The organism is Kitasatospora sp. NPDC088351 (assembly GCF_040685575.1).
Taxonomy (GTDB): domain Bacteria; phylum Actinomycetota; class Actinomycetes; order Streptomycetales; family Streptomycetaceae; genus Kitasatospora.
Window position 1 is genome coordinate 140941 of the sequence record NZ_JBFBIL010000010.1, and the last position, 41141, is coordinate 182081.

At 73.7% G+C, this 41141-nt stretch carries 30 protein-coding genes, 1 tRNA gene and 1 pseudogene; 13 read left to right on the forward strand and 19 right to left on the reverse strand.

The genetic code is table 11. The annotated features are described in order from the left end of the window. Nucleotides 1-76 precede the first annotated feature (76 nt). From AB0P06_RS11020 to AB0P06_RS11040, 5 genes are all read right to left on the reverse strand, one after another. A complete protein-coding gene (locus AB0P06_RS11020) occupies nucleotides 77-634 on the reverse strand; it encodes a bifunctional DNA primase/polymerase (RefSeq protein ID WP_363606761.1) in 558 nt (185 codons plus the stop codon). A 171-nt stretch (nucleotides 635-805) separates the two neighbouring features. Further along, complete coding sequence (locus AB0P06_RS11025; RefSeq protein WP_363606763.1) at nucleotides 806-1213, reverse strand: hypothetical protein; 408 nt, start codon at nucleotides 1211-1213, stop codon at nucleotides 806-808. 273 nt (nucleotides 1214-1486) lie between these two features. After that, nucleotides 1487-2842, reverse strand: coding sequence for an AAA domain-containing protein (locus AB0P06_RS11030; RefSeq protein WP_363606764.1), 1356 nt, complete (start codon nucleotides 2840-2842; stop codon nucleotides 1487-1489). A gap of 8 nt (nucleotides 2843-2850) precedes the next feature. After that, on the reverse strand, nucleotides 2851-4506 hold the full coding sequence (locus AB0P06_RS11035; protein ID WP_363606765.1) for a hypothetical protein: 1656 nt from the start codon (nucleotides 4504-4506) through the stop codon (nucleotides 2851-2853). Beyond that, on the reverse strand, nucleotides 4503-5795 hold the full coding sequence (locus tag AB0P06_RS11040; RefSeq protein ID WP_363606767.1) for a hypothetical protein: 1293 nt from the start codon (nucleotides 5793-5795) through the stop codon (nucleotides 4503-4505). Before AB0P06_RS11040 ends, AB0P06_RS11035 begins: the two co-directional genes overlap by 4 nt. 225 nt (nucleotides 5796-6020) lie before the next feature. Between AB0P06_RS11040 and AB0P06_RS11045 the strand changes: the two genes are divergently transcribed. Further along, complete coding sequence (locus AB0P06_RS11045) at nucleotides 6021-6671, forward strand: histidine phosphatase family protein (RefSeq protein WP_363606768.1); 651 nt, start codon at nucleotides 6021-6023, stop codon at nucleotides 6669-6671. Between the two features lie 80 nt (nucleotides 6672-6751). Here the strand turns inward: AB0P06_RS11045 and AB0P06_RS11050 are convergent, their stop codons facing one another. Then, nucleotides 6752-8413, reverse strand: coding sequence for a tetratricopeptide repeat protein (locus tag AB0P06_RS11050; RefSeq protein ID WP_363606769.1), 1662 nt, complete (start codon nucleotides 8411-8413; stop codon nucleotides 6752-6754). Between the two features lie 470 nt (nucleotides 8414-8883). On the opposite strand from AB0P06_RS11050, the gene AB0P06_RS11055 reads away from it, so the two are divergent. The 3 genes from AB0P06_RS11055 (at nucleotide 8884) to AB0P06_RS11065 (ending at nucleotide 11066) form a co-directional block, all read left to right on the forward strand. Beyond that, entirely contained in the window at nucleotides 8884-9429 is a 546-nt protein-coding gene (locus AB0P06_RS11055; protein WP_363606771.1) for a hypothetical protein, read from the forward strand. A gap of 61 nt (nucleotides 9430-9490) precedes the next feature. Further along, complete coding sequence (locus AB0P06_RS11060; protein ID WP_363606772.1) at nucleotides 9491-10429, forward strand: fused MFS/spermidine synthase; 939 nt, start codon at nucleotides 9491-9493, stop codon at nucleotides 10427-10429. Between the two features lie 160 nt (nucleotides 10430-10589). Continuing rightward, entirely contained in the window at nucleotides 10590-11066 is a 477-nt protein-coding gene (locus AB0P06_RS11065; protein ID WP_363606773.1) for a GNAT family N-acetyltransferase, read from the forward strand. Between the two features lie 68 nt (nucleotides 11067-11134). On the opposite strand, the gene AB0P06_RS11070 is transcribed toward AB0P06_RS11065, so the two are convergent. From AB0P06_RS11070 to AB0P06_RS11090, 5 genes and pseudogenes are all read right to left on the reverse strand, one after another. Continuing rightward, on the reverse strand, nucleotides 11135-11986 hold the full coding sequence (locus AB0P06_RS11070) for a hypothetical protein (protein WP_363606774.1): 852 nt from the start codon (nucleotides 11984-11986) through the stop codon (nucleotides 11135-11137). Between the two features lie 190 nt (nucleotides 11987-12176). Next, entirely contained in the window at nucleotides 12177-12623 is a 447-nt protein-coding gene (locus AB0P06_RS11075) for a DUF4442 domain-containing protein (protein WP_363606775.1), read from the reverse strand. Nucleotides 12624-12807: 184 nt separating this feature from the next. Continuing rightward, nucleotides 12808-12883: transfer RNA gene (locus AB0P06_RS11080), tRNA-His, on the reverse strand. A gap of 221 nt (nucleotides 12884-13104) precedes the next feature. Continuing rightward, nucleotides 13105-13707, reverse strand: a complete 603-nt coding sequence (gene orn, locus AB0P06_RS11085; protein ID WP_363606776.1) for an oligoribonuclease — start codon at nucleotides 13705-13707, stop codon at nucleotides 13105-13107. A 788-nt stretch (nucleotides 13708-14495) separates the two neighbouring features. Next, a pseudogene (locus AB0P06_RS11090) lies at nucleotides 14496-15491 on the reverse strand (helix-turn-helix domain-containing protein); the annotation flags it as partial. 1002 nt (nucleotides 15492-16493) lie between these two features. On the opposite strand from AB0P06_RS11090, the gene AB0P06_RS11095 reads away from it, so the two are divergent. Continuing rightward, a complete protein-coding gene (locus AB0P06_RS11095) occupies nucleotides 16494-17321 on the forward strand; it encodes a GNAT family N-acetyltransferase (protein ID WP_363606777.1) in 828 nt (275 codons plus the stop codon). Nucleotides 17322-17423: 102 nt separating this feature from the next. Here the strand turns inward: AB0P06_RS11095 and AB0P06_RS11100 are convergent, their stop codons facing one another. Continuing rightward, nucleotides 17424-18563, reverse strand: a complete 1140-nt coding sequence (locus AB0P06_RS11100) for an HAD-IA family hydrolase (protein WP_363606778.1) — start codon at nucleotides 18561-18563, stop codon at nucleotides 17424-17426. Between the two features lie 806 nt (nucleotides 18564-19369). Here AB0P06_RS11100 and AB0P06_RS11105 point away from each other — a divergent pair. Next, on the forward strand, nucleotides 19370-19849 hold the full coding sequence (locus AB0P06_RS11105) for a universal stress protein (protein WP_363606804.1): 480 nt from the start codon (nucleotides 19370-19372) through the stop codon (nucleotides 19847-19849). A 229-nt stretch (nucleotides 19850-20078) separates the two neighbouring features. Here the strand turns inward: AB0P06_RS11105 and AB0P06_RS11110 are convergent, their stop codons facing one another. From AB0P06_RS11110 to AB0P06_RS11125, 4 genes are all read right to left on the reverse strand, one after another. Then, nucleotides 20079-21272 carry an acyl-CoA dehydrogenase family protein gene (locus AB0P06_RS11110; protein ID WP_363606779.1) on the reverse strand — a complete coding sequence of 398 codons (1194 nt, stop codon included), beginning with the start codon at nucleotides 21270-21272 and terminating at the stop codon, nucleotides 20079-20081. A 176-nt stretch (nucleotides 21273-21448) separates the two neighbouring features. Beyond that, the gene (locus tag AB0P06_RS11115) at nucleotides 21449-22444 is read right to left on the reverse strand and encodes a hydroxymethylglutaryl-CoA lyase (RefSeq protein WP_363606780.1); all 996 of its coding nucleotides are present in this window, start codon (nucleotides 22442-22444) and stop codon (nucleotides 21449-21451) included. After that, entirely contained in the window at nucleotides 22441-24750 is a 2310-nt protein-coding gene (locus AB0P06_RS11120; RefSeq protein WP_363606781.1) for a biotin carboxylase N-terminal domain-containing protein, read from the reverse strand. Before AB0P06_RS11120 ends, AB0P06_RS11115 begins: the two co-directional genes overlap by 4 nt. Nucleotides 24751-24846: 96 nt before the next feature. Further along, nucleotides 24847-26556 (reverse strand): carboxyl transferase domain-containing protein, encoded by a 1710-nt coding sequence (locus AB0P06_RS11125; RefSeq protein WP_363606782.1) that lies wholly within the window; start codon nucleotides 26554-26556, stop codon nucleotides 24847-24849. 133 nt (nucleotides 26557-26689) lie between these two features. Here AB0P06_RS11125 and AB0P06_RS11130 point away from each other — a divergent pair, with 133 nt between their 5' ends. Then, entirely contained in the window at nucleotides 26690-27430 is a 741-nt protein-coding gene (locus tag AB0P06_RS11130) for a TetR/AcrR family transcriptional regulator (protein ID WP_363606805.1), read from the forward strand. A 579-nt stretch (nucleotides 27431-28009) separates the two neighbouring features. Continuing rightward, a complete protein-coding gene (locus AB0P06_RS11135) occupies nucleotides 28010-31924 on the forward strand; it encodes an ABC transporter ATP-binding protein (protein ID WP_363606807.1) in 3915 nt (1304 codons plus the stop codon). A gap of 146 nt (nucleotides 31925-32070) precedes the next feature. Here the strand turns inward: AB0P06_RS11135 and AB0P06_RS11140 are convergent, their stop codons facing one another. Next, the gene (locus AB0P06_RS11140; RefSeq protein WP_363606783.1) at nucleotides 32071-33003 is read right to left on the reverse strand and encodes an ATP-grasp domain-containing protein; all 933 of its coding nucleotides are present in this window, start codon (nucleotides 33001-33003) and stop codon (nucleotides 32071-32073) included. A gap of 143 nt (nucleotides 33004-33146) precedes the next feature. Between AB0P06_RS11140 and AB0P06_RS11145 the strand changes: the two genes are divergently transcribed. Further along, entirely contained in the window at nucleotides 33147-33689 is a 543-nt protein-coding gene (locus AB0P06_RS11145; protein WP_363606785.1) for an NUDIX domain-containing protein, read from the forward strand. A 60-nt stretch (nucleotides 33690-33749) separates the two neighbouring features. Here AB0P06_RS11145 and AB0P06_RS11150 read toward each other — a convergent pair whose 3' ends face one another. Both AB0P06_RS11150 and AB0P06_RS11155 read right to left on the reverse strand, forming a co-directional pair. Further along, nucleotides 33750-34853, reverse strand: coding sequence for a hypothetical protein (locus tag AB0P06_RS11150; protein ID WP_363606787.1), 1104 nt, complete (start codon nucleotides 34851-34853; stop codon nucleotides 33750-33752). A 141-nt stretch (nucleotides 34854-34994) separates the two neighbouring features. Beyond that, a complete protein-coding gene (locus AB0P06_RS11155) occupies nucleotides 34995-36131 on the reverse strand; it encodes an iron-siderophore ABC transporter substrate-binding protein (protein WP_363606788.1) in 1137 nt (378 codons plus the stop codon). Nucleotides 36132-36568: 437 nt separating this feature from the next. Between AB0P06_RS11155 and AB0P06_RS11160 the strand changes: the two genes are divergently transcribed. From AB0P06_RS11160 to AB0P06_RS11175, 4 genes are all read left to right on the forward strand, one after another. Next, a complete protein-coding gene (locus tag AB0P06_RS11160; RefSeq protein ID WP_363606809.1) occupies nucleotides 36569-38026 on the forward strand; it encodes an APC family permease in 1458 nt (485 codons plus the stop codon). Between the two features lie 175 nt (nucleotides 38027-38201). Continuing rightward, nucleotides 38202-39293 (forward strand): tryptophan--tRNA ligase, encoded by a 1092-nt coding sequence (gene trpS, locus AB0P06_RS11165; RefSeq protein WP_363606789.1) that lies wholly within the window; start codon nucleotides 38202-38204, stop codon nucleotides 39291-39293. Between the two features lie 110 nt (nucleotides 39294-39403). After that, on the forward strand, nucleotides 39404-40360 hold the full coding sequence (locus AB0P06_RS11170) for an LD-carboxypeptidase (RefSeq protein ID WP_363606790.1): 957 nt from the start codon (nucleotides 39404-39406) through the stop codon (nucleotides 40358-40360). A 32-nt stretch (nucleotides 40361-40392) separates the two neighbouring features. After that, on the forward strand, nucleotides 40393-41067 hold the full coding sequence (locus AB0P06_RS11175; RefSeq protein ID WP_363606792.1) for a nucleoside/nucleotide kinase family protein: 675 nt from the start codon (nucleotides 40393-40395) through the stop codon (nucleotides 41065-41067). The last annotated feature ends 74 nt before the right edge of the window (nucleotides 41068-41141 follow it).

Genomic DNA, 41141 nt, shown 5'->3' on the forward strand with positions numbered 1-41141 from the left:
TAGCGGCGCCTGCTGACAGGGAAGACTTTAGCAGCGGCGCGCCGTCGGGCCAAAATCGAATTCCGTCGCCCGCCGTTCATCCGGTGGTCAGGCCGACGGGCTCGGCCCGCCCCGCCGGAACGAGCTCGCGAGCGGCCCGGACGCAGGCCCAGAGCACCACCGAGGCGCCCGGCAGCCACGGCTCCCGGCTGTCCGGGGCGACGATCCACCGCCCGGCGCCCAGCCCGGGGGAGTCCGGGCTGTTCACCATCCGCTGCACCGGCGGAACGGTGACCGCGTCGCCGCCGCCGTGGCAGAGCAGCGGCGGCACGTTCCTGGCCCACTCCTCCCAGGCCAGCAGACGGCGCAGCCGGGCCGCCGCACCGGGCCGGACGAACAGCAGCGTGCGCCCCCGGTACACGGCGACCGGTCCGCAGCCCGGACCGGAGGCCCAGAGTTCGTCCAGTACCCGGCGGCCGAACAGCGACGGCAGGCTGATCACGTCGAAGGCGCGCCCGCAGGGCAGCACGGAGGGCGCCCACGGGCGTGACTCCCAGAGGGCGCGCATGCTGCGCGGGTACTCGCTCGCGGAGGCGAGCCACGCTTCCCCGGCCACGGTGACGTACTCCACTGATTGGTGCGTCCAGATGTCCACACCCAGCAGGGTGAGGCGTCCGGGGGGTGGCCGGGAGGGAAAGCGTGGTTTGCCGGACAGGGCGCGGGGGAACGGCGTACCCTTCCCCGGCGCATATGCCAGAGGCGAGAGCCGACCGGTCGGCCGTCCGACGGCGCGGGGTGTCCGCCGCAGGGTGCCAGCTGCGGGGTGTCAGCCGTCGTGGCGACGGGGCTGGAGCAGGCCGCGCCCGTACTCGATCATCTTGGCGGCGTAGTCCGGGGTCCAGTCGGCCCGGTCCGCGATCTCGGCGTCCGAGAGCGCGTCGAACCGGCGGGTGTCCGCCAGCTGCGCAGCGGCGACCGCCTGGAAGTCGGTGGCCCGCTCGGCGGCCGCGCGGAAGGCCAGCGCCAGCTCGGTGGAACGGCGCAGCAGCTCGGCCGGGTCCTCGATCGACTCCAGGTCGAAGAAGCGTTCCGTCTCCGGCTCGGCGGCCTGCGGCTCGAACAGCAGCTGCGCCGGGCGCAGGCGCCGGACGGGCGCTTCACCGGCATCCCGGCCCAGGCCGCCCGGGGCGGTCGAACCGCTCGGGTCGGACGCCTTCGCGTGGGAGTCGGGCATGGACGGACACCTCCGGTGCTCGATGGGGGCGGGCGACGGCTGCTCGGGACCGCGCCGCCCGGTCGTGGCCGCCGTCCATTGTCGCGCGGCGGTGGCCGGTAACGGAACGGTGCGAGTTCGGGCGCTATTCCCGCCCGGAGCGCCGGGGGCGTGCACCCTTCGGCCGACGCGGCCGCCCGGCGGGGTACGGGCGGCTCGCGAGGCTTGCGGGGGAAGGCCTGCGGCCCTCCGGGCGGTGCGCGGGACGGCCGGGGAGCGGCCGGCCCCGGACGGTCAGCGGGAGAGCCGGACGCGGTGCCCGGCGAGGTGGTGCAGCACCTGGTGGTTGGCCTCCCAGCCGTCGGGGAACTTGACCGAGACGCCCAACTGCACCGGCTCGGTGGACGGATGCTCGTCCAGCAGCTCGGCGATACCCGCCCGGGCCACCACGATGCAGGCATGCCGGTGGCGGGAGACGAGGACACAGAGCCGGCCGGTCTCCAGGTGGAAGGCGGTGGCGTCCGGCCGCCCGGAGAGCGGGTGCAGGACGACGGTGACGTCGTACTCGCGCCCCTGCAGCCGGTTCGCGGTGTCGACGGTCACGGCCGGTCCGGCCGTCGGATCCACCGGGACACCGGCCTTGACCAGCGCCGCCCGGACGGCCGCCGCCTGGTCCCGATGGGCGGTGCCGACCGCGATCCGGCCGGGGGCGAGCGGGGTGGAGCCCTGCTCGGAGTGGGCCGTCAGCCCCCGCTCAAGCAGCCGGCGGACGGTGGCCGCGACGGCGGCCACGGCCTGCGGATCGGTCCGTACGGTGTGCCGGGCGGGCAGTTCCAGCAGCGCCCAGCCGTGCTCGGCCGCCCGGTCGATCGCCGCGTCCAGGGCGGAGCCGTCCGGGCGCACGGCGGCGGTGAGCCGGCGCTCGTCCGGGCCGGTACCGGAGCGGAACGGTGTGTACGGGTAGAACGCGTCCGAGATCAGCGGCGCCGCGCTGGCCGGCAGCCGCCAGGAGACCGGCAGCCGGTGCGGCTCGATCTGCGGGTTGTGCGCGAGCAGGGTGACCACGGCGCTGCTCGAAGGGTCGTACGACAGGCCCGCCCACTGCTCGGTGCCGACCACGGTGAACGGGTCCAGCTGGCCCGGGTCGCCGACGAACAGCGCCCGCTCGAACAGCCGCGCCACCGCGAGCAGCGCGTCCGAGCGCATCTGGTACGCCTCGTCGACGATCGCGTGCCGCCAGGGCGCCTCGGTCCGCACCCACTGCCACTTGGCGGAGGTCGAGATCACCACGTCGAGTTCGGCGAGGTCCGCCACCTTGGCGGAGGGCGTGACGTTGGCGTGCCGCAGCACCTCGGGGCCCGGGCGGGAGTCCGCCGCGTGCAGCCGGCCGATCGTCAACTCGGGCGCCTTCTCGGCCAGCCGGTCGACCAGGTCGTCCACCTGGCCGTTGGTCTGGGCGACGATCATCAGCCGCTCGCCGGACTCGACCAGCTCCCGGGCGGCCCGGACCACCAGGGTCGACTTGCCGGCGCCGGGCGGTGAGTCCACCACCACCCCGCGCGGGGCGCCGACGGCGGGGTGGACGGTGGCCGCCAGAATGCGGGCCACCGCGGCGTCGGCGGCCGCGCCGGGGGCCTGCTCGCTGCTCATCTGCCGGATCACTCCCACTCCTCGGAGGCTGCGGACGGTACGGACGCCGCGCCGGACGCCGTACCGGGCGGGCCGCCGTGCGTCCACGGTGTGTCGTCCGGCTCGGGCAGCGGCGCGGACTGGCGGACCGTCAACTCGAACAGCGTGAAGGTGATCCGCTCGCCCGGCTCGGGCAGGCTCCCCGGCTCGGGCTCCTTCTTCCGGCCCATGCCGGACAGCACCCGCAGGGTGATCGTGCCCTCCGCCGGATCGACCGCCACGATCTCGGCCTTCTGCGGCGTCGGGCCGTGCGCCCGGTGCGCCTCCCGGCCGAGGTCGGCGTGCGGGCGGTCGGCGGTGCGGACCGTCACCAGCGGGCGCGGCTTGGGGGACCGGCCGGTGGTGTCGTAGTCCGGCACCACCTCGGTCACCTCGCCGGAGAACGCCTCGCCGGCCAGCCGGTGCTCGGCCATCGCCAGCGGGTCGTCCAGCGCCTCCTGGACGTCCAGCCGGGCCTGCTCGCGCTCGCGCTGCGCCAGCTTCCGGGCGGCCGTGACGGCGTCGTCCTGCCGGGGCTGCGGAGGTTCGCCGGCCGCCAGACGGTCCCGGTGGCCGGTGTAGGACCAGCGGTCGCCCGTCCAGCGCTCCGCCAGGTGCCCGCCGGGCGGCAGGGAGCGCAGGAGGTCCAGGCCGTGCCAGACGTTGTGCCAGGTGGGCAGCAGCACCCGCTCCAGCGCCGCGCGCAGCTGTGCCACGGCGGCCCTGAGGGCGGCCCGCGCCCGGTCGGCCCCCGCGTCGTCGCTGCCGCCGTCGTGGGCGTGATCGTGGGGTGCGTGCTCCGCGCCCGGGCCGGCCGAGGCCCGGTGCAGCAGGGCGGACGCCGCGGCGTCGTAGCGGGCGATCGCCGGGCCGAGCACCAGCTCGTCGAAGCGCGGGTCGGTGGCCGGGCCGGCCGGCGGGTGCAGCAGCTGCCCGTGCGCGTCGCGGGCGGACTCGGCCAGCTCGGCGGCCTCGGCGCCGGTCAGCCCGGCCGGCGGTGCGTGCCAGGCGAGCCGGGCGGCCAGATGCTGGTCCTCCAGGTGGCTCTGGCCGGTCGCCCAGTGCCGGGCGAGCAGGCCGGTCATCGGCAGCAGCAGGCTGGATCCGGGCACCTGGGCCCGGTCGGTGAGGTGGGTCAGCCAGCGGCCGAGCAGCGGCACCCGGACCGGCGCCGGGTACGGGCCCGGCTCGTCGTCCTCGATGGTGCGGCGGAAACGGGTGGAGCGCCCGAGCAGGGCGAGATGGTGCACCCCCGCGCTGTTCGGCACGATCAGCTGCGGCGCGTCGGCGCACAGCTCGCGGAAGACCTGCGTCTTCTCGCCCGTCTCCACGTCCTTCTCGGAGCCCTCGATCTGCTCCACCTCGGTGCCGAAGGACTCCAGGTAGGGCAGCAGATCGGCGGCCAGCTCGGCCAGGAAGTCGAAGCGCAGCGTGCGGTTGAGCGGCTGCGGCACCAGGTGCAGCCGCGGTGCGGACCGCTCGGTGCCGAGCATCACGGCCAGCGGTGCGCCCGCCTCACCGGCCGCCGTCAGCGGGACGACCACCATCGGGCGGTCGGAGAGGTGCCGGTGCCGGACGGTGGCCAGCGGTTCGGCCCGGCCGCTGCGGACGGCCTCCAGCCGGGCGAGGGTGCCGAGCAGGCTCATCGGGGGCCTCCGGCACAGGCCGGGGCGGGGGCCGAGGTGACGGCCGGGGTGGCGGCGTTCGGGGGGGCGGCGTTCGGGGGGGCGGCGTTCGGGGGGACGGCCGCAGGGGGTGCCGCCCCCAGTGCCTCGGCCCGCAGCGCGGCCGCGTACGCCAGCCGGGCGGCCGCCTCGTCGGCGCTGCCCCCGGTGGTGGCGGCCAGCGCCTCGCTCACCGTACGGATGCTGCCCAGCTCGCCGCGGACGCCTCGGCCCAGCTGTTCGACCCGGTCGTCGCAGCGGGCCAGGGCGCGGCAGTGGAAGCCCAGCTCGCAGGTGGAGAGGCAGTCCGGGCTGTACGCGGCGGGCACCGCCTCGACCGACCCGGCCAGCTCCTCGGCGGAGCGGACGGGGACGCCGTCCCGGTCGGGCGCGAGGTCGAAGTCGACGCCCGGCGGCAGCGCCTCCAGCAGCCCGCCGATACCGGTCATCCGGCTCAGCTGGCGGCGGGTGGTGGCCAGCTCGCGGCGGACGTCCACGGCGACCGCGGTGGGCCGGTTGCCGAAGTCCTTCGGGCAGACCAGCAGCACGCTCAGCCGGGGGCTGCCGGGCAGGCGCTGCTCCACGTACGGGCCCTGGTCCGCCTCCCGGCCCGCCAGCGCGGCGGCCGTCTCCTGGAGCGCCAGCACGTACACGGCGGCCTGGCGGGCGGCGGCGCCGACCTTGGCCGGGTCGGCGCTGCCGTCCAGCACCGGAAAGGACTTGATCTCGACCACGGTGCACCGCCCGCCGTGCACCACGACGGCGTCCGGCTCCAGATAGGCGGTGCTGCCGGCCACCGTGAGCCGCAGCAGCGGGTGGTCGAGCAGCGTCCAGGCGTCCGGCTCGGCGGCGGCCTCGGCCAGGGCGGCCGCCGTGCGCTCGGCCCGGACCGCCGGGCCCGAGCGGCGCAGCAGATCGGGCACGGTGAGCGGGGCGCCGCCGTCCGTCGGCAGGCCGAGATGGCGGCGGAGCGGCTCCAGCAGCGCCGCGTAGCCGTCGGCCTTCAGCCGGGACTCGAAGATCACACCGCGCGCGATGGCGAACGGCGACTGCCCGAACGGAGCGGGGCGGCCGAGCCGGGCGGCCAGCGCCGACTTGTCGACCCCGGCGGCATCGAGTACGGCGCGGCGGTGACAGCCCGGATTGGCGGCGAGCGCGGCGAGGGCACGGGCGTTCAGGCTGCGCTGCGGCGCCGGACCGCGCAGCTCGGCGAGCCGCTGGGAGAGCGGCTCAAGGTGCCCGCTGGACGGGACGTTCGTCGAGACGTTCATGGTGCGGCCCAGTCTCGCATCCGGGTCCGACAATCCGGTCCGGCCCGGCGGTTCGGGCCTCACACGGGCATGCCGGGAGGTATCGGGCCATCCCCGGCGGCGGCCGTGCGGTGCCGTCCGGCCAGGTCCGCGATCGTGAGTGGCTCCGAGGTGAGGGATCATGGAGCCCCGGTGCTCAAGGGTGAGACCGACCGTTGCCACCGCCCCGCTGCGAGGAGCCTTTCCATGCCCGCCCGAATCGTGCTGGTCCGCCACGGCGAGACCGAATGGTCGAAGACCGGACGCCACACCGGACGCACCGACATCCCGCTGACCGAGGAGGGGCGCGCGATGGCCCGGGCGCTCGGCGCCCGCCTCGCCAAGGCCCCCTGGAACGGACTGCCGGACGCGCTCGTCTACACCAGCCCGCTCGACCGGGCCAAGGAGACCTGCGCGCTGGCCGGCTTCGGCGACCGCGCGGTGGAGCGCCCCGAGCTGCTGGAGTGGGACTACGGCCAGTACGAGGGCCGGACCGGGCCCGACATCCGGGCGACCGACCAGCCCGGCTGGCTGATCTGGCGCGACGGCGTGCCCGGCGGTGAGAAGCTCAGCGATGTGGCAGCCCGGGTGGACGCCTTCCTCGCCGACCTCAACGACGAGCACGGCGTGCCCGATCCGGACACCACCGTCATGCACTGCGCCGACCGCGATGTGGTGCTCTTCGCCCACGGCCACCTGCTGCGCATCCTCACCGCCCGCTGGCTGGGGCTGCCGCCCGAGTACGCCCAGCGGTTCAAGCTCGGCACGGCCGCGCTCTGCGTCCTCTCCTGGGAGTACGGCGCCCCGGCGGTCGAGGTCTGGAACGACCTCGCCCACCTGGAGGGCCTGGAGCACTGACCGGTGGGCCGTACGGGCCCTGGGCCGGGGCGGGGTCCCTGGCCCCGGTCCCGGTTCTGGCCGCAGTCCCGGCCGACCGGTCAGGCGGCCGCGGCCACGTCGTACTCCGCCAGGAAGCGGCCGACCTCCGGCACGCCCCGGTGCGCGCGCAGCCGTTCGGCGGTGTCCGCCAGCATGCTGCGGATCCGGGCCGAGCGGACCTCGCCGAACAGTGCGACGGCGGCCGTGCCGTGGTTCGCCGCGCCGGCCAAGTCCCCCCGGCCGAGCCGGTCGTGGGCCAGCTCGGCGGTGTACAGCACCCGGTTGCGGACGAAGCGCGGCTTCTGCAGCTCTATCGCCCGCCCGGCCTGCTCGCTGGCCCGGTCCCAGTCCCCGAGGGCGGACCAGCACTGCGACTCCAGCCCGGCGATCTCCGCCTCGCCGAAGAAGGACATCCATTCGGGATCGGCCTCGGAGGGGCCGCGGTCGAAGAGCGTGTACGCCCGGGAGAGCGCCCGTTCGCAGGCGGCGCGGTCGTGCAGCAGTGCCCAGCCGCCGGCCTCGCGCATGGCGAGCAGCGCGAGCAGCCGGTCGGAGTCCAGGTAACGGGCGGCGGCCTGGCCGGCCTGGGCGGCGCGCAGCGCCTCACGGGGGCGGCCGGCGTCCCTGGCGAGGAAGGCGCTGTTGCAGAAGACATGCGCCTCCAGCGCGGAGTCGCCCGCCATCCGGGCGGTGGCGAGCGCCTCGGCGTAGAGCGACCGGGCGTCCGCCAGCCGGTTCGAATCGTGCGCCAACCAGCCGACCGAGATGGCCAGTTCGCCTGCACCGGCCTGGAGTCTTCGTTCGGTCTCGGCGCTGTACTCGCCCTCGTTGAGCAGCAGGTACGCGGTGCGCAGCGACTGCCCGGCCAGCTCGAACAGGGCGTCGGCCCCGTAGACGTCGTCGGCCAGCCGGATGTCCCGTACGGCCTGTTCGACGCCGAGCACCTCGGCGGCGCCGACCTTGCGGGGCGGTGGCACCGGCCCGGGCCGGCCGGGTACGAAGGCGGAGCCGGGGTCGGAGGCGGATCCGGGATCGAACAGGCCGGGGGCGGCGTCGAACCTGCTTGTGCCGGGACCCGGCTGGGGTGGGACGAGCCCGCAGGGGGTGGCCGCTCCGGTGCCGGGGCCGCCCGGGGCGGTGCGGGGGCCGGCCCCGGCCGGCCGGTCGATGCCGATCACGGTGGCCAGTGCGGCGGATCCGCCGGCCAGGAACGTACGGCGACGCACGTCGTCGTTCTCCTCGTCGAAATGGTGCGATCCGTCGGGCCCCCGGGGCACCGCCACGGGCCTCGGCGGCATGGGTCCGTCCAGTGGGGGCGGTTCCGCGTACGGCGAGGCAGCGTACGGGAGTTGTGTGGAGAGTGGTGGGCGTGGGGTGGGCGGGAACGGGAACTGCGGGTGGAGCGGGGATGGCCCGGCGCCCCTGCGGCCGTCCGCCCGGCGGCGGCGGACGGCGGTACGGGGGGAGAAGCCGAGATCGGTCAGCGAGCGGCCCGGCCACATGTGCCGGAAGACCCGCTCGTAGGCGTAGTTGGGGCAGCGGATCTCGCCGGCCTCGACCCGCCCGACGTAGCGCGCGTCGCAGGACACGTGCTCGCCGATCTCCCGGGCGGCCCGGCGTACGGCCATGGCGAACTCGCCCGGTGACCGGTCGCCGCGCAGGGCGCGCATCACGGTATTGGGGGACGGGCGGTTCGGCTCGGCCGGTGGGGTGGCTGCCATGGTGCGCTCCGTGGTCGTGCGGGGTGGTGGTGCGAGGCGGGGCGGTTCCGTGGGGTGAGGTCCGGTGTGCGACGGACCGGGCTGGGCTCTCGTGGTTGCCGGGACTGCGGGGACTGAGGGGACTGCGGTGGCCGTGGTGCCGGGGTGCTGCTCCCGGCTGCCGGTGGGCCCGGTGCGGCCGGATGGGCCGCCTGGCTCGCAACCGACAGTACCCGGAGTCACCAGGCGGCCACAGCGAGTTTGCGGATGATAGGTGGTCAATCCTGGTCAAACCGGACCCTGTTGCCGGGATCTGCCATGAAATGCCATGCCTTGCTGTAAGGCGCCCCGTGGCCTGGGAAGCGTCCTTCGCGTTGTCCTGATACGCGGAAGCCTCCGGCCGCCGTCCCGGGCCCGCCGCCCGCCGCGGCGGCCGCCACCGCCCGGGCGGCGCGGCTTCCGAAACCGCCGAGGTGACAGGAGAGCCCGTGATGGCCACCGGAGTACCGCAGTACCACCGCCTGGCCGCCAGAGGAGTGCTCGCCGCCGCCGTCCCCGCCCTGTTGCCCGAGCCCGCCGACGACCGCGGCCCCGGGCGGGGGCCCGCCGAGGGCGGCCACGCCCCGTGCGGCGGCGGCAACGGACGGGCCCGTCGCCTCGGCGAGACCGGGCGCCCCCCGGCGGCCGGCGACGACGGCGTGGTCGTCGCCGGCTACGACATGGTCACGGTCGCGCTGCGGCACGGACTGGAGGCGGTCGACATCCTGCGGCTGCGCCGGGCCTGCGGGGTCGTGCTGCAGAGCCGCAACGGCAGCACCGTCTCCTTCTTCGTCCCGGCCGGCACCTCGGAGACGTGGCACCTCCCAGGAAGCTCCTGTACCGCGGGCGGCCTGCTTCTGCCCGCCACCGACCCGCGGTGGGTGATGCCCCCGACCGGTGCCGGGTGCGCGGCCCGCCCCACCGACGCCTGGGTGCTGCGTTCGGCCCTCTGCGAGGCGGCCTGCACCCTGACGGCCGGCGGCCTCGGCCCGTTCTGACCGTCGCCCGTCCGCCCGGCACCCCCGCTGGGCCGCGGAGGCCTCCGGCCCGGCGGCGATAATGGCCGGTATGGGACGAAGCAGCAGAGCCGGCCGCAGCGCGGACAAGGGGCGTACGACGGCGGAGCCGCAGCCGGCGACCACCGGCCCCGGCGGCCGAACGCACACCCAGGGCCCGCTCACCCGTCCCGTCGATTCCGGGCTGGCGGAGCTCCGCCCCGACCGCGACCGCCCCGGCGCCTGGTCGCTCCTCATCGACGGCGCCCCGCAGTCCATGGTCGACCTCGCCGACCCGACCCACCTGGGCTTCGAGTACCAGCGTCGCCTCGGCCACCTGATCGACCTGGTCGCCCCGCCCGGTCGGCCCCTGACCGTTCTGCATCTCGGCGGCGGTGCCCTCACCCTGGCCCGCTATGTCGCGGCCACCCGCCCCCGCTCCCGCCAGCAGGTCGCCGAGATCGACACCGCGCTCACCGACCTCGTCCGCGCCGAACTCCCGCTGGAACGGGGCTGGCAGATCAAGGTCCGCGGTTCGGACGCCCGCAGCGTGCTGGAGCGGACCCCGGAGGGCAGCGTCGACCTTGTCATCGCCGATGTCTTCTCCGGCGCCCGGGTGCCCGCCCACTGCACGACCGTCGAGTTCACCGTGCTCGCCGCCCGGGCGCTGGCCCCCGGCGGCTGGTACGCGGTGAACATCGCCGACGGTGCGGCGCTTCCGTTCGCCCGTTCGCAGATCGCCACGCTCGGCGCGGTCTTCCCCGAGCTGTGCCTGGTCGCGGACCCGGCCGTGCTGCGCGGAAAGCGCTTCGGCAACCTCGTCCTGGCCGCCGCCCACGCTCCGCTCCCGGTCGCCGAACTGGGCCGCAAGGTCGCCACCGACGCCGCCCTCGGCCGGGTCGAACACGGCCGCGCCCTGGCCGACTTCGCCGCCGGCGCGGCCCCGGCCACCGACGCGACCGCCGCTCCCTCCCCGGTCCCGCCGCCGGGGACGTTCCGTTAGCCACGTTGCCGTTGCCGTTGCCGCTGCCGTGTTGTTCGGTGGCGGGGAGCGGGGCGTGGCCCGAACTCCGGTAAACCGCTTGGCGGTCGTGCCGCCCGTTGCGGAGAATGGCCGCTGCTGTCCGGAATCCGGACGGCGCCGCCGAACAGGAGGGCACGCCATGCGGATCAGACCGGCTCGGCCGGAGGAGGCGGAGCTGCTCAGCGCCCTCGCCCTCCGCTCCAAGGCCCACTGGGGCTACGACGAGGCGTTCCTGGCTGCCTGCCGGGACGAACTGACCCTGGACGCCGACGGGATCGAGCGGCAGCGGACGATGGTGGCCGAGGAGCCGGTGGCCGCCGGTGACAGCCGGGTGCTGGGCTTCGCGACCCTCGTCGGGGCGCCGCCCCAGGGCGAGTTGGGCATGCTCTTCGTCGAGCCCGACACCATCGGCAGGGGCGTCGGAGGCCGGCTCTTCCAGCACCTTCGCGAGCAGGCCGTGGCGCTCGGCTTCCACCGGCTCACCATCGATGCCGACCCGAACGCGGAGCCGTTCTACCTGGCGATGGGTGCCACCCGGATCGGTGTCACCCCGTCCGGGTCGATTCCCGGGCGCGAACTCCCGCTGCTGGCGCTGGACCTCGGTCCGGCGGTCTGACGCCGGGCGGTCCGTCCCGTGGCGGTCCCGGCGTCGGGACCGGTGCCGGGCCCGCGCCGGTGTCCGTCTCAGTGCCCGCGCGGCAGGCCCCGGTGCTTCCACATCGCGGCGCCGGTGAGCAGCAGTCCGGCGGCGATGGGGGCGAGTACGGCGATCCCCGTGTCCGAGGGCCCGTGACCGGCCGCCATGGTGGCCGGGTCGGTCAGTGCCAGGTCCTCGTACGCCGCCGGACGGCCCTCCGGTGCGGGCCGGCGCGTGGTTCCGGCGCCGTCCGTGCCGTCCTCGGGCGGTTCGGAACCGGGGCTGGACCGAAGGTCGGCGGCCTCGCGAACCGGTGGCGGGGGATTCTGGCCGGGCCGGCCGTCGTCCGCCGGAGCGGGGCGTGGCGTACCGGCACCCGTCCGTCCGTCCGGCGACGAGGGCGTCTCGGGCTCACTGCTCCGTGAGGCGCGTGCCTCCGGGGTACGGGCCTCGGCGGGGGCCGGTTCCAGTAGCCCCGAGGCGATCGCGAACGCGTCCGGAACGGCGGCCCGCTGGCCCGGCAGCGGCAGGCCGCCCGCCCTGATCCGCTCCTGCAGCACACCTCCGACCAGCCCGGTCACGGTGTCCGTACCGGAGGAAGGTACGGACGCGGCCGTACCGGTGAGCCGTCCGACCAGCCCGGGGGACTCCACCGGACCGGGGGGCCCGGCGGGCGCGTCCTGCGGCGGTGTGCCACGGGCACCGGTGGCGCCGGAGGTCTTCCGCCCCGTCTCGGACGGGCGTTCGGCTGACGCTCCGTCGAAGGCCTGCCCGCCGTGCAGGGCCCGTCCGACCGTGCGGTTCACCGGTTCCGGCAGGGGTTCGGGCGCCGCCGCGTACGCGCCCGGTGCTCCGAGCCACCAGATCTGTGCGAGCAGCGCCCCGGCCACCGCGACCACGCGTGGACGGGGCAGCCACCGGCCGACCGTACGCCGCGTGCCGCCGAGGGCGCGTCGGGCTGGTTCCGGGGCCTTGACCGCGTGATTGGCTCGCACGTGAATTGAGAACGAGCGGACGGGGCGTGAGGTCACGGCCGTCGTCACGGACAGTTATCGCGATGAGACCCCGGAACCACCGGGCGCCGGTCGGTCAGGAGTTGGGGCGCAGGGTCCAGACGACGGTCATGACGCCGGTCACGGCCCCGTCGGCGCGGGTGATCTCGACGGTGACCGGGAACTCGGGGCGACCGCCCTCGTCCAGCTCGGCGACGATCCCGGCGGCCGGGCGGCCCAGGACGGCGGTGGCGGTGACCACGCCCATGGCCAGCTTCTTGTAGGAGATCTCGGCACTCACCGCGAGCGGCACGGCACGCGAGAGCTGGTCGCCGAAGGCGCCCAGCACGATGCAGCCGCTCGCCGACTCGGCGAGCGTGAACATCGCGCCGGCGTGCGGCCCGCCGACGTGGTTGTGGTACTCGGGCTGGTCGGGCAGCCGGAGCACCGCGCGCTCCGGGGTGGTCTCCAGGTACTCGAGCTTGAGGGTGAGTGCCATCGGCACGGTCGATTCGAGCAGCCGGCCGATCGAAGGTGTGGTCATGGCGGCAATGTTACTAGTCGGTAGCATCTGGCGGCAGATCTGTCGGCGGGGAAACCGTGCCGTGGAGCTGTGCGGTCGGGCGGGAATCGCGGGGGTCGCCAGGGATGCGCGGTGCGTGGGGACGTGAGGGAACGCGAAAACGCCTGAGGGGCCGATCTCTTGAAGAGATCGGCCCCTCAGGCTCTGGGGTGAGTGACGGGACTCGAACCCGCGGCCACCTGGACCACAACCAGGTGCTCTACCAACTGAGCTACACCCACCATCTGTCCGGACCGTTTGCGCTCTTCGCGCCCCCGTTCCGACAGGAAGAACTCTACAGGATCCGAGAGGGTGCTCGTGCCAGGGTTTCGCCCGGACGAACGTGGGCACCCCCTCGGGCCCTTCCGGCCGACCCCCGCCCGGCGTCGACGTGGTTCGCAGCCGCCGTTCGTTGCCGCCGTTCGTCGTCGTTCGCCGACCCGCCGGAGCCGGGCGGGAGAGGTCAGTCGGTCGGCGCCTGGTACTTCTCGGCGATCGCGCGCGCGGTGTCGGTGTCCGGGCCGGGCTGCGGGACGAACACCGCCTCGCGGTAGTACCGCAGTTCGTCGATGCTCTCGCGGATGTCGGCGAGCGCCCGGTGGCTACCGCCCTTCTGCGGGCTGTTGTAGTACGCCCGCGGATACCAGCGGCGGGCCAGCTCCTTGATCGAGGAGACGTCGACGATCCGGTAGTGCAGGTGGCCCTCCAGGGCCGGCATGTCCCGGGCGAGGAAGCCGCGGTCGGTCGCCACCGAGTTCCCGCACAGCGGCGTCCGGCCCGCCTCGGGCGCGTGCTCGCGGACGTACGCGAGCACGAGCGCCTCGGCCTCGGCGAGGGTGACGCCGTGCTCCAGTTCGTCGAGCAGACCAGAGGCGGTGTGCATGGTGCGCACCACCTCCGGCATGTTCGCCAGCGCCTCCGCGGGGGGGCGGATGATGACGTCGACGCCCTCGCCGAGGACGTTCAGCTCGGAGTCCGTCACCAGTGCCGCGACCTCGACCAGAGCGTCCCGGTCGAGGTCGAGGCCTGTCATTTCACAGTCGATCCATACCAAACGGTCATTCACGCCACTCACCCTACGGCGCGATCACGCGCCACGGGCACCGCCGGAGTCGAGCGGGGCGCCGGGGCACAGGCCTCGGCCGCGTGCCCGTCCTGGCCGTGACCGTCCGGCTCATGGCCCTCCCGGCCCTGGTGACCCTCCCGTGCGGAACGGGTGTCGCGTGGCTCACGTCCGGCGTCCGCGGCTCCGGTGCGGCCGCCCTGCTGGCGGATCTGCGGAGGTCGGACCTGGCGGGCCCGGGCCTCCGGAGTCACCGGCGAGGACGGTACCGGCACCCGGCCCGCGGCCGTGCCGTGCCCTCGCCCGCCGGTGCCCGAGCCGGTGGTACCGGTCTCGTCCGACGGCCGTTCGGACACGGCGCGATGCCCCTGGCCCTGGCCGCGCGCACCCGGCTGCGGGTGGCCGTCCTCCGCCGCCGCGTGCTCCGCGGTCCGCGGTGGCCGACCCGCTCCGGGGCCGGGCTGGGCCGGGACCAGCGGCGACCGGGCCGGACCGCGCCCCGAGCCGGGTTGCCCCGGGTGCGACTGAGGCGTCGCCTGCTGGTGCGGGTACGGCTGCCCGGCGCGCGCGTGGAACGCCTGCTGCCCGTGCTGCCCCGGGTGTGCGGGGTTGCCGGGCATGGACGGGAACGAGTGCGCGGACTGCTGTCCGTGCTGTCCCAGCAGCGCCCCGCCTGCCGCCGCGGCGGCGGCGGCCGCCACTGCCGCGGGCGAGCCGGCCGACTGCGGCAGGGCGCCGCCCGGCCGGAGGTCACCGGAGTGCGGCACCATCGGCGCCGGAGCCTGCGGTCCCGGCCGCCGGGAACGGTAGCTGGTCCGGTAGGCGGCCGGCGAGACCCCGAGCTGGCGGCGGAAATGGCCGCGCAGTGCCACCGGCGACCGGAAGCCGCACCGTCGGGCGACATCGTCCACCGACAGTTCCGACGTCTCCAGCAGCCGCTGCGCCTGGAGCACCCGCTGGGTGATCAGCCACTGCAGCGGGGCACTGCCGGTCAGCGTGCGGAACCGCCGGTCGAACGTGCGCCGGCTCATATAGGCACGCGCCGCCAGCACCTCGACGTCGAACTGCTGGTTGAGGTTCTCCAGCGCCCAGGTGACCACCTCGGCAAGCGGGTCGTTGCCGATCTCTTCTGGTAAAGACTGATCGATGTACTGGGCCTGTCCGCCCCCGCTGCGGCGGCTCGGCACCACCAGCCGGCGGGCCAGCGCGTTGGCCGCCTCGGCGCCGTGGTCGCTGCGCACCACGTGCAGGCAGAGATCGATACCGGCGGCGGTACCCGCCGAGGTCAGCACGTCGCCGTCGTCGACGAAGAGCTCGCGCGGGTCGACGTGCACCCGGGGGTAGCGCTTGGCCAGGGTCGGCGCGTACATCCAGTGCGTGGTGGCCGGGCGGCCGTCCAGCAGACCGGCGGCGGCGAGCACGAACGCGCCGGTGCAGAGCCCGATGATCCGGGCGCCCTCGTGGTGGGCCTTGCGCAGGGCGGTGATGGCCTCGACCGGCGGCGGCTGCGAGATCGAGCGCCAGGCCGGTACGACGATCGTGCCGGCCCGTGCCAACGCCTCCAGTCCGTACGGCGCGGAGAGGGTGAGGCCGCCGGTGGTGGCGAGCGGCCCCTCCTCCCCGGCGCAGACCAGCAGGCGGTAGCGCGGCACACCGGCGTCCTGGCGGTCGACACCGAAGACGGAGAGGGGGATCGAGCTCTCGAAGATCGGGGCGCCGCCGAAGATCAGCACCGCGACGGTCTCGCGCCGGCGCCGGCCCGAGAGCTTCCGGGGGGCGGCGGCCATCACGGGGTTCGCGGAGCCGTTGGCCCCGGACAGGCCGACCGCGCCGCTCGGACCGTGGGCCGTCGGTCCGTGGCCGACCGTGCCGAGCGGACCGGCCGGGATTCCGGCGGTCGCCATCCCGGTGCCGGCGGCCGGGGCGGCGGCGCCCGAGACCGCCGAAGCGGTCGGGAAACCGCCACCGGTGAGGCCGCCAGGGAAACCAGGGAAGCCCCCGCCCTGCCCCGGCTGACCGACAGCGTGGCCAGCGCCCTGGCCACCAGGTTGGCCGGGAACCGACGCTCCCGCCTGGGCGCCCGCTCCGAAGTTCTGAGCTGACGTCGGGCTGACGGACGGTCGGTTGACGGGCCGTCCGGCATGCTCCGGGGCAGAGGGGGAGGAAGGTGCGCCAGAGGCCGCTGATACCGAGGATGCGCCTGAGGCGGCAGAGGCGTACGAGGAGTACGGGACGGCGCTGGAGGTGCCGGAGGTGCGGGGGGTGGCTGCGATGGCCGGGATACCGGTGCTTCTCGCGGAACGCCCCGCGATGCCGGCCACGGCCTGGCCGCTGTCAGGACCCGCGTCGCTCCTGCTCACCCTGCTCAAGGCGCTCAAGCCCCCTCGGTGGTGTGGTGTGGGTGGTGCGGCACTGCTCGCCAAGATCGAATCTATCGGGTGGACCGTTGCCGTTGTGACAAGTTCACCATCCGACGCTATGTCGACATGGCAATTTGGCGTGATGCATTCGATCACGAAGCGTGGCACCCGTCGACCCTTCTGGGAAGAGGGCCGGTGCAACGGTGGCTGGTTGTCGCGGGGCTGGTCCTGGGGCGCCCGGCTTCGGCGCACCCGGTCGGCGGGTCTGGGCTGCGGGTTTGCCCAAGGGCGAGGGAGCCGCGCGAGATTGACCGAAAATCGGCGGTGCACGAGAGGGCGCACGGAGCCAAAGCGTGCGCCTCTCTGGCTTCATCCGGCCAGTGCCGAGGCCGGGGGCCGGCCGCCCGGCGCCCGCGCTACCGTCCTGTCGTGAACATCCACAGCCGGCTCGAACAGGCCAACGACAATGCCGCCGCGTTCTGGCTCGCCCAAGCCCGTGCGCACGGTTGGCAGCAACTCGCCCACCCCGGATTCACCGCGGTCCGCTGCGCCCGCACGCCGGACGACGCCCATCGCATCGTGGTCACCCGCCCCTACGGTGAACCGGCTCCGCTGGAAGAGGAATTGGCGGCCCTGCTGCGGGAGTGGTCCACGACGCAGCTCACCCTGGAAGACCCCTACGGCCGCCTGGACATGGCCCGCTTCGGCTGCTCCCACGGCCCGGCGATGCCGGTCATGGCGCGTGAGCCCGGCCCGCTCGACGTGTCTCCCCGGGGTGGGCGGACGGCCACCGGGGGTGGCACGGACGAGTCCCTGACGGTCGATGAGGTCCAGGACGGCGACGGCTTCGCCGAGGTCGAACGCTCGGTGGTGGACGGCTTCCCGATACCCGCCCGGCAGCCCTGGACACGGGGTGGCATGCTTCCCGAGCGCCTGCTCGCCGAGCCGGGCTGCCGGGCCTGGCTCGGGCGCCGGGACGGCGTGACGGCCGGCGCCTGCCTGACCTACGACGACGGCCGGGCCACCGGGGTGTACTGGGTCGCGACCCTCCCCGACCACCGCTCCCGGGGTGTGGCCCGCGCCATCCTGGAGACCGCGCTGGCCGCCGCGCACCCCGACCGCCCGGCGACCCTGGTCGCCACCCCACTCGGCGCACCGCTCTACCGCAAGCTCGGTTTCATCGAACAGAGCCGCACCCTCTGGTGGACCCGCAGCCCCTCGGCCGGCGGGCAAGGCCGCGGCGGCCAGGAGCGTTAGGAGGCCGGGGGAGCCGAGAAGGCCGGGCGGGCGGGAGCGCCGGGCGTCAGGGGCGGCCATCGCCTCCGGCGGCCGGCGCCGGGGACCGGCTGCCCGGCCACCTCACTGGGATGCCACGGCCGTCTCCACCGCCTGTGCCACGGTGACTGCGGTGACCGGGGTGACCGCAGTCACCGGGGCGGCCGGACGGGGACCGAACCGCGGTGGAGGCGCGGCGAACCGGGTCCGCGAGGGCGGCGCGGCGACCGGTGTGCCGGTGGCGGGCGCCCCGGTGGTGGTCCGACTCGCGTTCATGGGATGGCTGCCGCCGGATGAGGCAACTTCGCCGGACCGGTTTCGGACAGCCGGCCTCGCCCCCGAGCCGGGAGCGCTCCCTTCCGTGGCGTTCATGGGAACAGGCGCACGCATGCCGTCCGGGGCGGACAAGGAGAGCTGTGCGCTGGACCGCGCGCCGGTGAGCGCGGCCGCCGCCGCGAGATCCCGGGAGGAGGAACTGCCCGGGGCCGCGCCGGCCGTCCTTCGTCGGCCCGGCCCGCCCGTTCTGGTCCCCGCCCGGGCCGCCGCCCGGGGGCCGGGCGCGTTCCGGGCGGACAGCACCTGTCCGACGGCCTCAGGCAGACCGGCCGCCTTCAGCGTCGGCCGGTAGCCGGGCTCGGCCCAGGGACGGCCATGGTGCAGCCAGACGCTGCGCAGACCGGCGAGCTCGGCCCCCGCGATGTCGGCCGGGGCGTAGTCGCCGATCATCCAGGTGTGCGAGGCCCAGTCTCCGGTGGGTGCGATACCGCACCGCTGGGCGGCGATCTCGAAGATCAACGGGTCCGGCTTGACGCACTCGGCCTCCTCGGAGATGACCCAGCCGTCGACCAGCGGGCCGAGCCCGGTCCGGCGGATCTTCTCCAGTTGGGGGCGGGTGCTGCCATTGCTCACGATGCCGAGCGTCCACCCGGCATCGCGCGCCGCCCGCAGCGCGTCGATGTGCCGGGACGGGCAGTGGATGTGCGAGTTGATGCCGTGTCGGTAGTGCGCCAGCAGGAGTTCGAGGGACTCGTCCAGCCCATAGCGGCGCTGGGCGGCGGACAGTACGGTGCTGCGCGGCACATAACCGCCGCCGTCGATGGTGGCGAGCCAGTCGAGGTCGCCGGGCGGCAGCCCTCGTTCGGCCAGAAAATCCTGAGCCCAGGCCCGGAAAGCGGCATCCCTGGGGAGCAGCGTGTTGTCGAGGTCGAGCAGGAGCAGGGACATGTCGAGCATGGTGTCAGCGGCAGCGCCTATGCATCTGGCAAATGCCAGACGGCGTCGTGAACCCGTGGGTGTTGGCCGAAAGGCCGCCAGACGGGAGGTGCGCCGGAGCAGCGTGACGGCGGGTGGTGTCCGTGAGGTGCGGGGCGTCGCTCAGCGGGGCCGACCGTTCGGAACGCGCGCGCCGGTCGGTGACGGGTGGCAACGGATCGTCGCCGATCGATGACAGTCCGGTCACGGTGTCCCTTGGGCCTGTTGCATCGCCCGGTCTGCTCAGCCAAGCTCCAGAGAACCTCCTTTGTCGAGGGGGCGCGATCGCCTGCCTGTAGGGGGCGCACTGCTGTCGGCGGGCGCATCCTCCATTCGCGGGAACAAAGTCATTCCGAGGCTTCGCCACTGGGCTGAGCCTCAAGCCCGTCGTACTCTGAAAGGAACAGGTCACATACGGTGGTGCTCGGCGCAGACCGACGTCGTTCCGTGGGCGGGCCTGCCGCCCGGGCAGCGTTGTCCTCTCCTGTCGGCACATCTCCCTCGAAGAGCCTTGAGCCATGGCTGGTTTTGAGTCCTCCCGACCGGTTGATCCGGATTCGGGCCGTGGCGCGCGCGCAGCGGCCGGGGGAGTCGGTGACGGCTGCGGCGACCCCGGCGACGACCCGGACGCCCAGGGCCTCTCGCGTTCCCTTCGCAACATCGCCCGCCGAGGCCGTCCCGGTCCGCGTCAGCGGCGGGACGAGCACCGGACCGGCCCTGTGGAGCCGGCGATGACGGGCCGCCTCGGTCCGGGCGCCGAACGCCCGGAAGCCTCCGGCATGCCGGACGTGACCGGCGATCCGGCTGCTCGGGAGACGCCCGTCGGCGCATGCGACCCGGCCTTCCGGCACGGTGTGGTGGTGGGATTCGACGGCTCCCTGTCGAGTGAGCGCGCTCTTGCCTATGCGGTGGGCATGGCCCGTCGCTCACAGTGCGGCCTGGTGATCGTGCACGTGGCCAACCGGTTGCCCGCCACGGTCTGGGCGGGGTGTGAACCTCCTGTCTTCGTCGATCTCCCCGACCATCGGACCGAGGTCCTCGGTCTGGAACTGGCCTGCGCGGACTTCCTGGCCGGCGTGCCGTGGATCCTCGTCGAGCGGGGCGGCGACATCTGCCACGAGATCGAGGAGGTCGGTCGCGAGTACGCCGCCGACGCCATCGTGGTCGGCAGTACGCACGGCCTGCTCGGCAAGATCTTCGGATCTGTCTCAGGCCGGCTGGCCCGGCGCGCCAACCGCCCCGTGATCGTTATTCCCTGATGCTCTGTCCGGTGTCGGACCGTCCAGAGCCGGGCGGACACCTGTGGACCGAGGGCAGAATCGGCTCGCAGGCCGGTGACCGGACCGGCGCGCCGGCCGACGCGCCGATCCGAACTGCGGCCTGTGGCCGGGGCGCTGACCCGAGGGGTCGGCGACAGCGGAGATAGACCGATGGCGGACGCTCTCCGGGCTGTCGCCGCCCAGGGCCGGCGCCCCGAGCCGCTCGGGCTCAGGAGGATCCGACGCCCAGCTCCCGGGCGATGAGCATGCGCTGGACCTCGGAGGTGCCCTCCCCGATCTCAAGGATCTTGCAGTCGCGCCAGAAGCGGGCGACCGGGAACTCGTTCATGAAGCCGTACCCGCCGTGGATCTGGGTCGCCTCGCGGGCGTTGTCGACGGCGGCCTCCGACGAGTACAGCTTGGCAATGGCGGCCTCCTTCTTGAACGGTTCGGCGTGCAGCAGCCGGGAAGCGGCATCCCGCCAGGCCAGGCGGGAGGTGTGGGCGCGCATCTCCATGTCGGCGAGCTTGAACTGGATGGCCTGGTTGGCGCCGATCGGCCGGCCGAAGGCCCGGCGCGTACCGGCGTAGATGACGGACTGGTCGACGCACCCCTGGGCCAGGCCGGTGGCCAGGGCTGCGATGGCGATGCGGCCCTCGTCGAGGATCCGCAGGAACTGGGCGTAGCCACGGCCACGCTCGCCCAGCAGGTTGGCCGCGGGTACACGGCAGTCGGTAAAGGACAATTCACGGGTGTCGGATGCGTTCCACCCGACCTTCGAGTACTTCTTCGACACCTGGAACCCCGGGGTCCCGGTGGGCACGATGATGGAAGAGATTTCGCGCTGTGGCGAGGGGAATTCGCCCTCTTCACTCGAACGAGCGATCGGTTCGGTGAGCGCGGTGACCGTGACCAGCCCGGTGATCTCGGTGCCGGAGTTGGTGATGAAGCACTTCGTGCCGTTGATGACCCACTCGTCGGTGGCCTCGTCGTACCGGGCCGTGGTGCGGGTCGCCCCGGCGTCGGAGCCGCCCTCCGGCTCGGTCAGGCCGAAGGCCCCGAGGAGTTCACCGGACGTCAGCCGGGGCAGCCACTCCCGCTTCTGCTCCTCCGTGCCGAACCGGTGGATCGGCATGGCGCCGAGCGAGACCGCCGCCTCCAGGGTGATCGCGACCGAGGAGTCGACCCGGGCGAGCTCCTCCAGCGTGAGGCAGAGCGCGAAGTAGTCGCCGCCCATGCCCCCGTACTCCTCGGGGAACGGCAGGCCGAAGAGGCCCATCCGCCCCATCTCCCGCACGATCTCGTAGGGGAACTCGCCCTGCTCGTAGAACTCGCCGATCTTCGGCGCCACCACGTCCTGGGCGAACTCGGCGACGGTGCGCCGCAGTTCCTCGTACTCGCTGTTCAGCCGGTGGTCGAGCATGGTGATCCTCCTGAGGCCCGGCCGGGGTGGCCGCGGGCGTGATCGGGATGACCGGCGTCCGTCTGACGGTGTGACAGGCGCGCGGTGTGGTCGAGAGAGTGGATGTCGTACGGACGGTGGCGTCGGCCGGGCGGGTCCCGGACCGGCCGGCGCCGGGTGGTCGAGCCGGGCCGGCGTCAGCCCCGGCCGGTGCCGAGCAGCGCCTGGACGGTGCGGGACGGACTCGGGCGGCCGAGCTGCCGGGCCATCCAGCCGCTGGTGGCGACCAGGGCGCGCAGATCGACGCCGGTCCGGATGCCCAGCCCGTGCAGCATCCAGACCAGGTCCTCGGTGGCCAGGTTGCCGGTCGCGCTCTTGGCGTACGGGCAGCCGCCCAGGCCGCCCGCCGAGGCGTCGACCGTGGTGATGCCGCCGCGCAGCGCGGCCAGCGTGTTGCTGAGCGCCTGGCCGTAGGTGTCGTGGAAGTGCACCGCGAGCCGGTCGGCGGGCACACCCGCCTCGGCGAAGCCCTCCAGAAGTGCGGTGACCTGCCCCGGGGTGGCCACGCCGATGGTGTCGCCGAGGCTCAGTTCGGTGCAGCCCATCTCCAGCAGCCGCACCCCGAAGCCGATCACCTGGGAGGCGGGCACCGGGCCCTCCCACGGGTCGCCGAAGCACATGGAGAGGTAGCCGCGGACCCGGATCCCGGCCCTGGCGGCCCGCTCCACCACCGGCTGGAACATGTCCATCGCCTCGTCGGCCGACCGGTTGAGGTTGCGGCGGGCGAAGGTCTCGGTGGCGCTGGCGAAGACCGCGATGTCGCCGGTGTGGTGGGCGAGCGCGCGGTCGAGCCCGCGCTCGTTGGGCACCAGCACCGGCAGCCGCAGACCGGGGTGACGGGCCGGCAGGTCGGCGAGCCGGGGGACGAGCTCCTCGGCGTCGGCGAGCTGCGGTACCCATTTCGGGTGAACGAAGCTGGTGGTTTCGACCGTGCGCAGTCCGGCGGCCGCGAGCCGGGTGATGAACTCGGCCTTGACCTCGACGGGGACCAGGGCGCTCTCGTTCTGCAGTCCGTCGCGCGGGCCGACCTCGTGGATCCGGACCTCCTCGGGCAGGCCCGGGGCGTGGACGGGGTCGGGCAGGCCCAGGTCGAGGGCGTCCGGCTCGTGCGCGGGGGAGGCGTCGGCGGTCATGCCCGCACCTCCGCCGGGGTCCCGGCCGCCGCACCGGCGAGTGCCTGGCCGGCCGGCCCGTCCTCCGCGGCCTCGTTCTCGGCGGGGACGACCACGGCCAGCAGCTCCTCCATCGCCACGGTGGCGCCTGCGGTGGCCCGCAGTTCGCTCACGACGCCGTCGTGCGGGGCCGTGATCACGTGTTCCATCTTCATGGCCTCCAGGACGAGCAGTGGCTGGCCGCGGTGGACCGTCTCGCCGGCCGCGGTCTTGACGACGGTGACGGTGCCGGGCATCGGGGCGGTCAGGGCGCCGTGGTGGGCGCCGGCGGCGGTGGAGTTCTCGCCGACGGAGTCGTACCCGTGGACGGGCCAGGCGTCGCCGTCGATCCCGAGCCAGGTCACCGGGCCGGCGGCAGGGCCGGGTGCGTTGTCGGTGGCCTGTGCGAACGTCGTCTGCAGGCCGTCGACGGTGAGGTGCAGCCGGTCACCGGCCCGCGCGGCCCGGGCGCGGTGGACCGGGCCGGAACCGAGTCGGATTTCCATCTCAGGAGTGACGCCCGGGGGAATGTCAGTGGCCTCGGCTACGTTGCTCGCAGTGATCGGGCGAATGCTCACCGACACCGGGTCCTGGCCGGGGGCCCGGAGCCGATGGGTGGTCCAGGCGGCGTCACCGCCCATGCGCCAGCCGGAGGGAAGGGAGAACGGGTCGGTCCAGCCGTCGGTGCCGGCGGCGGGAGTGAGGTCCAGCTGCCGTGTGAGCGCGGCCGCGTAGTAGAGGAGGTGAGCAGGGGTCGGTACCTCGGACGGCCGGGATCCGGAGGTCTCGGTGGAGTCCGCGGCGGGAGCCGCGTCGGCCGGGGAGTAGGGCGAGGCCAGCAGTGCGGGCTGCTGCTGCGCCGTCTGTTCCACGAGGCCGGTGTCGAGCTGGGCGGCGACGACCTCGGGGTGTGCGAGGAGTCGCCGCAGGAAGCCCGTGTTGGTGGTCACGCCGAGGATCCGGGTGTCGGCCAGCGCGGCGCGGAGTCGGCGCAGCGCGGTCGCGCGGTCGGGGCCGTACGCGATGACCTTGGCGAGCATGGGGTCGTAGGCGCTGTTGATGACGGTGCCCGTGGCCACGCCCGAGTCCACGCGAACGCCCTCGCCCTGGGGCTCGTCCAGCACCAGGATGCGTCCGCCGGTGGGGAGGAAGTCCCGTTCCGGGTCCTCGGCGCAGATACGGGCCTCGATGGCGTGGCCCAGAAAGGAGATGTCCGGCTGGGTGAAGGACAGGCGCTCGCCCGAGGCGATCCGCAGCTGCCACTCGACCAGGTCCAGCCGTCCCGGCCGGTCCTCGGCCGGGCCGGTGGCCGCCGAACCGCCCACCGTGATGGCGAGTTCGGTGACGGGGTGCTCCACCTGCAGGCGGGTGTTCATCTCCATGAAGAAGAAGTCCCGTACCCCCTCGGTGGGGGTGGGGGAGTCCGGGTCGATGCCGGGAACGATGAACTCGACGGTGCCGGCCCCGGTGTAGCCGCAGGACTCCGCGGCGCGGACGGCCGCAGCGCCCATGGCGGCGCGGGTCTCGGCATTGAGCAGAACGGAGGGTGCTTCTTCGATCAGCTTCTGGTGGCGGCGCTGCAGGCTGCACTCGCGCTCGCCGAGGTGGACGGTGGTGCCGTGGGCGTCGGCGAGCACCTGGACCTCGATGTGGCGGGGCCGGTCGATCCAGCGTTCCAGCAGCAGGGTGTCGTCGCCGAAGGCGGTGCGGGCGACCCGTCGGGCGGCGGCGATCTCGGTCGGCAGGTCGGACCGGTCCCGTACCAGGCGCATGCCCTTGCCGCCGCCGCCGGCGGACGGCTTGAGCAGCACCGGGTAGCCGATCTCGTCGGCGGCCGCGACGAGTTCGCCGTCGGTGGGCGCGGTGGCCCGGCTGCCCGGGACGACCGGGACGCCGGCGGCCCGGACCGCCTCCTTGGCGTTGATCTTGTCACCCATCAGCTCGACCGCGGAGGGAGGAGGACCGATGAAGACCAGGCCGGCGTCGGCGCAGGCGCGGGCGAAGGCGGCGTTCTCGGCGAGGAAGCCGTAACCGGGGTGGACGGCCTGGGCCCCGGTGCGGCGGGCGGCGGCGAGGATCTGGTCGGTCCGCAGGTAGGTCTCGGCGGCCGAGCTGTCACTGCGGTCGGCCGGTCCGAGCCGCACCGCGAGATCGGCCTCGCGGACGTGGGGCGCGTCGGCGTCCGCGTCGCTGAACACGGCGACCGAGCGCACGCCGAGCCGCCGCAGGGTGCGGATCACCCGGACGGCGATCTCGCCACGGTTGGCGACCAGAACTGTGTCGAACATGGGAGGCGTTTCCTCCGGGTCGAGGGGAGCCGTACGAAGGAGATGGCGGGAAGGGGCCGCAGCGCCGGGTGTGGTGGCGCGGCGGCGGAATGGAGGTCACATCCGGAAGACGCCGAACGGACCGGGCGGCGGGAGCGGGGAGTTGGCGCAGGCGGTGAGGGCCAGGCCGAGAACGGTGCGGGTGTCCATCGGGTCGATCACCCCGTCGTCCCAGAGCCGGGCGGTGGCGTAGTAGGCGTTGCCCTGATGCTCGTACTGCTCGCGGACGGGGCGCTTGAACGCCTCCTCCGCGTCGGCGGGCCACTCCTCGCCGCGCGCCTCGAACTGGTCGCGCCGAACGGTGGCCAGGACCGACGCCGCCTGCTCGCCGCCCATCACGGAGATCTTCGCGCCCGGCCACATCCACAGGAAGCGAGGTGAGTAGGCCCGGCCGCACATCGAGTAGTTGCCGGCTCCGTACGAGCCGCCGATCACCACCGTCAGCTTCGGTACGCGGGTGCAGGCGACGGCGTTGACCATCTTGGCGCCGTGCTTGGCGATGCCGCCCGCCTCGTACTGCCGGCCGACCATGAACCCGGTGATGTTCTGCAGAAAGAGGAGGGGGATGCCGCGCTGGTCGCACAACTCGATGAAGTGGGCGCCCTTGAGGGCGGATTCGGAGAACAGCACGCCGTTGTTGGCGACGATGCCGACGGGGTGGCCGTGGATCCGGGCGAAGCCGGTCACCAGGGTCGCGCCGTACTCGGCCTTGAACTCGGCGAACCGGCTGCCGTCGACCAGCCGGGCGATCACCTCGCGTACGTCGTAGGGCGTGCGCGGGTCGACGGGGACGGCTCCGTAGAGCCCGGCCGGGTCCACGGTGGGCGGTTCGGCCGGGGCGAGCGGCCATGGCCTGGCCGGGCGCGGACCGAGCCCGGCCACGATGGTGCGGACGATGGAGAGGGCGTGGGCGTCGTCCTCGGCCAGGTGGTCCGTCACGCCGGAGGTCCGGGAGTGGAGTTCGCCGCCGCCCAGTTCCTCGGCCGTGACCACCTCCCCGGTGGCGGCCTTCACCAGGGGCGGTCCGCCGAGGAAGATCGTGCCCTGGTTGCGGACGATGACGGCCTGGTCGCTCATCGCCGGCACGTACGCGCCGCCCGCCGTGCAGGAGCCGAGCACGGCGGCGATCTGCGGGATGCCGGCGGCCGAGAGCCGGGCCTGGTTGTAGAAGATCCGGCCGAAGTGGTCGCGGTCCGGGAAGACCTCGTCCTGCATCGGCAGGAAGGCGCCGCCGGAGTCCACCAGATAGACGCAGGGCAGACGGTTCTCCAGCGCGACCTCCTGGGCGCGCAGGTGCTTCTTGACCGTCATCGGGTAGTAGGTGCCGCCCTTGACGGTGGCGTCGTTGGCGACGACGACCACCTCGCGCCCGGCGACCCGGCCGATGCCCGCGATCACGCCGGCCGCGGGCGCGGCTCCGTCGTACATCCCGTCGGCCGCCAGTGGGGCCAGTTCCAGGAAAGGCGAGGCGGGGTCGAGCAGGGTGTCCACCCGGTCGCGGGGGAGCAGCTTGCCGCGCGCGGTGTGGCGGTCCCGGGCCTTGGCTCCGCCGCCGAGGGCGGCCGCGCCGAGTTTCTCGCGCAGCTCGGCGACCAGGGCTCGGTGCGCTTCGGTGTTCGAGCGATAGGCCTCGGAGCCCGGGTCGACGGCGGTGCCGAGCCTGGGCGCGGGAGCGGTGGCTCCCGGTGGAACGGCTCCGGGTCCGGCGGTACCGGCCGCCCCGTTGCCATGGACGCCGGTCTGTGTACCGGCGGTTGAGATGACCATCCCAAGAGCTCCCTTGCCCTCGGCACCAGGTGGGCCGCAGGGCCAGGGTGTGCCCGCGACCCCCGCGTTAATGAGCGTTAACTCGTGCCGCCCAGGTTAACGGGCGATAACCGGACTGTCTACGATGGGCAGCATGCCGAACGTCCCAGCCACCTCAGCGCTCCCACGCCGTGACCAGATCCGCAAGGAGGCTGCCCGGCTGTTCGCCGCCCGGGGTTTCCTGGGGGTGGGCGTGGACGAGATCGGCAAAGCGGTCGGTATCAGCGGGCCGGGGCTCTACCGGCACTTCGCCGGCAAGGACGCGATGCTCGCCGACCTCCTGATCGGCATCAGCGAGCGCCTCCTGGAGGAGGGCCGCAGGCGTGCCGGCGGCGGTGCGGGTGGCGAGATCGATGCCGACGGCAGCGGCAATGGCAATGGCAATGGCAATGGCAATGGCAATGGCAATGGCAACGGCGATGGCAGCGGCAGCGAAGGCGCGGCCGCCGCGTTGGACGCGCTGATCGGCGGACACGTCGAGTTCGCGCTCGACGACCGCGACCTGATCACCCTGCACGACCGTGAGCTGCTGAACCTCAAGGAGGAGGACCGCCGGACGGTCCGCCGACTCCAGCGCGGCTACGTCGAACTCTGGGTGGACGTGGTCCGGCGGGCCTACCCGCCGCTGGCCGATCCCGGCGCCGAGCCGGTCGCGCGGGCAGCCGTGCACGCCGTTTTCGGCCTGATCAACTCGACCCCGCACAGCCTTGGCCCGAACCTCGCCCAGGGTGAGCGGGTCGGCCTCCAGCGCGATGACATGGCCTCCCTGCTGCGCCGGCTGGCGCACGGCGCCTTCTCGGCGGCGGCCGACGCCGCGGCGTCCGCCCGGGGCTGAACCCGGGCCCGGGTTCAGCCCGTTCGGGGCGCGCCGGTCCGGTGTGCACCTGCCCGGTGCACGCCCGTCCGATGTGCACACGCCCCGGTGTGTACGCCCGCGCCCGAGTGCCCACGCGTAGCGGCCTCGGCGCGCGGGTCGGGTCCAGGTGCGGCCTAGGCCCAAAGGGGGTGGCCCACTGCCTCGGAGGGCGGTGGGCGGTCGGCCTGCCGTCGTCCATGCTGGTAGCAGACGGCCGGGCGAGGTCCGGCCGGGAATCACCGCAGGTTGCGGGCTGTTGGCGGGTCAAGCGGGTCGGACACGTCGGCCTGCTCTGGCCTGAAACCCCATGGCGGCCACCCCACGGAATGGTTAGCATCCCTAAATATGCCTGAGACTCACGGATCTACGGTGGAGCTTTCCCCGGGCGGCACCCGAGCCGGTAACCGAGCTGGTACCCGGGGCACGCGGGGCAAGCAGGGCGGCACCGACGCGCCGGGTGACCGCACGCCCGGCCATGACACCCCGGGCGGCGGGAAGGACGCGTCGAGCGCGACACCGGCCCCCGGCGGTTCGGGCCACCCCGGCGGTTCGGGTTGGCTGCGGCGGCTGGTCGGCTACTGCTGGCGGTCGCGGCGCAGCGTCCTGCTGGCCTTCGGGGCCTCACTGGTCGGCATGGCCGTCACCTCGCTGGTGCCCCTGGCCACCAAGGTGATCATCGACGACGTCATCACCCGGCACACCCGCTCGCTGGCGCCCTGGGCCGTCGCGCTGCTGCTGGCCGCCGTCCTGGTGTTCGCCTGCACCCAGGTGCGCCGCTACTACGGCGGACGGCTCGCCCTCGACGTCCAGCACGACATGCGCAGCGACCTCTTCCGCTCGCTCGGGCGGCTCGACGGCCACCGGCAGGACCGACTGGACACCGGGCAGGTGGTCGGCCGTGCCACGTCCGACCTCCAGCTGATCAACGGCCTGCTCTCGATGCTGCCGATGATGACCGGCTACCTGCTGATGTTCGTCATGTCGCTGGCCGTGATGATCTGGCTCTCGCCGCCGCTCACCCTGATCGCCCTGGTGATGGGCCCGGCACTCTGGTGGATCTCGGTACTCAGCCGCAAGCGGCTGTTCCCCGCCACCTGGGCCGCCCAGCAGGAGGCGGCGGCCGTCGCGGGCGTCGTCGACGGAGCGGTCGGCGGCGTGCGGGTGGTCAAGGGCTTCGGCCAGGAGGCCCAGGAGCTGGACAAGCTGGAGACCGCCTCCCGCAACCTCTTCGCGGCCCGGCTGCGCTCCATCCGGCTCAACAGCCGTTACAACCCGGCGATGCAGGCGATCCCGGCGATCGCCCAGGTCGCCGTGCTGGCCTTCGGCGGCTGGCTGGCGGTCGACGGCCGGGTCTCGCTCGGCACCTTCGTCGCCTTCTCCACCTACGTGGCGCAGATGACCGGGCCGGTGCGGATGCTGACCATGGTCATCACGGTCGGGCAGCAGGCCAGGGCCGGGGTGGAGCGGGTGCTCCAGCTGATCGACGAACGCCCGCTGGTGCAGGAGCGTCCGGATGCGGTCGGCCTCGACCTGACCCGGGACGTCACCGACCCCGAGCACCCCGCCGAACCGCACCGCGCCGCGCCGCACCCCGCCCCGCCGCACGCCGCGAGGCCGCACCTCGCGAGGCCGCACTCTGCCAAGGGGCCCGCGGAGCGGGAGCCGGTCGGCCCGCGCACACCCGACGTGGCGCTGGAGTTCGACCGGGTCGAGTTCCGCTACGACTCCGACCACCCGGCGCCCGTCCTGCACGGGCTCAGCCTGAAACTCGCCCCCGGCGAGACGCTGGCCCTGGTCGGCGCGTCCGGTTCCGGCAAGTCGACGGTGGCGCAGCTGGTCCCCCGGTTCTACGATCCGGCGGCAGGCACGGTCCGCCTCTACGGCCACGACCTGCGTGATCTCACCCTCGACTCGGTCCGGGCGGCGGTCGGTATCGTCCCCGAGGAGAGCTTCCTGTTCTCCGAGACGGTCCGCACCAACATCGCGTACGGTCGGCCGGACGCCACCGACGAGCAGATCGTGGCCGCCGCCCGGGCGGCGCAGGCGGACGAGTTCGTCCGGCGGCTGCCCGACGGTTACGAGACCAAGGTCGGCGAGCAGGGCCTCACCCTCTCGGGCGGCCAGCGCCAGCGCATCGCCCTGGCCCGGGCGATCCTCACCGATCCGCGCATCCTGCTGCTGGACGACGCCACCTCGGCGGTCGATCCGCAGATCGAGGCGGAGATCCACGACGCCCTGCGCTCGGTCATGCGCGGCCGCACGACCCTGCTGATCGCCCACCGCCGCTCCACCCTCCAGCTCGCCGACCGGATCGCCGTCCTGGACCGCGGCCGACTGGTGGACCTCGGCACGCACGAGGAACTCGACGCCCGATGTCCCAGGTACCGGGCGCTGATCTCCGACCCCGAGGCCGGCCGGACCACGCCGCCGGCCATCTCCGAACGCCCGGCGGCACCAGAGGCGCCCGGAGCACCTGAGGGCCTCGAAACCCCCGAAGCCACCGCCCCGGCCGCAGGCACACAGACCGCCCCGGCCGGCCCAGCCCCTGCTCCGGTCCAGACCCCCGCCACCCCCGCCCTGGCCAAGGCGGCCCGCAGTGCCTCGCCCGATCTCCTCGCCAAGGTCGCGGCCCTCCCGCCGGCCACCGACACCCCGGCGATCTCCCGCGCCGAGGCCGAGGCCGGTGACCCCGACTTCACCCTCCGCCGGATGCTGCGCCCCTTCCGCCGTCCACTCGCCCTCGCCCTGTTCCTGGTCGCCCTGGACGCGGCCGCCGGGCTGGTGCTGCCGATCCTGATCCGGCACGGCATCGACGAAGGCGTCAGCCGGGCCATGATGTCCGGCGTGGCCGTCGCCGCCCTCGCCGCGCTGGTGATCGTCCTGCTGGACTGGCTGGTGCAGAGCGCCGAGAGCCAGGTCAGCGGTCGCACCGGCGAGCGGGTTCTCTACAGCCTCCGGCTCAAGATCTTCGCCCACCTCAACCGGCTGGGCCTGGACTACTACGAGCGCGAGCTGTCCGGCCGGATCATGACCCGGATGACCACCGACCTGGACTCGCTCACCTCGTTCCTGCAGACCGGGGTGGTCACGGCGGTGGTCAGTCTGCTGACCTTCGCCGGTATCTTCGCCGCGCTGCTGATCATCGACCCGGGGCTGGCCCTGGTGGTGTTCGCCGTGCTGCCGCTGCTGGTGGTGGCGACGCTGGTGTTCCGCAAGAAGTCCAAGGCCCAGTACGAGATCTCCCGGGACCTGATCAGCACGGTCAACGCGGATCTCCAGGAGAACGTCGCCGGGATGCGGATCGTCCAGGCCTTCCGCCGCCTGGACGCCAACACCGACCGCTTCGTCGCCCGGGGCTCCGCCTACCGTGAGGCCAGGGTCCGGGCCCAGCTGTACATATCGCTGTACTTCCCGTTCGTGCAGTTCCTCTCCAGCGTCGCCGCGGCGCTGGTGCTGATCGTGGGTGCGTCGCGGGTCGACTCGGGCACCCTCACGGTGGGTGCGCTGGTCGCCTACCTGCTCTACATCGACCTGTTCTTCGCGCCGGTCAACCAGCTCTCACAGGTCTTCGACGGCTACCAGCAGGCGGCCGTCGGTCTGGGCCGGATCCGCGAACTGCTGCGCACCCCGACCACCACCGCCGAGGCCGCCGACCCGGTACCGGTCACCGGCGGGCTCCGCGGCGATATCGACTTCGAGGGCGTCGGCTTCGCCTACAACGGTGGTGCGGCCGGCTCCCCCGAGGTGCTCTCCGGCGTGGACCTGCACATACCCGCCGGTCAGACGGTGGCGCTGGTCGGCGAGACGGGCGCCGGCAAGTCGACGCTGGTCAAGCTGGTCGCCCGGTTCTACGACGCGACGGCGGGCACCGTCCGGGTGGACGGCGTCGACCTCACCCGGTACGACCTCGCGCAGTACCGCCACCGGCTCGGCGTCGTGCCGCAGGAGGCGTACCTGTTCGCCGGTACGGTGCGCGAGGCGATCGCGTACGGCCGGCCCGCGGCCTCGGCGGCCGAGGTGGAGGCGGCGGCCAGGGCGGTCGGCGCGCACGACATGATCGTCCGGTTGCCGGGCGGCTACGACCACGAGGTCGCCGGTCGGGGGCGGAACCTCTCGGCGGGCCAGCGCCAGCTGATCGCGCTGGCCCGGGCCGAGCTGGTCGATCCGGACATCCTGCTCCTGGACGAGGCCACCGCGGCACTCGACCTGGCCACTGAGGCGGCGGTCAACCACGCTGCGGACCGGCTCAGCGGTGGTCGTACGACCCTGGTCATCGCCCATCGCCTCACCACCGCCGAACGCGCCGACCGGGTCGTCGTCCTGGACCACGGCAGGGTGGTCGAGGACGGTACGCACAGCGAACTGCTGGCCCGGGGCGGCGTGTACGCACGGCTCTGGCAGGCGTTCATCGCCGACGGTCACCCGGCGCCCGAGGCCGGCCCCGGAGCGGTGGCCGAACCCGTGGTCGGGTAGGCCCGGGCCCGGGTAGGCCGCCCTGACCGGGCCCCGGCCGGGCGTGATCGGCGGAAGCCGGAACAGCCCTCCCGGGCCCGTTCGCAAGCCCGGTCCGGGCCGGGGAAACGACGGCGCCGCAGGAAGCACGTGGCGACCGGGCGGCCTCAGGCGGCGATCAGCGAGGCCAGCAGCCCGGACGCGTCGATCCCGCGCGGCAGGTCGCTCACCTGCCCGTCGCCGACCTCGACCACCCGCCAGCCGGAGCCGTCGGCCCGGCCGGCGAGGTCGGTGGTGACGAAGCGGCAGCCGAGTGCCCGTACCAGCGGCCGCACCCCGGTGAGATCCGGTTCGACGGGGTGGTCCGGCGCGTCCGGGTGCGGTCCGACCAGCACGGGTTCGCCGTCCAGCCACCAGACCCGGGCCTCGACCGCCCGCCGCTCCCCGTTGTCCCCGCCCGCGCCTCCGGCCCGCTCGAACTCCTCGTACCGCCGCAGCACCACCCCGCCGGCCAGGAACTCGCCCTGGAGTTCGACGAAACGCGCCACCACCCGTCCGACGGCCGGCAGGTCCGCCAGATCGGGGATGTAACAGGCCTCGTCCCACTCGTGCTTGCGGGATTTCACATAGTCCTTGACGATGGCCGGGCCGCTCCCGCCGAGCCGTTCGACGGCGGCCGCCAGCTCCGCGGGCCCCGGTGCCGGAACCCCGCCCGCCGCGGCCGCCGTCGGAACCGGCACCGGGATCCAGACACTCGGCGGTGTGGCCCCCTCGAACACTCCGTACCAGCCGGGCAGTTCGTGCGCCATGGCGTAACCGGCCGCGCTGGTCAGCAGGTTGGCGCCACGGCCGCCCAACTCCCGGGCGAGGGACGTGTAGTGGGCGGAGGGGACCATCCACCCCCGGTACCAGAGCGGTCCGCAGCCCCGGGGCACCCGCCGAACCGCCTCCCCGAGGTTCCCGGCGAGCAGCGCGTCAAGGTCGACGAGGTGGTGCTTGCCGCCCAACTCCCTGAGCAACCGGGCCTCCCGGACGAAGTGCGGGTCGGGTCGGAGCGGGTTGAGCGGGTCGGCCGGGAAGAGGACCGCGGGTACGCGCATGGGCGCCAGGGTAAGGCCACCATCCGTCGGAGACACCGTGTCCCGCCAACGCCGCCTCCCGCCGCGGCCGATGTCCTCCCGGTCGGCAGCGCGGCCCGGGCAATCCGCTCGACGCCCCCGGTCCGCGCTGGGAGAGTGACCCGATGCGAAATCTGCTGCGACACCCGAAGCGGGCCCCGAAGCGGATCCCGAGGCAGGCGGCCAGGACGGTGGTGCTGGACGGGAACGGCTCGGTCTTCCTGCTCCGCTCCGACAACGTCGAGGTCGGCGTGCACTGGACGATGCCGGGCGGCGGTCTGGAGGCGGGGGAGACCCCGTGGACCGGCGCGCGCCGGGAGCTCTGGGAGGAGACCGGCTGGACCGATCTCGAACCCGGCCCGCTGCTCTGCACCTGGGAGCACGACTTCACCTGGCACGGCACGCCCGTTCGCCAGCACGAGCACATCTACCTCACCAGCGGGCCGCACCGGGGCCCGGTCGGCGACGTGAGCGCGGTGCACGCCACCGACAAGATCCTCGACGGGCGCTGGTGGACCCCGGCCGACCTCGCCGACGAGCACGCCGACGCCCTCTGGCCGCCCCGGCTTCCGGAGCTGCTGTCGGCGGTCCGGGAGAGCTGGATCACCGGCCGGCGCGCACCGGTCTCCGTCGACCTCGGCTACATCCCGAACGGCCCGACGCCGTAGCGGGCCGGGCGTCGTAGCGAGCCCGACGTCGCAGTGGGCCCGGCGCGTTCCGGTGCGGTGTTACCGCCCGCCGCGCCGGCCCGGCCCGGAGCCGGCGCGCCAGTCGTGCAGGTCGAGCTCCCGGTCGTGCAGCGCGCCGGGGCTGATCAGCACCGACAGCCGGGCGTCGGCCAGCTCGTCGTAGCCGAGGCCGGTGGTGGTCAGCAGCTGTTCGGTCGGTACCGAGACGGCGATGGCGGGCCGCCAGTCGGGCAGCACGACCAGGCAGGTGCCGGGACCGATCCTGATCAGGTCAGCGGTCACCCGGACCGGCTGCCGCTCCTCAGGACGGCCGACGGCCTCGGGGAGGTTCGGGGTACCGCCGATCAGGATGCCGAGCGGTGTCTCGACACCGGGCCCGGCATCGGCCACCCGGGCGGCCCCGCCACCGGGCGGATCGGCGGCAGCGGGAACGGCCTCGGCCGCCACCGCCTTCCCGTGCGCGGCCTCCGTCATGGCGGCCTCCGCCCGGGGATGCATCCGGCGCAGCCGCCGGGAGGGTGCGGGACGCCTGGACAGGGCGGTGCGCAACTCCTCCTGGGCGGCCCGCAGCACCGGGACGGCCCGTTCGGAGGCCGGCTCCGCCGGGCGCTGGAGCCGGACGAAGCCCTCGTCACGGTCACCGGCGCCGAGGGCGGCGCCACCCTCGGCCAGCAGCGCATGGACCTCCGCGACGGGCCGTCGGCAGGCGGCGGCGAGCTCGGAGAGCGACCGCCCCTGCGCGTACGCCGACCGCAGCCGCTCGGCCAGGCCCGCGCGGAGCCGGGCGGCCGTCTGGTCGCCCTCGCCACCCGCACCGGAACCACCCGTACCGGTGCCGCCGGCACCCGAGCCGCCGGCACCATGACCCGCACCGGCACCCGCACCGCCTCGCGGCCGCGGCACCGAGCCGTCGCGCCCGGCGCCCAGCGCGCCGCCGCTTGCCCCAGCCGCACCCGTCGCGCCGGTCCCGGCGGCCGCCCCCGGGTCGGCGGCCGACACGATGGAGCAGCGTCCGGCGGCGGGCACGGCCGAGGACCGCTCCCCGTCCGCGGGCTCGCGCTCGGGCAGACCGCGCGGAAGCACATCAGGCGCGGGCAGGCCGGATGAAGTCGGGTCGGTTGCGGTCTGGTCGAGCGTGGTCATCGGCACGAGCCCTTCGGGGTACGGTCCCGACGATCCTCCCGCACCCCGGGACCAGCTCCAAGCGCCCGTGTTCCGGTTGTGTGCGACGCCACCGTGCCGCCCGCCCCTTCCGTCCCGTCCGTCACCTCGGAGCGGTGGAAATCAGGCGCCGGGCGCGACGAAGCCCTTGAGGTCGGCCAGCACCGCGTTGGCCGCGGTGACGCCGAGCCCGAGGAACCACGTCTCGTCCGAGACCGGCCGCGCCTGGCCGGACTTGACCGCGCCGAGGGTCTTCCAGAGCGCGCCGCCGAGCACCGCGTCCTGGTTGGTGGAGCTGGGCGAGCCGTAGACGCCGTAGAAGATCCAGTCGGCGTCGGCCTGGTCGATCTGCTCGGGGCTGATCTCGACCGCAAGCTCCTTGACCTGCTCGATCCGGGGCTGCGGCAGCGGCACGTCGGTGAGGATGGTGCCGATGAAGGACAGCTCCGCGTACAGCCGGGTCCTGCCCGGCATGAAGCGCAGCGGCGTGATGGTGGGCCGCTTGTCGCCGAGCTCGGCACCGATCGCGGTGGCCGCGCTCCGGTACGCGTCGAGCTGCGCCCCGGCCTCCGCCTCCAGGCCGAACGGGCTCGCGTTGAGCTGGAAGTTCTGCTTCCACGGGTAGCCGGGGCGCAGCGAGAAGACGGTCGGCGCGATCTTGGAGAGCTGGGCGTACTGGTCCTGGGCGCGCAGCTGGCTGCCGAGGATCAGGTCGGGCTTGAGCGCGGCGATGGCCTCCAGGTTGAGGCTGTTGATGGTGCCGACGCCGGCCGGGTTGCCGGCCGTGTCCTTGAGGTAGGACGGCATGGTCTTGGAGCCGTCGGTGTGGACGACGCCGACCGGCTGGATACCCAGCGAGACCACGTTGTCGAGCTCACCGGTGTCCAGCACCACGACCCGGACGGGCTTGGCCGGGATGACGGTCTCGCCCATGGCGTGCTTGATGGTGCGCGGGTAGACGCCGGGCGCGGCGTCGGTGCCGAAGCCCTTCATCTTCTCGATCACGCCGGTGTAGTCGTCGCCGCCCTGCTTGACCGACTTCTGGTTCGGCGACGAGCCGGACGAGGCCTGCGTCGAGCCTCCCGGTCCGGCCGGTCCGCCGGACCCGCCGCAGGCGCTGAGCAGCCCGCCGAGACCGAGGACGGCACCGCCGGTGAGGCCCGCGGCGAGGAACCTCCGCCGGGAGGGGGTGCGGCCGGCCGGGGGCCGGTCGGCGGAGGTCCGGCTGACGAGGGTCAGGTCGGCGGGGTGGGGGGCCACGCGACGCTCCTTCGCGATCGGGGTTAGGTGAGGCAAACCTATCCCAGCTGTGCGAAAGGGGTGGAAGGGTCGCTTTCGGCCGAGGGGTAAAACGTCTCAAAGCATGACATAAGGAATAAATCAACTTGACGCCAACCCTTCGAAACAAAGGTACACCGGTTAACAAGCCGTTAATACATCGCCTATCGTTCCCGCGATGCGAAGGAATCGAAGTGAGTGGCTTAGATCACCAGGGGTTGGCCTACACAACCTTCACTGCTCCCACCTAGGGTGCGCTGGTGTTTGATCAGCAGCTCTCAGAGCACGGAAGCAGCGGACGGGCAACGGCGCCCGTCGCTCCGCAGGGTGCCCCGGTCAGTGGCACCAGTGGTGGCGTTCCCGAGCAGGGTGCGGCGGGGGCAACGGGGGACAAGGGTCTACAGGGCAACTCGGTCGGCCTGTTGGGCAGCGTGGTCCTGGGCGTCTCCACAGTCGCCCCGGTCTACTGCCTGACCGCGACACTGGGGCCGACCGTCACGGCCGTCGGCGTGCAGATGCCTGCGGTCTTCCTGGCCGGCTTCCTGCCGATGCTGCTGGTCGCGTTCGCGTACAAGGAGCTCAACAAGGACTTCCCGGACTGCGGCACGTCCTTCACCTGGACGGTCAAGGCCTTCGGCCCCCGGATCGGCTGGATGGCGGGCTGGGGCCTGACGGTCGCCACCATCATCGTGCTCTCCAACCTGGCCGGGGTGGCGACCAACTTCCTCTACCTGATGCTCGGCGAGATGACCGGCAGCAGTTGGGTGACGGAGCTGGACCAGAACAAGGCCGTCCATCTGCTCACGGTGGTCCTGCTGATCGCCGGCGCCACCGCGATGAGCTACCGGGGCATGACGGCCACCAAGTGGTTCCAGTACAGCCTGGTCGGCCTCCAACTCGCGGTGCTGCTGCTCTTCTCCGGCATCGCCATCAGCAAGGCCGTCTCCGGCGACCTGCCGCACTCGATCGGCTTCTCGGCGTCCTGGCTCAACCCGCTCCAGGTGAGCTCGTTCAGCGCCTTCACCGCCGGCCTGTCGCTCTCGATCTTCATGTACTGGGGCTGGGACACCTGCCTCACCATGAACGAGGAGACCCTCGGCAGTGCCAAGACCCCGGGCCGGGCCGCGATGATCTCCATGGTCACGCTGGTCGGCTCGTACCTGCTGGTCGCGATCGCCGCCCAGATGTTCGCGGGCGTCGGCACCACCGGCACCGGCCTGGGCAACCCTGCCACCGCCGACAACGTCTTCTCCGCGCTGGCCCGGTCGGTGCTCGGCTCGCCGTGGAGCATCCTGCTCTTCCTGGCGGTCGTCGCCAGCGCCGCCGCCAGCCTGCAGACCACCTTCATCCCGGTGGCCCGCACCCTGCTCGCGATGAGCGCCTACCGGGCCGTGCCGCCGCGCTTCGGCGCGGTCCACCCGCGCTTCCGCACCCCCGGCTACGCCACCGTGGCGGCCGGCATCGCCACCGCCGTCTTCTACGTCGGCATGAGCCTGATCAGCGAGAACGTCGTTCAGGACACCATCCTGGCCCTCGGTCTGATGATCTGCTTCTACTACGCGCTGACCGCCTTCGCCTGTGTCTGGTACTTCCGCGGCTCGCTCCGCGGCAGCCTGCGCGACCTGCTGGTCAAGGGCGTCGCCCCGCTCCTCGGCGGTGCACTGCTCAGCGCGGTCTTCGTGCAGACCCTCACCGACGCGTGGAACCCGGACTACGGCAGCGGAGCCGTCTTCGGCATCGGCTCGGTGTTCGTCATCGGCGTCGGCATCCTGCTGCTCGGCGCCGTCCTGATGACCTGGTACGGCAAGCTGCGGCCGGAGTTCTTCCGCGGCGAGACGCTGCGCAAGGACACCCCCGCGCTGATCGTGGAGGACTGACGCTATCCTCGGGAGCATGAAGAGCTTCGCGGGTCTGTGCTGGTGGCCGTCCTAGGACGGCCACCAGCACACACCTGACCAGGGCCGTCCGGGATGGACGGCCCTGCCGCGTTTCCCGCGGGACGGGCCCGCACCCCGGACGGCCACCACCACCGCCGCACCGAGGAGCCACCGCATGACCGTCACCGGTCCCGCCGCCGAACGCCCCGCCGACCCCGCCGACCGCCCTGCCGAAGGCCCCGGCACCGACCTCGCCGAGCAGGTGCGCCGCGACCCGGCCGCCCACCGCGTCCTCACCGGGGACCGGCCGACCGGCCCACTCCACCTCGGCCACTACTTCGGCACCCTGCAGAACCGGGTCCGTCTCCAGCGCCTCGGCGTCGAGATGTTCGTCGTGGTCGCCGACTACCAGGTCATCACCGACCGCGACATCGCCGACCGGCTCGCCGAGCACTCCGAGAACCTCGTCCTCGACTACCTCGCCGCCGGCCTCGACCCCGACCGCGCCACGATCTTCGCCCACAGCGCCGTGCCGGCCCTCAACCAGCTGCTGCTGCCCTTCCTCAGCCTGGTCAGCGTCGCCGAACTCGGCCGCAACCCCACCGTCAAGGACGAGATCGCCCACTCCAGCCAGGCCGCCGTGAACGGCCTGATGTTCACCTATCCCGTCCACCAGGCCGCCGACATCCTCTTCTGCAAGGCGAACCTCGTCCCCGTCGGCCAGGACCAGCTGCCCCACCTCGAAGTCGCCCGCACCGTCGCCCGCCGCTTCAACGAGCGCTACCCGCACCCGGACGGCACCGGCGTCTTCCCCCGCCCCGAGGCCCTGCTCTCCGCCGCCCCGCTGCTGCTCGGCACCGACGGAGGCAAGATGAGCAAGAGCCGCGGCAACGCCGTCTCGCTCTCCGCCGACGAGGACACCACCGCCCGCCTGATCCGGGGCGCCAGGACCGACACCGAACGCCGGATCAGCTACGACCCGGCCGGCCGCCCCGAGGTCTCCAGCCTCGTCCTGCTCGCCGCGCTCTGCCAGGACCGGGCCCCGGAGCAGATCGCCGAGGAGCTCGGCGACGGCGGCGGCGCCGCGCTCAAGCGCACGGTGACCGAGTCCGTCAACGAGTACCTCCGCCCGATCCGCGCCCGCCGCACCGAGTTCGCCGCCGACCGCGGCTACATCCGGCAGGTGCTGCGAGACGGCGCCGAGCGGGCCAACGCCGTCGCCGACGCCACGCTCGCCGAGGTCAGGGCCGTGATGGGGTCAGTCTGAAGGCAGCGGGGCATACCTTCTCCGGGCCGTCCGCGGGACGGCCCGGAGACCGCCTCCGCTCCGCGCACCACCCAGCACCCCCCGCACACCTTCCCGGAAGGAACCCGGCCATGGACCAGCACCCGACCACGCCCGGCCGAGGGCTGACCCGCCCGCCGCACCTCCGCCCCGGGGACCACGTCGTCGTGGTCGCCCCCAGCAGCCCGATCGACCCGCAGCGGCTCACCGCCGGATGCGCGATCCTGCGCTCCTGGGGGCTGAGGGTCACCGTCGCCCCGCACGTCCTCGACACCCATCCCGTCCTCGGCCACCTCGCCGGTACCGATGCCGACCGGGCCGCCGACCTCCAGGCCGCCTGGCTCGACCCCACGGTCGACGCCGTCATCTGCGCCCGGGGCGGCTACGGAGTCCACCGCATGGTCGACCTGCTCGACTGGCGGGCCATGCGGGCCGTACCGCCCAAGCCGCTGGTCGGGTTCAGCGACGCCACCTCCCTGCACGAGGCCTTCGCCCAGCGGCTCGGCATCGCCACCCTGTACGGCCCGATGGGCGCGGCCGCCTCCTTCACCACCGACGGCCCCACCGCCGAACACCTGCGCCGGACCCTCTTCGAACCCACGGCCACCACCGTGCTCACCTCGTCCACCGCGACCGCCCTCGTCCCGGGCCGCGCCCGAGGCATCACGGCGGGCGGCTGCGCCTCCGTCCTCGCCGCCGAACGCGGCACCCCCGCCGCCCGCCCGTCCTTCGCCGGCTGCGTCCTGGTCCTGGAGGACGTCAACGAGCAGCCCTACCAACTCGACCGGATCCTCACCCAGCTGCTCCGCTCCGGCGCACTCGACGGAGTCACCGGCATCGCCCTCGGCTCCTGGGACGGCTGCGGACGGCCGGAACGGGTCAAGGCCGTCATGCTCGACCGCCTCGGCCCGCTCGGGATACCCGTGCTCTGGGAGCTGGGCTTCGGCCACAGCCCGTCCACCCTGACCGTCCCGCTCGGCGTCCCGGCCCTGCTCGACGCCGACTCCGGCACCCTCACCCTGGAACTGCCCGCCCTCGACGCACGGTGAGAACGGGCGGAAACGGTGAGTAGGGTGCGCCCATGAACGAGGACAGCCTCACCACCCTCGCCCTCGGTTTCCTTCGGGGTCCGGGCAGCAGCGCTCGTACGATCCTCGGACTGGCCGGCCCGCCCGGTGCCGGCAAGTCCACCCTCGCCCGGTATCTGATCGCCGAGGTCGAACGTGTCGAGGGCCCCGGCAGCGCCGCCTACCTTCCGCTCGACGGCTTCCACCTCTCCGCCGCCCAGCTCGACCGGCTCGGCCTGAGCCACCGCAAGGGCGCGCCCGCCACCTTCGACGCCCACGGCTACGTCGCGCTGCTTCGCCGGGTCGCCGCCGAGCGCTTCCAGGACATCTACGTCCCCGACTTCGACCGGGACCTCGACGAACCGGTGGCCGCCCGCCACGTCGTCCCGCCGCACGCGCGCCTCGTCATCACCGAGGGCAACTACCTCGCCGCCACCGAGCACCCCTGGCCCGAGGCCCGGCGGCTGCTCCGCGAGCTCTGGTACGTGGACACCGACGACGCCGTCCGCGAGCAGCGTCTGCTCGGCCGCCACCGCGCCGGTGGCCGGGACGAGGCCGTGGCCCGGCACTGGGTCACCAGCAACGACCACCCCAACGGCGAGTACGTGAAGGCCGGCCGCGCGCTCTGCACCCGGATCGTCCAAGGCGCCGATTTGCCTGTCGCCCCGGATGGGCGTAGTGTTCTCTAGTCGCTCGACAGGGAGCACCGGACACGCATCGGCGCGGACGGTCCCGGGGCGGCCAATCCACGAAACACCACTTC

What these genes read in the sequence shown, in the direction of transcription:
- AB0P06_RS11025 (WP_363606763.1), bottom strand. Translation starts at nt 1,213, where the DNA reads ATGCCCGACTCCCACGCGAAGGCGTCCGACCCGAGCGGTTCGACCGCC.
- AB0P06_RS11030 (WP_363606764.1), bottom strand. Translation starts at nt 2,842, where the DNA reads ATGAGCAGCGAGCAGGCCCCCGGCGCGGCCGCCGACGCCGCGGTGGCC.
- AB0P06_RS11035 (WP_363606765.1), bottom strand. Translation starts at nt 4,506, where the DNA reads ATGAGCCTGCTCGGCACCCTCGCCCGGCTGGAGGCCGTCCGCAGCGGC.
- AB0P06_RS11040 (WP_363606767.1), bottom strand. Translation starts at nt 5,795, where the DNA reads ATGAACGTCTCGACGAACGTCCCGTCCAGCGGGCACCTTGAGCCGCTC.
- AB0P06_RS11045 (WP_363606768.1), top strand. Translation starts at nt 6,021, where the DNA reads ATGCCCGCCCGAATCGTGCTGGTCCGCCACGGCGAGACCGAATGGTCG.
- AB0P06_RS11050 (WP_363606769.1), bottom strand. Translation starts at nt 8,413, where the DNA reads ATGGCAGCCACCCCACCGGCCGAGCCGAACCGCCCGTCCCCCAATACC.
- AB0P06_RS11055 (WP_363606771.1), top strand. Translation starts at nt 8,884, where the DNA reads ATGGCCACCGGAGTACCGCAGTACCACCGCCTGGCCGCCAGAGGAGTG.
- AB0P06_RS11060 (WP_363606772.1), top strand. Translation starts at nt 9,491, where the DNA reads ATGGCCGGTATGGGACGAAGCAGCAGAGCCGGCCGCAGCGCGGACAAG.
- AB0P06_RS11065 (WP_363606773.1), top strand. Translation starts at nt 10,590, where the DNA reads ATGCGGATCAGACCGGCTCGGCCGGAGGAGGCGGAGCTGCTCAGCGCC.
- AB0P06_RS11075 (WP_363606775.1), bottom strand. Translation starts at nt 12,623, where the DNA reads ATGACCACACCTTCGATCGGCCGGCTGCTCGAATCGACCGTGCCGATG.
- AB0P06_RS11100 (WP_363606778.1), bottom strand. Translation starts at nt 18,563, where the DNA reads ATGTCCCTGCTCCTGCTCGACCTCGACAACACGCTGCTCCCCAGGGAT.
- AB0P06_RS11105 (WP_363606804.1), top strand. Translation starts at nt 19,370, where the DNA reads ATGCCGGACGTGACCGGCGATCCGGCTGCTCGGGAGACGCCCGTCGGC.
- AB0P06_RS11110 (WP_363606779.1), bottom strand. Translation starts at nt 21,272, where the DNA reads ATGCTCGACCACCGGCTGAACAGCGAGTACGAGGAACTGCGGCGCACC.
- AB0P06_RS11115 (WP_363606780.1), bottom strand. Translation starts at nt 22,444, where the DNA reads ATGACCGCCGACGCCTCCCCCGCGCACGAGCCGGACGCCCTCGACCTG.
- AB0P06_RS11120 (WP_363606781.1), bottom strand. Translation starts at nt 24,750, where the DNA reads ATGTTCGACACAGTTCTGGTCGCCAACCGTGGCGAGATCGCCGTCCGG.
- AB0P06_RS11125 (WP_363606782.1), bottom strand. Translation starts at nt 26,556, where the DNA reads ATGGTCATCTCAACCGCCGGTACACAGACCGGCGTCCATGGCAACGGG.
- AB0P06_RS11130 (WP_363606805.1), top strand. Translation starts at nt 26,690, where the DNA reads ATGCCGAACGTCCCAGCCACCTCAGCGCTCCCACGCCGTGACCAGATC.
- AB0P06_RS11140 (WP_363606783.1), bottom strand. Translation starts at nt 33,003, where the DNA reads ATGCGCGTACCCGCGGTCCTCTTCCCGGCCGACCCGCTCAACCCGCTC.
- AB0P06_RS11145 (WP_363606785.1), top strand. Translation starts at nt 33,147, where the DNA reads ATGCGAAATCTGCTGCGACACCCGAAGCGGGCCCCGAAGCGGATCCCG.
- AB0P06_RS11150 (WP_363606787.1), bottom strand. Translation starts at nt 34,853, where the DNA reads ATGACCACGCTCGACCAGACCGCAACCGACCCGACTTCATCCGGCCTG.
- trpS (WP_363606789.1), top strand. Translation starts at nt 38,202, where the DNA reads ATGACCGTCACCGGTCCCGCCGCCGAACGCCCCGCCGACCCCGCCGAC.
- AB0P06_RS11170 (WP_363606790.1), top strand. Translation starts at nt 39,404, where the DNA reads ATGGACCAGCACCCGACCACGCCCGGCCGAGGGCTGACCCGCCCGCCG.
- AB0P06_RS11175 (WP_363606792.1), top strand. Translation starts at nt 40,393, where the DNA reads ATGAACGAGGACAGCCTCACCACCCTCGCCCTCGGTTTCCTTCGGGGT.